The organism is Flavobacterium kingsejongi (assembly GCF_003076475.1).
Lineage (GTDB): Bacteria > Bacteroidota > Bacteroidia > Flavobacteriales > Flavobacteriaceae > Flavobacterium > Flavobacterium kingsejongi.
Window position 1 is genome coordinate 576,715 of the sequence record NZ_CP020919.1, and the last position, 57,671, is coordinate 634,385.

37 protein-coding genes, 1 tRNA gene and 1 pseudogene (2 of these 39 only partly in view) are annotated in these 57,671 nt (G+C 42.5%); 15 read left to right on the forward strand and 24 right to left on the reverse strand.

What is annotated here, in order from left to right; genetic code table 11:
- Positions 1 to 669, forward strand: partial view of a YeiH family protein gene (locus tag FK004_RS02550; protein ID WP_108735832.1) — the 3' portion only. It extends 300 nt beyond the left edge of the window; 669 of the gene's 969 nt are visible here — the last part of the coding sequence; its start codon lies beyond the left edge, outside the window; the stop codon is at positions 667 to 669.
- A gap of 2 nt (positions 670 to 671) precedes the next feature.
- Here FK004_RS02550 and FK004_RS02555 read toward each other — a convergent pair whose 3' ends face one another.
- The 4 genes from FK004_RS02555 to FK004_RS02570 all read right to left on the reverse strand — a co-directional run bounded on the left by FK004_RS02555 (position 672) and on the right by FK004_RS02570 (position 3,621).
- A complete protein-coding gene (locus FK004_RS02555) occupies positions 672 to 1,472 on the reverse strand; it encodes an SDR family NAD(P)-dependent oxidoreductase (protein ID WP_108735833.1) in 801 nt (266 codons plus the stop codon).
- A gap of 64 nt (positions 1,473 to 1,536) precedes the next feature.
- Positions 1,537 to 2,112, reverse strand: coding sequence for a Crp/Fnr family transcriptional regulator (locus FK004_RS02560; RefSeq protein WP_108735834.1), 576 nt, complete (start codon positions 2,110 to 2,112; stop codon positions 1,537 to 1,539).
- A gap of 81 nt (positions 2,113 to 2,193) precedes the next feature.
- The gene (locus FK004_RS02565; RefSeq protein ID WP_108735835.1) at positions 2,194 to 3,387 is read right to left on the reverse strand and encodes a winged helix-turn-helix domain-containing protein; all 1,194 of its coding nucleotides are present in this window, start codon (positions 3,385 to 3,387) and stop codon (positions 2,194 to 2,196) included.
- Between the two features lie 160 nt (positions 3,388 to 3,547).
- Positions 3,548 to 3,621 (reverse strand) — tRNA-Ala (locus FK004_RS02570).
- Positions 3,622 to 3,712: 91 nt separating this feature from the next.
- Here FK004_RS02570 and FK004_RS02575 point away from each other — a divergent pair.
- Positions 3,713 to 4,480: an enoyl-CoA hydratase/isomerase family protein gene (locus tag FK004_RS02575; protein WP_108735836.1), complete on the forward strand. Its 768-nt coding sequence runs from the start codon at positions 3,713 to 3,715 to the stop codon at positions 4,478 to 4,480.
- A 97-nt stretch (positions 4,481 to 4,577) separates the two neighbouring features.
- Positions 4,578 to 5,030: a 6-pyruvoyl trahydropterin synthase family protein gene (locus FK004_RS02580; protein WP_108735837.1), complete on the forward strand. Its 453-nt coding sequence runs from the start codon at positions 4,578 to 4,580 to the stop codon at positions 5,028 to 5,030.
- Between the two features lie 114 nt (positions 5,031 to 5,144).
- Here FK004_RS02580 and FK004_RS02585 read toward each other — a convergent pair whose 3' ends face one another.
- From FK004_RS02585 to FK004_RS02595, 3 genes are all read right to left on the reverse strand, one after another.
- Positions 5,145 to 7,016: an OmpA family protein gene (locus FK004_RS02585; RefSeq protein WP_108735838.1), complete on the reverse strand. Its 1,872-nt coding sequence runs from the start codon at positions 7,014 to 7,016 to the stop codon at positions 5,145 to 5,147.
- Positions 7,017 to 7,034: 18 nt separating this feature from the next.
- Positions 7,035 to 7,955, reverse strand: a complete 921-nt coding sequence (locus tag FK004_RS02590; protein ID WP_108735839.1) for a PorP/SprF family type IX secretion system membrane protein — start codon at positions 7,953 to 7,955, stop codon at positions 7,035 to 7,037.
- A 75-nt stretch (positions 7,956 to 8,030) separates the two neighbouring features.
- Positions 8,031 to 14,129 carry a choice-of-anchor J domain-containing protein gene (locus FK004_RS02595; RefSeq protein ID WP_108735840.1) on the reverse strand — a complete coding sequence of 2,033 codons (6,099 nt, stop codon included), beginning with the start codon at positions 14,127 to 14,129 and terminating at the stop codon, positions 8,031 to 8,033.
- A 209-nt stretch (positions 14,130 to 14,338) separates the two neighbouring features.
- Here FK004_RS02595 and FK004_RS02600 point away from each other — a divergent pair, with 209 nt between their 5' ends.
- Positions 14,339 to 15,103 carry a UDP-2,3-diacylglucosamine diphosphatase gene (locus tag FK004_RS02600; RefSeq protein WP_108735841.1) on the forward strand — a complete coding sequence of 255 codons (765 nt, stop codon included), beginning with the start codon at positions 14,339 to 14,341 and terminating at the stop codon, positions 15,101 to 15,103.
- A gap of 91 nt (positions 15,104 to 15,194) precedes the next feature.
- Here the strand turns inward: FK004_RS02600 and FK004_RS02605 are convergent, their stop codons facing one another.
- The 8 genes from FK004_RS02605 to FK004_RS02640 all read right to left on the reverse strand — a co-directional run bounded on the left by FK004_RS02605 (position 15,195) and on the right by FK004_RS02640 (position 29,497).
- Positions 15,195 to 17,066 carry an OmpA family protein gene (locus FK004_RS02605; RefSeq protein ID WP_108735838.1) on the reverse strand — a complete coding sequence of 624 codons (1,872 nt, stop codon included), beginning with the start codon at positions 17,064 to 17,066 and terminating at the stop codon, positions 15,195 to 15,197.
- 18 nt (positions 17,067 to 17,084) lie between these two features.
- On the reverse strand, positions 17,085 to 18,005 hold the full coding sequence (locus FK004_RS02610) for a PorP/SprF family type IX secretion system membrane protein (RefSeq protein ID WP_108735839.1): 921 nt from the start codon (positions 18,003 to 18,005) through the stop codon (positions 17,085 to 17,087).
- 75 nt (positions 18,006 to 18,080) lie between these two features.
- Entirely contained in the window at positions 18,081 to 24,101 is a 6,021-nt protein-coding gene (locus FK004_RS02615) for a fibronectin type III domain-containing protein (RefSeq protein WP_108735842.1), read from the reverse strand.
- Between the two features lie 423 nt (positions 24,102 to 24,524).
- Positions 24,525 to 24,878 carry a hypothetical protein gene (locus FK004_RS02620; protein ID WP_108735843.1) on the reverse strand — a complete coding sequence of 118 codons (354 nt, stop codon included), beginning with the start codon at positions 24,876 to 24,878 and terminating at the stop codon, positions 24,525 to 24,527.
- A gap of 252 nt (positions 24,879 to 25,130) precedes the next feature.
- Entirely contained in the window at positions 25,131 to 26,828 is a 1,698-nt protein-coding gene (recJ, locus tag FK004_RS02625; RefSeq protein ID WP_108735844.1) for a single-stranded-DNA-specific exonuclease RecJ, read from the reverse strand.
- A gap of 11 nt (positions 26,829 to 26,839) precedes the next feature.
- Positions 26,840 to 27,517 (reverse strand): hypothetical protein, encoded by a 678-nt coding sequence (locus FK004_RS02630; RefSeq protein ID WP_108735845.1) that lies wholly within the window; start codon positions 27,515 to 27,517, stop codon positions 26,840 to 26,842.
- Positions 27,518 to 27,520: 3 nt separating this feature from the next.
- Complete coding sequence (gene rsmI, locus FK004_RS02635; protein WP_108735846.1) at positions 27,521 to 28,231, reverse strand: 16S rRNA (cytidine(1402)-2'-O)-methyltransferase; 711 nt, start codon at positions 28,229 to 28,231, stop codon at positions 27,521 to 27,523.
- A 102-nt stretch (positions 28,232 to 28,333) separates the two neighbouring features.
- Entirely contained in the window at positions 28,334 to 29,497 is a 1,164-nt protein-coding gene (locus FK004_RS02640) for a hypothetical protein (protein WP_108735847.1), read from the reverse strand.
- Positions 29,498 to 29,599: 102 nt separating this feature from the next.
- Between FK004_RS02640 and FK004_RS02645 the strand changes: the two genes are divergently transcribed.
- Positions 29,600 to 30,229 carry a thymidine kinase gene (locus FK004_RS02645; RefSeq protein WP_108735848.1) on the forward strand — a complete coding sequence of 210 codons (630 nt, stop codon included), beginning with the start codon at positions 29,600 to 29,602 and terminating at the stop codon, positions 30,227 to 30,229.
- A gap of 21 nt (positions 30,230 to 30,250) precedes the next feature.
- Here FK004_RS02645 and FK004_RS02650 read toward each other — a convergent pair whose 3' ends face one another.
- Positions 30,251 to 31,963 (reverse strand): helix-turn-helix domain-containing protein, encoded by a 1,713-nt coding sequence (locus FK004_RS02650; protein ID WP_157956007.1) that lies wholly within the window; start codon positions 31,961 to 31,963, stop codon positions 30,251 to 30,253.
- A gap of 915 nt (positions 31,964 to 32,878) precedes the next feature.
- Between FK004_RS02650 and FK004_RS02655 the strand changes: the two genes are divergently transcribed.
- From FK004_RS02655 to FK004_RS02685, 7 genes are all read left to right on the forward strand, one after another.
- Positions 32,879 to 35,308 (forward strand): bifunctional UDP-N-acetylmuramoyl-tripeptide:D-alanyl-D-alanine ligase/alanine racemase, encoded by a 2,430-nt coding sequence (locus FK004_RS02655; protein ID WP_108735850.1) that lies wholly within the window; start codon positions 32,879 to 32,881, stop codon positions 35,306 to 35,308.
- Positions 35,309 to 35,388: 80 nt separating this feature from the next.
- Positions 35,389 to 35,775 carry a large conductance mechanosensitive channel protein MscL gene (gene mscL, locus FK004_RS02660; RefSeq protein ID WP_108735851.1) on the forward strand — a complete coding sequence of 129 codons (387 nt, stop codon included), beginning with the start codon at positions 35,389 to 35,391 and terminating at the stop codon, positions 35,773 to 35,775.
- Positions 35,776 to 35,945: 170 nt separating this feature from the next.
- On the forward strand, positions 35,946 to 36,935 hold the full coding sequence (locus FK004_RS02665) for an aspartate-semialdehyde dehydrogenase (protein ID WP_108735852.1): 990 nt from the start codon (positions 35,946 to 35,948) through the stop codon (positions 36,933 to 36,935).
- Between the two features lie 162 nt (positions 36,936 to 37,097).
- A complete protein-coding gene (locus tag FK004_RS02670) occupies positions 37,098 to 37,454 on the forward strand; it encodes a hypothetical protein (protein WP_157956008.1) in 357 nt (118 codons plus the stop codon).
- A gap of 88 nt (positions 37,455 to 37,542) precedes the next feature.
- Positions 37,543 to 39,939 carry a TonB-dependent receptor gene (locus tag FK004_RS02675; protein ID WP_227871659.1) on the forward strand — a complete coding sequence of 799 codons (2,397 nt, stop codon included), beginning with the start codon at positions 37,543 to 37,545 and terminating at the stop codon, positions 39,937 to 39,939.
- Between the two features lie 18 nt (positions 39,940 to 39,957).
- Positions 39,958 to 40,530 (forward strand): type 1 periplasmic binding fold superfamily protein, encoded by a 573-nt coding sequence (locus FK004_RS02680; protein ID WP_193844352.1) that lies wholly within the window; start codon positions 39,958 to 39,960, stop codon positions 40,528 to 40,530.
- Between the two features lie 246 nt (positions 40,531 to 40,776).
- Entirely contained in the window at positions 40,777 to 42,825 is a 2,049-nt protein-coding gene (locus FK004_RS02685) for a prolyl oligopeptidase family serine peptidase (protein ID WP_420358890.1), read from the forward strand.
- Between the two features lie 126 nt (positions 42,826 to 42,951).
- On the opposite strand, the pseudogene FK004_RS02690 reads toward FK004_RS02685, so the two are convergent.
- The 5 genes and pseudogenes from FK004_RS02690 to FK004_RS02710 form a co-directional block, all read right to left on the reverse strand.
- A pseudogene (locus FK004_RS02690) lies at positions 42,952 to 44,489 on the reverse strand (IS1182 family transposase).
- Positions 44,490 to 44,589: 100 nt separating this feature from the next.
- Positions 44,590 to 44,898, reverse strand: coding sequence for a hypothetical protein (locus FK004_RS02695; protein ID WP_108735855.1), 309 nt, complete (start codon positions 44,896 to 44,898; stop codon positions 44,590 to 44,592).
- 84 nt (positions 44,899 to 44,982) lie between these two features.
- Complete coding sequence (locus tag FK004_RS02700) at positions 44,983 to 45,930, reverse strand: lipid A deacylase LpxR family protein (protein WP_108735856.1); 948 nt, start codon at positions 45,928 to 45,930, stop codon at positions 44,983 to 44,985.
- A 51-nt stretch (positions 45,931 to 45,981) separates the two neighbouring features.
- Complete coding sequence (gene mtgA / locus FK004_RS02705) at positions 45,982 to 46,662, reverse strand: monofunctional biosynthetic peptidoglycan transglycosylase (RefSeq protein WP_108735857.1); 681 nt, start codon at positions 46,660 to 46,662, stop codon at positions 45,982 to 45,984.
- Positions 46,663 to 46,675: 13 nt separating this feature from the next.
- Positions 46,676 to 47,788: an NAD(P)/FAD-dependent oxidoreductase gene (locus FK004_RS02710; protein ID WP_108735858.1), complete on the reverse strand. Its 1,113-nt coding sequence runs from the start codon at positions 47,786 to 47,788 to the stop codon at positions 46,676 to 46,678.
- 251 nt (positions 47,789 to 48,039) lie between these two features.
- Here FK004_RS02710 and FK004_RS02715 point away from each other — a divergent pair, with 251 nt between their 5' ends.
- Complete coding sequence (locus tag FK004_RS02715) at positions 48,040 to 50,976, forward strand: reprolysin-like metallopeptidase (RefSeq protein ID WP_108735859.1); 2,937 nt, start codon at positions 48,040 to 48,042, stop codon at positions 50,974 to 50,976.
- 55 nt (positions 50,977 to 51,031) lie between these two features.
- On the opposite strand, the gene FK004_RS02720 is transcribed toward FK004_RS02715, so the two are convergent.
- From FK004_RS02720 to FK004_RS02730, 3 genes are all read right to left on the reverse strand, one after another.
- The gene (locus FK004_RS02720) at positions 51,032 to 52,423 is read right to left on the reverse strand and encodes a hypothetical protein (protein ID WP_108735860.1); all 1,392 of its coding nucleotides are present in this window, start codon (positions 52,421 to 52,423) and stop codon (positions 51,032 to 51,034) included.
- 611 nt (positions 52,424 to 53,034) lie between these two features.
- Positions 53,035 to 53,580 carry a toxin-antitoxin system YwqK family antitoxin gene (locus FK004_RS02725; protein ID WP_108735861.1) on the reverse strand — a complete coding sequence of 182 codons (546 nt, stop codon included), beginning with the start codon at positions 53,578 to 53,580 and terminating at the stop codon, positions 53,035 to 53,037.
- Positions 53,581 to 54,325: 745 nt separating this feature from the next.
- The gene (locus tag FK004_RS02730; protein ID WP_108735862.1) at positions 54,326 to 55,069 is read right to left on the reverse strand and encodes a transporter; all 744 of its coding nucleotides are present in this window, start codon (positions 55,067 to 55,069) and stop codon (positions 54,326 to 54,328) included.
- 200 nt (positions 55,070 to 55,269) lie between these two features.
- On the opposite strand from FK004_RS02730, the gene FK004_RS02735 reads away from it, so the two are divergent.
- Complete coding sequence (locus FK004_RS02735) at positions 55,270 to 57,171, forward strand: S9 family peptidase (protein ID WP_108735863.1); 1,902 nt, start codon at positions 55,270 to 55,272, stop codon at positions 57,169 to 57,171.
- A gap of 54 nt (positions 57,172 to 57,225) precedes the next feature.
- Positions 57,226 to 57,671 carry the 5' end (the start) of a C1 family peptidase gene (locus tag FK004_RS02740; protein WP_108735864.1) on the forward strand. Its footprint extends 751 nt past the window's final position, so only the first 446 of its 1,197 coding nucleotides appear in the window; the start codon lies at positions 57,226 to 57,228; its stop codon lies off the right edge, out of view.

A 57,671-nucleotide genomic window follows, 5' to 3' on the forward strand; every position in this document is an offset into this window, starting at 1 on the left:
GGCACACTGATCCTCGGGTACCTTATGGGCAAACTCTTAAAAATAGACCCTAAAACTTCCTATCTTGTTTCCGCCGGAACCGCAATATGTGGTGGTAGTGCCATTGCAGCAGTATCTCCGGTAATTAAAGCAGAAGAAAAACAAATTTCAGTAGCGTTGGGGATTGTGTTTATACTCAACTCTATTGCGTTGCTTATTTTTCCAGCTATCGGCCATGCCTTAGCCCTATCCCAAAACCAGTTTGGCCTGTGGTGCGCTATTGCCATACACGATACGAGTTCGGTAGTGGGAGCCGCCAGCAAATATGGCGAACAGGCACTGGAAGTTGCCACTACGGTAAAATTAGCCCGGGCGTTATGGATTATTCCAGTAGCGTTCCTGTCTACATTTCTATTTAAGAATAAAGAAACAAAAATTAAAATCCCTTATTTCATTGGGTTGTTTGTTTTAGCCATGCTCGCGAATACGTATTTCCCTTTTGTACAGGACTTCAGTCCCTACATCACCCGTATTGCTAAAACAGGACTTACGGTAACTCTATTCCTGATCGGATGCGGACTATCCCGCAAAGTAATACAGTCCGTTGGTTTTCGCCCACTCGTTCAGGGTATTGTACTTTGGGTTGTTATTTCTGTCAGTGCCCTTTTGGCGATTACTTCCCTGGCGTAAAATCAGGATATTAATTTTGGTTTTACCTTTTTGCCCATCATCGTCGCTACAATTTTAATCATTGTTTTTCGGGGTAATGCCCGCGGCAATAAAGACTGAAGGTAATTTCCTCTTCCGATGATCTTGTTATTTTGACCTTCCAGAAATGCCTTTACTCCGGCTTTCGCTACTTTTTCGGGTGTATCAGAAGGCATCCCGGCAGTATCGGCTTTGGCAACAGCCTGAAAACCTGTAGTTGTATTCCCCGGACATACCGCGGTAACTGTAACGCCCCGATGAGAGTATTCTCCATAAAGCGCTTCTGAAAAAGATAATACAAAAGCTTTACTGGCACAGTATACTGCAACATAAGGACAAGGCTGTAAGGCTCCGGTAGAAGCAATATTAATAATACCACCCGATTTGTTTTCCAGCATTTCTGGAATGAACAACTGGGTAAGCCTGACCAGTGCATTGATATTCAATTCCAACATCGCCTCATAATCTGCCGCTGTCTCCTCCAAAAAGTGGGTCCACATACCGATCCCGGCATTATTGACCAATACTGCTACTGAAAGTCCAGCTTTCTTAATTTGCCCATACAGTTGTTCCGGTGTTTCTTTTTGTGCTAAATCACCCGTAAATACGGTCACGGTAACTCCATATTGGTTTCGTAGCTTTACTGCTAATGCTTCTAATTTGTCTGTGCTTCGGGCAGTTAGTATGAGATTGCTGCCCCTTTGGGCAAATTCATGTGCGAAGGCAGCTCCAATTCCTGAAGAGGCTCCGGTGATCAGGACATTTTTTCCTTTGTAATTTTTCATCGTAATTGCTATTAGTTTACGATGCAAAGTTCTGCTCTGCCAGCTACAATCTACTGAACAAATGTTACGAAATTATAGCTCTGCGAATACGGCTCAATGATTGGGGAGCGATACCAATATAAGAAGAAATGTAGTGCAGTGGTACGTGATGCAGGATTTCAGGATATTCGTGGAGTAATTTACGATAACGCTGTTCGGCATTCAGTGCGAGCATATCCTTCGTTCGCTGCTCATTATAATTCAGGGATTTTTCATACATCATCCTGCTGAATTCATCCCATTTTGGAATACTTCCCGATAGGAGTGCCAACTTATCCTTTGTGATGCGCAACACCTCGCACTCGGTAATACAGGAAACAACATCCGAAGCGGGGCTTCCCGAAATAAAACTGGTGAATGAGGTGATAAATCCTGGTGGGCAGTTGATATGGGTTGTAATTTCTTCACCGTCCTGCTCATAAAAAACCCGGATAAATCCGGAATTGATAAAATACAAGTACTGTGCTACTGCAGGTGCTTGTTCTAAAATCTCGTTTTTTTTATAGTGCACCGGCTCGAAATAAGTTTGGACCAAGTCAATGGCAGCTGCATCAAAAACGACATGCTTCGAAATGAGCAATAGTAATTTATCGTGTACCATAATCAGGGCTTTTTAATACTACAAATTTACACCAATACAACAGCTATTGGTTCAATAGCCTATAGTAATTTCGGTGCATACTTATTCCGAAAAACTATCGCTAATTTTTTTCAGGCAGATTTCATTATTCGATTTCCTGAAGGTGATTTCGCGACACTGGTTAAATTCCATAAATTTCTCTAAGGAATGAATCAGCTTTTCCATAATGACCTCGTCGATTGCAACGGGTTCAAAATGGATGTTATGCACTATCAGCACTTTCTGCTTGCGATCGGCTTTGGCATCCATTCGTGCGATAAAGGTTTCCCCGGCCAGTATCGGTAATGAGAAATAACCATACTGCCGTTTGGCTGCGGGCACGAAACATTCGATCTGGTAATCAAAATTGAAAAAGTCTTTTAAGCGGTAGCGAAAGACATTGAGGATATCAAAAGGAGATAATATAAAAACATCGTTGGATAGTGGCGTATTGTTTTCCTGACCTGGCAGCATATAGAATGGCCCTTTCAGCCCCTCGACATTTACGGTTTGTACTTCACCAGCCTGAGCCATTTGTTCCAATTTCTTCTTAATCGTATTACCTTTCACATTGCGGCCACGCCATGCCATTTCTTTTACGGAGGCAATGCCAAGAGCCCCTAAGGTACGGCAGATCACAAAGTGGGCATATTCTTCAGCTGTCGGAACCGTTAAATCGGTTTCTGGCGGTACTATATTGCGCGGCAAATCGTAAATTTTCAGGAAGGATTTGGTACGGCTTATCATCAGGTCTCCGTCAAGGTACAGCCGTTCCAGTGCAACCTTTGCTGGGCGCCAATCCCACCAGCCGGAACTGATTTCCAGGCGGTCATTATCAAAATCTGTAACCATGAGCGGCCCTTCCCGTTCCACCCGGTTCAGGATTTGCTGCATGAGATGGATTTCCGGTTTGGTAAGTGGTTTGCGTTGCGTTTTAAAAGCTGCCTTTACAGGCAGGGAAAACCGGAAATCAATCATAGGAAGGTAGCCTGCATCAGACTGAAAGTATTCAAAGATCCGTCCACTTTCACCGAGTTCCGCTAACCATTCGGTTTTATAGTTGGGAATTCGTGCTGCCATTACCTGGTGGTGGGCACGCTCTACGACATAATTCGTATCCAGCTGCACAAACCCCAAATGACTGATTACCCGATATACAGCTTCAATTCCTTTACCGAACTGTGCTTTTCTGGCCAGCCCGACGGCCTCAAGGATAATTTTTCGTGCTTGTGATTTAGTAAGGGTTATTGGTTCCATTGCGTAAAAATAATCAATATTTTTATTCGTAAAAAGGTACTATTGCCCTGAAGGAATAAATCGAAGGTTCGTGAATGTTGATCGTGATCAAAACGGACTACTTGTGGATAAAAACAAAAATGACGTCCTTGAAAAACAAGGACGTCATTTGCAAATTATGTGGAGAAGATGGGGCTCGAACCCACGACCTCTTGGCTGCCAGCCAAACGCTCTAGCCAACTGAGCTACATCCCCATAATTATTTGGCAAATATAGTATTTCAAATTATAATCACACTATTTTTTTAGAAAAAGTGTAATTTTATACCGAATAAACCTCCCTAAAAATGACAACAGACAGAACTGATGGTTCCCTATACACCAAAATACAGCAAAAAGTAGCCACCATAGAATTTGGCCACCCTGCCAGTAACTCTTTTCCGAGTGTACTTTTACAACGCCTGACCGATGAACTCAATACTCTGGGTAAAAACCCCGACATCAATGTGATCGTATTACGTAGTGAAGGCGAAGGTGCTTTTTGTGCCGGTGCTTCTTTTGACGAGCTAATCGCAATTACCAACCTTAAAGAGGGTGAAAAGTTTTTTTCCGGTTTTGCCAATGTGATTAATGCGATGCGAAAATGCCCGAAACTGATTGTGGGCCGTATCCACGGTAAAGCTGTCGGTGGTGGTGTTGGCCTTGCCGCTGCCTGCGACTATGCCATGGCCACTGTAGATAGTGCTGTAAAACTATCCGAATTTGTAATTGGTATCGGGCCGTTTGTAATTGCTAATGCTGTAGAACGCAAAATGGGTACAGCTGCCTTATCGGAAATGACCCTTGCAGCACACGAATGGAAAAACGCGTATTGGGCACAACAAAAAGGACTGTATGCAAAAGTCTTTGAAACCACTGCAGAGTTGGATAAAGAACTCGAAATCTTTACTTCCAAACTTGCCTCTTATAATCCGGAAGCTTTAGCCAGCATGAAAAAAGTGCTATGGGAAAATACAGATAACTGGGATAAATTGCTGGTTCAAAGAGCGGCAATATCCGGCAAACTGGTGCTTTCTGAATTTACTAAAAATGCATTAGCAGCTTTTAAAAAATAACAACGACCGTATATTTATCCTCCAAAGCCAATAAAACAGGTGAATAACCGTGATTCTAAACGAGAATACGTAAATTTGCGGCTTAATTGATACACTAATGAGCAAGATCAGGATTACCAAGCAATTTTCATTCGAAACAGGACATGCCCTTTATGGCTATGACGGAAAATGTAAAAACGTACACGGACACAGTTATAAACTTTCTGTAACCGTTATCGGTACGCCCATTACCCAACGTGACAATGTAAAATTCGGTATGGTAATCGATTTTGGGGATTTAAAGAAAATTGTAAAAGAAGAAATTGTAGATGTGTTTGATCATGCTACCGTTTTTAATGAAACAACACCTCATATTGAATTGGCCAATGAACTGAAATCAAGGGGCCATGATGTTATTCTGGTCAATTACCAGCCTACCAGCGAAAATATGGTAATTGATTTTGCCAAAAAAATAAAAAACCGCCTTCCCGACAGCATCAGCCTGTTTTCCCTGAGATTACAGGAAACCGAAACTTCTTTTGCGGAGTGGTTCCAAAGCGATAATTTGTAGAAAGCAAACCTTTCCACATTGAGATAATAAAAAAGAGCATCCTTTTCAGGATGCTCTTTTGGTATTTGGGATGTAATGTCCTGTAGTGTCTGTAGCAATGCTACAGACCTATCGTTATTTTACAATCAGGAATTCTGATCTTCGATTCAGCTTGTGCTGTTCCTCTGTACAGTTATCACCACAATCTACCTTAGGCTCACTCTCGCCAACTCCCTTACCGGAAATCCTGCCCTTAGCGATACCTTTCGATAAAATGTATTGTACCGTACTCTTAGCACGCCTGTCTGAAAGTTTTAAGTTGTACTCATCCGATCCACGGCTGTCCGTATGGCCTTTTACCAAAATCACCATCTCGGGCTTGGCCTTCATAGCCTCTACCAGTTTGTCCAATTCATAAGCTCCTTCTCTGGTGATGTTGCTCTTATCGAACTCAAATATGATATCATTAAGTACCACTTCCGTTTCCTTGATGATCTCCTCTATCGGGTTGATCGGTGCGTTTACTTTAAGCTCTCCGCCTTTGGTTTTCGCTACCGCAAATGTGCCATTCTCATACCCTGGTTTACTCACCTGGATCGTATACGCCTTATCACATTCTACGCGGTATTCTACACTTCCATCCGACTGGCTTGTTTCCGTACCCACCACACTCTTCTTCTCATCTAATATCGAAACTGTAGCTCCCGATAACGTCCTGCCTGTTTTGGAGTCTGTTACTGTGGCTAAAACTTCAACATCACAAATTGGAGTCGCTTTATAGATATCATCGTTACCTCCAACATTACTCGCGTAGAATCCTACATTCTGAGCTGTATTGAAGCTAAAACCGAAGTCATCCTTTTCACTGTTCACCGGTTTACCCATGTTCACTGCTTCCTTGCCTTTGGCAAGATCTATCGAGAAAACATCAAGGCCTCCGAAGCCCTGCCTGCCGTTAGAGGCAAAGTACAATACTCCGTTGTCCGCGATAAATGGGAAGCTTTCCTTAGCTTCCGTATTCACTTTCTTACCCAGGTTCTCCGGGGTACCAAAGCTGCCATCAGCCTTAATCTCTACTTTCCAGATGTCCGAATCCCCTAAGCTGCCCGGCATATCCGAAGCAAAGTACAACGTCTTGCCATCTTTACTAAGGCTTGGGTTACTCACTGAGTAGTCTTTGCTGTTAAATGGAAGTGGCGTGATGTTACCCCACTGGTCTCCACTGCGTGTCGCCTTGAAAAGGTTCACCTGGCTTGTGCGGGTATTGGCTTTCTTGTCTTTCTCATACAGCTTTTCTTTAAAGCTCTCACTCGAGAAATAAGCGGTCTTACCGTCTGCACTTACTGTTACAGGACCATCATGGTATTTACTGTTCAATGCACTCACTGGCTCTGCCTTGGAGAACGTACCGTCTTCGTTATACGTAGACTGGTAGATATCAAGGTAAGGCTGGTCATTCCATCCGTAGGTCTTACGGCTGGTATTGCGCGCACTGGTAAAGTACAGCGTCTTGTCAACCAATACAGGTCCGAAGTCCGAGTACTCACTATTGATCTCAATCCCTTTAACCGTGTACTGCTTCGTCTTTTTTAATAACGCAGGAAGGTAGTTCGGCTCGGCCTTAAAGGCAATAGCACGCTGGTCGTTGGGCACTAAGCTCGCAAAATGCTGCATCTGCTTGTTCGACTCTTCGTATTTGCCATTGGCTTTGAGCATCTGGGCATAACGGAAATATGTCTCCGCATCCTGAACTCCGGCTTTGATAGCCTGTCCATACCAACGTTCCGCTTCTGTGGTGCTGAATACATTGTAGTAGCTCTCTCCCAATTGTTTGTAAACATAAGCATCGCCTTTACCTTTCTCGGTTAGCTTAAGGTATTCACTCGCTGCATCAACATATTCAAATCGGTTGTACAGCTTATCGGCCTTGGCCGTGTCTTTGTTCTGTGCCGTTAAGGACATACTGCCCGCCAACACAAAACTTAGAGTAATATATAAATTCTTCATGATTCGCTTTGCTTTAGATTAGAAATATCGTGGGGAACGGGAGACCTTTTTAGGGAAGTTCAAATCAAACAACAACATCACCTCATGAGAGGCTGGCGTTGTTACTTTAAGGTCAGAAACGATATGGTCATAAGCATAACCAATACGTAAGTTCGGGGTGATCGCATAGTTCACCATACCTCCAAAGGAATCATCGATTCGGTAGGTAGCACCGATCTCAAACTTGTCAAAAAACATGAAATTCGCTGAGGCATCCAAAGATGTAGGCGCATTAAAGGCTGATTTAAGCATGAAAGACGGTTTGAATTTTGTATTCTCTGATAAATCAAATACATAACCTCCCGTTAAAAAGTAATGTTGTACTTCTGAGCCATATTCCACCCCGTTGTAATCCAAATGCGCGGATTTGATCATATTAGGCACCGAAAGGGCAACATAGTATTTCTGGGTATAGTAGAAGAATCCCGCTCCGGCATTAAACCGCGTGGTGCTGGTATTCTCTGCAAAGGCGCCATCCGTAGGTACTGGAAGCGTTCCCGCTACCTCGCTGTTAAGCCCGATTTTCTGGAATGTAGCTCCTGCTTTAATACCCAAAGCCAAGCGGTGTTCCCCGCCTAAATTTAATGTATACGAGAAATCCCCATATACATTGTTCTCTTTTACAGGACCAATCTCATCGGAGATAACCGATAATCCCAATCCTACATTCTTCCCAACTGGGCTGTGAATCGAAACTGTTCCTGTGGTTGGTGCATCTTCGATATCAACCCATTGCTTACGGTACAAAAGTCCAACAGCTAAGTTTTCCTTCGAGCCTGCATAAGCCGGGTTTATCACGTTCATATTATACATATACTGCGTATAATGTGGATCCTGCTGCGCATGTGCATCTAAGAGTGCCGTTAATGCTATCAGGGCGGTGAGGTATATTTTCTTCATCTTGATATTTATTATTTATCGCCTGGAGAATCCCTTCCGAATAATCGGAAGGAAAATCCAAACTTATGTTACTCTCTATTTATTAATATAAACCCATCCTGTTTCGTTCGTACCGTTGGTTTTCTCTATCATATAATAGTACGTACCATCTGGCAACTCATCATGATTTTTTGACTGGCCATGCCACTGGTTCGTATAAGCACCCGTAAAGCTATAAACCTCACGTCCGTAGCGATTGAAAATTACCAGTTTCTTAACCCCTAATCCACTTAGGTTAAAGTCATCATTATCACCATCACCATTGGGAGACAAACCTTTTGGAATCCTGCAGAAAACACTCTCCACAGTAAATCCTTCAGTGCTCTCACAATCGCCATTGGTAATTGTTACCGTAAACAATAAAGGCAATGTATAATTCTCGCCCAAAGTCCCAACTACATAATCCGTAACATTAAACACATTACTGTTCGTTCCTACAATTGCACCCTGGGAGGTTTTCCACGTATACGTAACTACCGAGCCATCAAATGAGCCATTCAATGGACTGGCCGTTAACTCCAGCTTGTTGTTTACACAGTCATTCGCAATGGCAATTTCAACATCCGGTGAAAGCGTCAGGCTGAATACACTACTCTGGTCTACACTACATACAGCAGCATTGCCAGTGATTGTATATTTTATCTCATACGTACCTGCTGTACTGGCGGAGAAGTTAAGCTCTCCCGTTACTGCATTAATGCTCAATCCTGATGGCATGGCACTGAATACTCCACCTGGAGTAAACCCTGCTGCCGTGTCCGGGAATGCATTGGCAGAAACTGCACAATAGTTTAGCTCGTATTCAAAATCCGTAACCGAAGCCGTAACCGAATTAACCGTTACTTCAAAATCACTGCTGTTACCAGCAACACAATTCGCCGCATCACCTCCATACGTATACGTGATGGTATAACTGCCCTGGCTACTACCCGATAAGGTGATCGCACCTGTAGCACTATCTACGATAAGACCTGTTGGTACAACACTAAACGTACCGCCGGTGGTGAAGCCTGCTGATGGTACAAAAACGGGGGTAGCACCATTTAAACAGGTTGTAGCATTGGTATAACTAAAGTTCAATTGTGGTTCTGCCAATGGTGTAATCGTAATCGAAACAGCCGTAGCGCCTCCAGGATTACAAACAGTTGCATCCGCCGCAATAGTATAGGTAACTTCATAGGTTCCGGCTGTACTTTGTGGTGCATCTATCGCTCCTGTTACAGGATCAATATTTAAAGTATTCGGTTCTGCCGAGTAGGTTCCTCCTGTTACAAATCCGGTAACCGGAGCTGGTAACACTGGAGCTGCTGTATTGATACAAACAGAAGCTGGTAATGTGAAACCTGTTTCTGGTGTTGTTGGTACAGTTACATTCAGGTTAAAATCGAAAATCCTGAAACATCCGCTGGCAGTTTCTACTCTTACATATACGGTCTGAGGATTTGAAATATTGATATATAATGGCCCGATCGGATCTGTGTCAGCCGCAGCAGTTACTGCATCAAGATGATAGGTAACGGTATAATCAGCTGCGTTTAACCCTGCTAATACATTCGCATCATTCTGGCTCAGGTCAAATTCTGCCACTCCGGAATTTATACTACAAACTGTTAAATCCTGTGCGTCATTATTCGGAGCCACTTCATCATAGAACTCAATATTTATCGTATCTGATGTACCACAGGAGAATCCGATAAGGTGTGCCTGTAATGTATATTCTCCAGGAGTGGTAACTTCCAGTGTAGCACTATTGGCCCCTGGTATAATCACCCCATCATGCAACCATTCGAAAGTATATGCCGTAGCACTCAATCCACTTTGAAGGATGTGGGTTTTCCCAAAACAAAGTGCATTTCCTTCAGCGATCACAAGGTCAACTCCTAAATTTACTTCACCAATATTAAAACTTCCTGCTGCTAAAAATACCGCAGAATCATAACTTGGGTCTCCCCTGTCTGCAATTACCATTTTGATATGGTATGGGGTATTTGGGACTACAGTGGCAGAAGCCTGCATTACTACAGTACGTCCGTTATAGTCGATCGCTGCCGCATCTTCGTTGCCATCATCATAATAGGCACCAAAGAATTCCGGATTCAGAGAACCACAGCTATTATTATAAGCACCATCACGAATTGTAACTACGGATACCGGAGTTGTCGTTCCCGGGATGACCGCTAAATTGACTGCTGTACCGTTTTGGTCGGTTAATATAAATGCAAAAGAATCAGAATAATTACATTGGAAATTACCGTACTCCTCGGAGGCAAACATGAAATCAAAACTCATATTTTCGATAAGCGGTACAAAATCAAACTCCAGTGAGGTTGCATTGTAAGATACCATAGGAGTACCTGTTCCGGCTAATATAATCGCTTCCAGTTCCGGATCACCTGTCCAGTTGTAACCTCCATCTCCTAAACTTTGATAGTTAGGCCCTCCTGAACGAATGGCATCACCTGTTGACAGGACAATTCCACCTTCAAAAGGGAAAGCCGAACCGTTTTGAACGAAGGAACCAATTCCATTCGTAGAACCAAAATTAGTACCTGTAGACCAGGTGATGTTACTTACCTGTGCACAATCCGAACCAATTAAAACATCGGTTACCAATTGCTCTACTGTATATTCTGTAGTACTCACCGCAATTGGAGTCGCCGGTACTTTAATACATACATGGAATGTCGTTGCTGGCGCAGTAGAATATGGTGCATACACCCGTACTTTATAAGTCTGTCCAACTGTAAGCGCATCTAAAAATAATGTTGATAATGAGTAGTTATTGGCACTTGTACATTCACCAACCTGTGTCAATGCACCACAATCATCCCCTTCATATACGGCAAATATCAATGAAGTATCAGTACCTTCTATGGTATTCACGGAGATAGAGTGCGTAGTGGAAATCGCTGTGAATTCAAACCATACATCATCATCCGCAGCCGTTGCACTTCCACAGGCATTCGGCACACTGGAACCTGTAGCTCCAATCAGTGTCCCTGAACCATAGGTAATACATTCTCCTGTTGGATTGGCAACAACTACTGTTGGGTTTTCACATTCATCATTTGAAATCACCGTTACAAACTGTATTGCATCGGACCATGGGCTATCCCCATCAGTACCGCCGCAAATAGCCCGTACATAAAATTCATAAGTCGTTCCGGCAGCTAAACCTGTTGCCGTATACGGATTGGTTGCTGTAACACCAGCTCCGGTAGGAACACCTGTACCTGCAACCTGTACTACCACTTCCCAGGCCGTTTCCGTACCTCCGGGTGTCCATGATAGTATCGCTGAATTCTGTGTTAATCCCGATACCACCAAATCAATTGGTTCCGGACAAGGAGGAACATCTTCAACAATAACATTATCGATATAAATATCGGTATTACCCTGGTATCCAGGCGGCACTACCCATGCAAGATGCACTGTCGAAGCACTATATGGCGCACCTGTTAAAGGCACTATTTTTTTTATGTAATAGCTGTTAGAATAGGTTGTCTCCGGTAACAGCTCATAGATAAAGTCTGCCGGTTCTGTTCCTGTAGTAGACAACATTAATTTAAAACCGGCTTCATTGATACCACTCCAGTGGCTTCCGGTTTTATAATGGAATTTTAACCTTTGATTTCCGGTAAGGTTAAGTGCCGGAGAGATCAACCAGTCATTATTGCTGCTGTTTCCCGTATACACTGTAGCCACTTCATTACCTTCAAAAGGGCCACCCCAGGTATTGTCCATATCCCAGTCGCTGAAATCCCCATTAAGATTTAAAACGGTCCAACATACCTGTGAGGCAGAATCACTGTTAAATCCTTCATAGAAAGGCACATCAAAAGCAGCACATGCAGTCGTAAAAGTAAACGGACCCGTCCATGTACTGTTCCCATTGGTACCACCACACGTTGCTCTTACAAAATAAACATAAGTTGTATTGGCGAATAATCCTGTTTTAATATACGGATTTGTAGCTGCTGTTCCTGACATAGTATCATCTGGAAATGCAGCATCTGGCGCCTGTACAATAATTTCCCATGCCGTTTCCGTATTACCGGCAAGCCAGGACAATTGCACATTATCAGACTGAACATTGGTTACAGCAAGATCTGTAGGTGCTGCACAAGGCGGCTGATCTTCTACGATAACATTATCAATATACAACTGATAACCCGATGGGCTGCTTCCTGGAACATACCAGGCAATATATACCGGACCTGGAGGTATCGTTGACAGGTTTACTACTTTCTCTACATAAGCTCCGTTCGTATATGTTTGCAAAGGAACAAGCTCTGTTGTAAAATCCCCAGGATCAATTCCCGTCGTAGAAAGCATCACCTTGAATTGCATCGGATCAAATTGACTCGAAAGTTTATGTTGGTATCTCAACCTTTGATTTCCGGTAAGGTTAATCGCCGGTGAAATTAGCATATCATTATTATTCGTACTAAAACCTGTATAAAACATGGCGGCCTGATTGCCCTCAAAAGGAGCATTCGTACTATTCAAATCCCAAACCCTGTTGTCGTTATTCAGGTTTAAAACCGTCCAGCAGAATTCGGTAGTTGAATCGGTGTTGAACCCTTCAAAGAAAGGCACATCAAAAGCTTCACACAAAGTGTTGAATCGTAATGGCCCACTCCAGCTACTGAAAGTCCCATCACCACAGTTGGAACGTACATAAAGTTCGAAACCTGTACTTGAGGTCAAACCTGCAGCCGCCAAAGAAGGCGTATTTATAGTTGTTCCTGCACTTTGTGGAACACCTGCATTGACCGGTTGTATCACATACTCCCATGACGTAGCAGTACCACCCTCTGTCCAGGCTAAATTGATACTTGAAGTTGTCGCGCCTGTAGCCGCTAAAGCGGAAGGTTGTATACAATGTTCTTCCTGGATGACCAGGTCATAACCTGTTGTTTGTGGCGTGGCCCAGGTAGAGATCGCAATAATGTAGGTCTCTCCGGCTTGCACCGCCAATGAAGGTATGGAGCGCACTGTAGTGTCGGAATTCGCCACCCCTGCAATACAGTTCACCCCTACATTCTCACATCCGTTATATACAAATATTCCGGAATAGGATGCAGTTGGTGTCATTGTGATACTAATATTGCCCGTTGTTGTGGCAGTATAAGAATAGAAAACATCATTTCCCGTCATATAATTAGTAGTCGATCCACAACCACTACCCTGATTCGCATCTGTAGTATCTGCATAATTCGCAGTATCATCTGTAGTACTATAAGGTAACTGATTTACCGCAATGGCAGAACCACATGTTTCCCCTATAGCTGCTGTATTAAAATTAAACGGCCCGACCCATATACTATTCAGGCCCGATGTACATAAGGAACGTACATAGAATTTATAAGCGGTATCTGCTGTTAATCCCGTAGCATTGTAAGATGGTGTATTTGTAAGTACCCCAGTCGTACCAATAGGTGATCCTACCGGCAATACCTGTACCTCCCACTGTGTTCCTCCTCCAGGATTCGTCCAGCTTAAATTTGCAGAAGTCAGTGAAACTCCTGTAGCGGCAAGATTGGTAGGATCAAGACATTGCTCTACCACACTGACATCATCGATAAACCAACGATCCCCTTGTACAGTACCCACCTGAGTGTGCAATCTTACAAATGCAATGTGCACCGGTTGATTGTGGTATGCTGCAGCGAAATTGACGATTTTTTCTTCATAAATATTAAAGTTAATCGTGTTCATCTCCAGCTCTGTCCACTGCTGAATGACCGTGTAATTGGCTTCATTCAGCTGTCCACCAGGACTTACATCCGTTGACACCCTGATCTGGTAAATCGTGTTTTGGTCTAAAGCAAAACCTTGCCTTGCAAAAAACCGAAGTTGTCCGTTAGTGGGAATTGTAATCGCATTGGTGATTAACCAATCGGTCACAGAACCCCCACTATTGTTATTCCCTCGGTTGATCCAGGCGGCTTTTGTACCGCTATGCACCACATCTGCCGGAGTACCAATGGATGCCCATTCCAGGTTCCCGGGACCGTGGTGAATCTTCGCCCATCCAGTAGGCGGAAAACTCGCGCCCTCAAAGCCTTCCTGACCGTAAACGGTCACGCAGGACAGTAAGAACGTTAAAATTAATAACGTAATTTTTTTCATAAGTTAGTTTGGTTCAATTATTTAATAGAATCCGAATGTATATATTATTTTCCTAATGTGAAAGAAACGTTAATTTAAAACTGCTCATTTTTGGAGATAAAAACAAAATTCTATTTTAATGTTACATTATTATTACAGTGTATGTTACCCCCTTTCAACTCTGAAAAACCATTTGTTTTTTGTATATTTGCGGCTTTATTTTTATAAAAATGGATGTACCTCAGGGGAAAAATATATATTTCGCATCGGATCAGCATTTCGGTGCCCCAACACCTGAATTAAGCAGTATTCGGGAAGCCAAATTTGTTCAGTGGTTAGACGGAATTAAACAGGATGCAGCAGCGTTATTTTTATTGGGTGACCTGTTTGATTTCTGGTTTGAATATAAAACAGTGGTTCCAAAAGGATTTATCAGGGTTCTTGGGAAATTAGCCGAATTGCGCGATAGTGGCATTCCGATTTATTTTTTTGTCGGAAACCATGATCTATGGATGTCTGATTATTTTGAAAAAGAACTGAACATACCGGTCTATCATACGAATCAGGAATTCACCTTCAACAACAAAACGTTTCTTATTGGCCATGGTGACGGGCTCGGCCCTGGCGATAAAGGGTACAAGCGAATGAAAAAAGTTTTTACAAATCCGTTCTCCAAGTGGATTTTCCGATGGTTGCATCCGGATATCGGGGTAAAACTGGCACAGTATCTCTCTGTAAAAAACAAACTTATTTCCGGAGCGGACGATGTAAAATTCTTAGGCGAAGATCAGGAATGGCTCGTATTATACTGCAAACGGAAATTAGAAACCAAAGCCTACGACTTTTTTGTTTTTGGCCACAGGCACCTGCCGATGAAAATTCAGCTTAATGCTGCCGGAGCTGAATATATCAACCTCGGTGATTGGATTGGTTATTTCACTTATGGCGTTTTTGATGGCGTCGATTTTAACCTGAAAGAATACCATACAAAATAAAAAGAGCATCCTTTTCAGGATGCTCTTTTGGTATTTGGGATGTAATGTCCTGTAGTGTCTGTAGCAATGCTACAGACCTACAGACCTCCGGTTATTTTACAATCAAAAATTCTGATCTTCGGTTCAGCTTGTGCTGTTCCTCTGTACAGTTATCACCACAATCTACCTTAGGCTCACTCTCGCCAACTCCCTTACCGGAAATCCTGCCCTTAGCGATACCTTTCGATAAAATGTATTGTACCGTACTCTTAGCACGCCTGTCTGAAAGTTTTAAGTTGTACTCATCCGATCCACGGCTGTCCGTATGGCCTTTTACCAAAATCACCATCTCGGGCTTGGCCTTCATAGCCTCTACCAGTTTGTCCAATTCATAAGCTCCTTCTCTGGTGATGTTGCTCTTATCGAACTCAAATATGATATCATTAAGTACCACTTCCGTTTCCTTGATGATCTCCTCTATCGGGTTGATCGGTGCGTTTACTTTAAGCTCTCCGCCTTTGGTTTTCGCTACCGCAAATGTGCCATTCTCATACCCTGGTTTACTCACCTGGATCGTATACGCCTTATCACATTCTACGCGGTATTCTACACTTCCATCCGACTGGCTTGTTTCCGTACCCACCACACTCTTCTTCTCATCTAATATCGAAACTGTAGCTCCCGATAACGTCCTGCCTGTTTTGGAGTCTGTTACTGTGGCTAAAACTTCAACATCACAAATTGGAGTCGCTTTATAGATATCATCGTTACCTCCAACATTACTCGCGTAGAATCCTACATTCTGAGCTGTATTGAAGCTAAAACCGAAGTCATCCTTTTCACTGTTCACCGGTTTACCCATGTTCACTGCTTCCTTGCCTTTGGCAAGATCTATCGAGAAAACATCAAGGCCTCCGAAGCCCTGCCTGCCGTTAGAGGCAAAGTACAATACTCCGTTGTCCGCGATAAATGGGAAGCTTTCCTTAGCTTCCGTATTCACTTTCTTACCCAGGTTCTCCGGGGTACCAAAGCTGCCATCAGCCTTAATCTCTACTTTCCAGATGTCCGAATCCCCTAAGCTGCCCGGCATATCCGAAGCAAAGTACAACGTCTTGCCATCTTTACTAAGGCTTGGGTTACTCACTGAGTAGTCTTTGCTGTTAAATGGAAGTGGCGTGATGTTACCCCACTGGTCTCCACTGCGTGTCGCCTTGAAAAGGTTCACCTGGCTTGTGCGGGTATTGGCTTTCTTGTCTTTCTCATACAGCTTTTCTTTAAAGCTCTCACTCGAGAAATAAGCGGTCTTACCGTCTGCACTTACTGTTACAGGACCATCATGGTATTTACTGTTCAATGCACTCACTGGCTCTGCCTTGGAGAACGTACCGTCTTCGTTATACGTAGACTGGTAGATATCAAGGTAAGGCTGGTCATTCCATCCGTAGGTCTTACGGCTGGTATTGCGCGCACTGGTAAAGTACAGCGTCTTGTCAACCAATACAGGTCCGAAGTCCGAGTACTCACTATTGATCTCAATCCCTTTAACCGTGTACTGCTTCGTCTTTTTTAATAACGCAGGAAGGTAGTTCGGCTCGGCCTTAAAGGCAATAGCACGCTGGTCGTTGGGCACTAAGCTCGCAAAATGCTGCATCTGCTTGTTCGACTCTTCGTATTTGCCATTGGCTTTGAGCATCTGGGCATAACGGAAATATGTCTCCGCATCCTGAACTCCGGCTTTGATAGCCTGTCCATACCAACGTTCCGCTTCTGTGGTGCTGAATACATTGTAGTAGCTCTCTCCCAATTGTTTGTAAACATAAGCATCGCCTTTACCTTTCTCGGTTAGCTTAAGGTATTCACTCGCTGCATCAACATATTCAAATCGGTTGTACAGCTTATCGGCCTTGGCCGTGTCTTTGTTCTGTGCCGTTAAGGACATACTGCCCGCCAACACAAAACTTAGAGTAATATATAAATTCTTCATGATTCGCTTTGCTTTAGATTAGAAATATCGTGGGGAACGGGAGACCTTTTTAGGGAAGTTCAAATCAAACAACAACATCACCTCATGAGAGGCTGGCGTTGTTACTTTAAGGTCAGAAACGATATGGTCATAAGCATAACCAATACGTAAGTTCGGGGTGATCGCATAGTTCACCATACCTCCAAAGGAATCATCGATTCGGTAGGTAGCACCGATCTCAAACTTGTCAAAAAACATGAAATTCGCTGAGGCATCCAAAGATGTAGGCGCATTAAAGGCTGATTTAAGCATGAAAGACGGTTTGAATTTTGTATTCTCTGATAAATCAAATACATAACCTCCCGTTAAAAAGTAATGTTGTACTTCTGAGCCATATTCCACCCCGTTGTAATCCAAATGCGCGGATTTGATCATATTAGGCACCGAAAGGGCAACATAGTATTTCTGGGTATAGTAGAAGAATCCCGCTCCGGCATTAAACCGCGTGGTGCTGGTATTCTCTGCAAAGGCGCCATCCGTAGGTACTGGAAGCGTTCCCGCTACCTCGCTGTTAAGCCCGATTTTCTGGAATGTAGCTCCTGCTTTAATACCCAAAGCCAAGCGGTGTTCCCCGCCTAAATTTAATGTATACGAGAAATCCCCATATACATTGTTCTCTTTTACAGGACCAATCTCATCGGAGATAACCGATAATCCCAATCCTACATTCTTCCCAACTGGGCTGTGAATCGAAACTGTTCCTGTGGTTGGTGCATCTTCGATATCAACCCATTGCTTACGGTACAAAAGTCCAACAGCTAAGTTTTCCTTCGAGCCTGCATAAGCCGGGTTTATCACGTTCATATTATACATATACTGCGTATAATGTGGATCCTGCTGCGCATGTGCATCTAAGAGTGCCGTTAATGCTATCAGGGCGGTGAGGTATATTTTCTTCATCTTGATATTTATTATTTATCGCCTGGAGAATCCCTTCCGAATAATCGGAAGGAAAATCCAAACTTATGTTACTCTCTATTTATTAATATAAACCCATCCTGTTTCGTTCGTACCGTTGGTTTTCTCTATCATATAATAGTACGTACCATCTGGCAACTCATCATGATTTTTTGACTGGCCATGCCACTGGTTCGTATAAGCACCCGTAAAGCTATAAACCTCACGTCCGTAGCGATTGAAAATTACCAGTTTCTTAACCCCTAATCCACTTAGGTTAAAGTCATCATTATCACCATCACCATTGGGAGACAAACCTTTTGGAATCCTGCAGAAAACACTCTCCACAGTAAATCCTTCAGTGCTCTCACAATCGCCATTGGTAATTGTTACCGTAAACAATAAAGGCAATGTATAATTCTCGCCCAAAGTCCCAACTACATAATCCGTAACATTAAACACATTACTGTTCGTTCCTACAATTGCACCCTGGGAGGTTTTCCACGTATACGTAACTACCGAGCCATCAAATGAGCCATTCAATGGACTGGCCGTTAACTCCAGCTTGTTGTTTACACAGTCATTCGCAATGGCAATTTCAACATCCGGTGAAAGCGTCAGGCTGAATACACTACTCTGGTCTACACTACATACAGCAGCATTGCCAGTGATTGTATATTTTATCTCATACGTACCTGCTGTACTGGCGGAGAAGTTAAGCTCTCCCGTTACTGCATTAATGCTCAATCCTGATGGCATGGCACTGAATACTCCACCTGGAGTAAACCCTGCTGCCGTGTCCGGGAATGCATTGGCAGAAACTGCACAATAGTTTAGCTCGTATTCAAAATCCGTAACCGAAGCCGTAACCGAATTAACCGTTACTTCAAAATCACTGCTGTTACCAGCAACACAATTCGCCGCATCACCTCCATACGTATATGTGATGGTATAACTGCCCTGGCTACTGCCCGATAAGGTGATCGCACCTGTAGCACTATCTACGATAAGACCTGTTGGTACAACACTAAACGTACCGCCGGTGGTGAAGCCTGCGGCCGCGACAAAAATAGGAGTTGTTCCATTACTACATGTTACGAAATTGTTATAAGTGAAGTCCGTAACTGCTGTTGTAGCTGCAGTAATTGTTAGCTCAAAGTTACTTTGTCCGCCCGTATGGCAATTGGTAAGATTCGGAAGGATAGTATAACTAACATCATACGTCCCCGGTGTACTGGCAGCAAGGTCAATTGCCCCTGTAGTAGCATCCAGTGCCAATCCTGTTGCTGCACTAAAGGTTCCCCCAGTTGTAAAATCAGCCACAGTCGTTAATACTGGTACTGCTGAGTTCGAGCAATAGCTTATGGCATCATAGCTGAATCCGGTTACCGGTACGACATTTTCCTGTACGGTTACCACGATTCCCACGATAGCGCTTTCGCAACCTGCAGCCGAAGTCTGGCTCACATAATAGGTTGTTGTTCCTGCTACACTGGTATCCGGAGTTGGTGCTACTGCACTGGCAGTTCCTCCATTCGCAACAGTATACCAATTTAAAGTATTCCCGGCGGTTACCGTAGCTGATACAGGTGTTGCTGCCTGTCCCATACAATAAGTTACATCGGCTACCACAGGTGCACCGGCTGCATTACCATTGAATGTTATTTCCAATGTGCTGGAACAATATAAAGTGTTCCAGTCATAACGGTAAACCCCACTGGTAGTGAAACCTGTAATTGTGGTATTATTTGCCCCTGGGTTACCAATAGTGGTCGCTCCCGGGTTATCGGTATGTGCAATCCATGATCCGGATCCGGCAGCTGCAATTGCTGCTACGGCATTGGAACAATCCAACGCTAAAGGATTCGGAGACAGGATTCCGTTATTAGCGGTAAAGTTGATCGCATCCAGGTAATTTCCTACACTGGCACCTCCTACACTCGAAACGGACTGGAAGATAAACCGCGTAACAGTTTGTCCTGCCGGTACAGTATAAGTTCCTGTATTGTAGCTCCAGGCTGTATTTCCTGTACTCACGGTTGCTACGGTCACATAAGGCCCTCCCGGAGGCCCTGCCTGCAATTGACAGGTATCGGTACCCTGACGTCCACGGTGTGCGAATCCATAAGCAAATACGGTTGTTAAAGGCGTTTCATAATCCTGGTAAATTCCAGAAACTACATTCGCATTCAATTCAATGAACTGGGTTCCTGAATAGGCCGCTACGTTTTCATAATTTGGTGTATTCCAGAATTCCATCATTTCATCGGAAGCTGTTGTTCTCCATCCCGGAACGATATTATGGTTCATAAAAGTAGGATAAGGAGATCCTGACGTAATATCCGGGAACTCAAAGTCATTATTCACCGTATTAATCTGGCACTCTGTTGGGTTATTCCCTGCCGGAGGTAATGGCGTTTTAATACAGATATCAAACGTTGTGGTCTGTAATGCAGAAGCGGAATTGATCATCGCCCTGATTTTATAGGTTTGCCCTACAACCAATCCACTTGCGGTGATGAAGTTATTGGCACTGCAATACATCTGTGTCAGCGCTCCACATTGGTCTCCGCTGTATAAAGCCAGCATAATTGGCAATGGTGCTCCTGCAAAATTCTGAAGTTCTATCAACTGTGTTGTATTCGCAGCTACAAACTGGAACCAGATATCCCCTGAATTTTGTGTCCCACAAGTGGTGGCTTCTGCAGAAGGCGTAGCTCCTACAAAGGCGGCTGAAACAGATTGCAAACATACTTCCTGTGGGTTCACCGGAACAGTTACTGCTGCACTACACTGGTCATTGGCAATCGCTGTCCTAAAGTTCACCGGCCCTGCCCAGTAACTCTGGTCGGTAGCCGAACAATAGGCACGTACATAATATTCGTAAGCCGTAAATGGGATTAGACCTGTTACCGTGTAATTGGCAGCATTAACCTGCTGACCTGCGCCAGTTGGCGTTCCCGTTCCCTGAGGCTGTACCACAACCTGCCATTGGGTTTCTGTACCCCCGGCAGTCCAGGATAAATCGGCTGAAGTAGATGTCGTTCCACTTACCAATAATCCTGTTGGTGCCGGACAGGTGATTACGGAAAGATTCACATTGTCAATCGCTCCCGGTGGCTGTGTTCCACCACTACCGTCATTACGCCACTCGAAAATTACACGCATCATCTGTCCTGCATAAGCTGCAGTCGGAATTACATACGTTGGCGTCAAAAAGTTGGCAGAATTATTCAGGTTTCCACCCAATTGCAAACCACCGCTATTCCCTGTTGTGATCTGAACCCCTGTAGTGGGTACAAATGTTACCGGTACGATCCAAACCCGGATATAATCATAAGGAAATGATGTTCCTTCTCCGACAGCTCTCCAGTCAAAGGCAAGCCCTACCTCAGCGGTACCTGTTGGGATCTGAATATCCCTGTAAGCATGTACTACTGAAGTTGCTGATAATGTGTAGGCATTATTTAACCCATTATCATTTGTAATATATAAAGCATGTGTACCACCATGATTCACGGCAGTTCCCACAATCCATTTATTGGTTTGCGTGCCATTGTTTAGAATCCATTGCGTAGGTCCTTCAAAACCGTCCACATACGGCAATGTTGCCGGTATTTGTGGTGTGGTAAAAGTGTATGGCCCGGTCCAGATGCTGGTGCCGTCTGCCCCACAATTACTTCGAACCCAAAAATAATAGGTCGTGGATGGCGTTAATCCTGTTAAGGCTGCAGTATTGGTTGGAGCAGTTGCGGTTGGCGTAGTTGCTGCAACTGGTGCCGTATTGGTCTGTGACAGGTAATACTGGTAGGTTGGCGTTCCGGAAGCCGGTGCCACCCAATTCAGCGTATTGCCCGTTTGTGATAATCCGGTAGCTGTAATCGCTGAAGGCGCAGAACAGGTAACCAGTGAAACCGATACATTATCAATTGCTGCCGGTGGCTGAGTACCGCCAACACCATCATTACGCCATTCGAAAACCACCCGGACATTCTGGTTCGCATAGGCTGCTGCCGGAATGATAAAGTTCTGAGTGGTAAAGTTGGCCATATTATTAAAAGTACCGCCATATTGCTGTCCGCCGCTATTTCCCGCTGTAATCTGGGTCCCGGGAACCGGCACATAGGAAGACGGCACAAGCCATACCCTGAAATAATCGTAAGCAAACGTAGTGCCTTCACCGATACCTTTCCAGTCGAAAGTCAGGTTGATCTCATTCACTGTTGCCGGCATGTGAAGATCACGATAGGCATGAACTACACTGGTCGCATTAAGGGAATAGGTATTGGTTGCCCCATTATCATTGGAAATGTATAGCGAATGCGTTCCACCGTTATTTACGGCAGTTCCTACTACCCATTTATTGGTTTGGGTACCGTTGTTGAGTGTCCATTGGTTGGTCCCTTCAAAACCATCTGTATAATTTAATACGCCAGGGATCTGGGTCGTAGTAAAACTAATCGGTCCCGTCCAAAGGCTACCGTTATCACCACCACAATTTGTCCGTACCCAGTAATAATAGGTAGTGGATGGCGTCAGTGTAGTAAAGGTGATTGTTGCCGGTGTCACATTTCCGGTAGGTACGGTAGTCCCGTTAGGCGCCGTATTCGTTTGTGACAGGTAGTAATCATAAGTAGGTGTTACCGAAGTTATAGGATTCCATGTGAGTGTAGCCCCGTTTTGTCCCAGTCCTGACATCGCCAGCCCGGAAGGGCCCGGACAGGTGATCAGGGATAAACTTATATTATCAACTACAGCCGGAGGTTGTGTTCCCGCTGAGTTATCATTGCGCCATTCGAATACCAACCGGACGATTTGCCCGGAATAGGCCGCTGCAGGAATGACATAAGTGGCATTCGCAAACGTAGCGGAATTGTTTAAGTTCCCCCCGATTTGCTGACCGCCACTATTCGCTGCTGTAAGCTGCACCCCTGTTACCGGTGAAAATGTGGAAGGTATTATCCAGACCCGTAAATAGTCATAAGTGCTCTCTCCCATTCCTTTCCAGTCAAAAACCAACCCCAACTGATCTACTGCCGCCGGCATCTGTATGTCCCGATAGGCGTGTACTACAGAAGTAGTCCCTAAATTGTAGGTATTGGTCGTTCCATTATCTGTAGAAATGTATAAAGCATGGGTACCGCCATTATTCGCAGCTGTACCAATAGCCCATTTATTAGTTTGTGTACCGTTGTTCAGCGTCCATTGTGGTGTGCCTTCGAAATTCTCCGTAAAATTTAACGGAGCCGGGATCTGAGTGGTCGTGAAATTAAAAGGCCCCGCCCATTCACTGGTGATGCCGCTGCAATTTCCCCTCACATAATAAGTATAATTCGTACTTGGTGTAAGCCCGCTAACCGGAAGCGGATTAGTTGTACCGGTGTGGGTTACTGTACCTGTTGCCGGTGTATTCACGCCAGGCAGCAGTTCAACATCCCATCCGGATGAAGTGCCTGTCCAACTCAAATTAGCCGAATTGGCCGTAATATTCTGTGCCGGCAGTGTTCCTGCAGTAGGCGTAAGACATTGTTCTACTACCCTTACATCGTCCAGAAACCAACGTTCTCCCTGGATTGCACCTACTTGCGTATGTACTTTCACAAATGCGATGTAGACATTCTGATTTTGGTAGGCTGCAGTAAAATTCACCACACGCTCTTCATACGTGTTATAATTGATGACATTCATTTCCAATTCTGTCCATTGCTGGATGACGGTATAATCAGTTTCCAGGTTTTGGGATGTGCTAGACACGCGAATCTGGAATAGTGTTCCCTGGTCTCCCGCAGTGGCCTGCTTGGTAAAAAAGCGCAATTGCCCATTTGTCGGAACAGCTACCTGTTTGGTAATTAACCAGTCTGTAATGGTGCTTCCAACGGTATTCGTTCCCCGGTTGATCCAGGCTGCTTTATCTCCAGAATGCACAGCACCCGCAGTAAGCGTAGTGATCTGTGCCCAAGGGTAAGGCGTCGCAGGCCCGGTATGGAGAGTGATCCAGTCTGTAGGTGGAAAAGCCGCACCTTCAAAACCCTCCGTGAGCTGCCCATAGCCCTTCACGAAAAATATTAAAAATGCAAGAAATAGAGTAATTTTCTTCATAGTTATCAGTTAAAGGTTAAAATTGGTGAATATAGATTTCGAAAATAGCTATAATTTTTTTCTTGCAAAAGAACTGTTAAATCAAATGCTTGTTTTTTAATAAATACAAACAACGTTTACCTAAAATGTTACATAATAAGACATTACATCACAAATCAATTAAAAAATAGTAAATTGACTGAAAGTAGAGCAAAACCCACTGATCCACTATTTTTTCATTCTTTAGTAGCAACAGTACATCAAAAAAAAGGAAGCACTATCGGGTATTTCTTATTTTTAAAACACGCTCTTTTTATCTAAATAAATGTATTCGTTCATTTAAAAGCATACTAAAACACGGGCATACACACCCGACAGCATTGGATGCTGGGCTGAATAATCGGTAAATAAAATTAGGATTGAATTTTAGGCTAAAGCCCTATTTTAATTCTTACAGATTTCCCTGAGGTAATGATCCAATTGGATCTGGAAAACGGTTCCTTGAACAAGGTCCTTGATCTGCATCAGTTCATTTTTTGAAACTGCAAGATCAATATTTTCACATGGGGTTTTCAACAGGAATTTATGGCATTTATTTTTCATTGCACAAGAAGTACAATTGTTCTTTTCGAAAGTGGTATCGATGAGATCCAGAAAACAATCCAATTCCACTTTGCTCAGATAAAAACCGGTTTCCTTAAAAACCAGCTGAATACGGTCTTCCAAAATTTCTTCTTCCTTTTTCCAATAAAAAGCGACTCCGAAATCATTAAAATATATTTGTGCTATCTGCTGCATAGGGCTGTATTTTGAAAAACAAATATAAAAATTAATTTAAAATGATTCTAAATAATATTCATAAAAAAACAACACCTAAACACTAATCACTCAGAATCAATTGGTTCAGTATTTTATCATAGTGGTTATAGTGCGTGAGGGATGGCCGCTGGCTACCGCAGTAGCGCATACAGCCCGGCCCTAAATAAAAAAGGAGCCTTTCGCCGCATTATTGGGAAAGCTCCTTTTTAATTTAGGGACACGTCCGGAATATTACCGGATGTCTTTTAGCCGAAGCTGTAATGTGGTCGTATTATTAAAGTGGTTTTCCTCGATACAGTAAATCCCTTCAAACAGCGCCCGGTCTTTGACCTGTGCTATCTTAGCGCCCAGGTTAAAACCTATTGCAGCAAATCCATCAGGGGTCGCCTGCTGCTGTTGTTTGAGGTACAAACGGATGTGTGCATCCTTTTCGCCCATTGTTTTACCATAACCGGTATCATACAGATTTTTAGTATGGAAAACCGGAGCCATATTCAAAGGCCCAAAGGGAGCGAACTGATTCAGGATCCGGATAAATTTGGGCGTAATGGCATCCAGCTCTATTTGGGCATCAATACTGATTTCAGGGATCCGCAATTCCTCCGGGATGGTATCGGCAACCACCGCTTCAAATTTGGCTTTAAAACCGTCATATTGTTCCGGAAGCAAGGTCAGGCCAGCAGCATATTTATGTCCGCCAAACTGCACGATGTAGTCGGAACAGGCCTCCAATGCATTGTATACATCAAAATCTTTAACGGAACGTGCCGAAGCGGCATACTTCTCTCCGCTTTTGGTAAAGACGAGCGTAGGCCGGTAGTAGGTTTCGGTGAGGCGGGAGGCCACAATCCCAATTACGCCTTTGTGCCAATCCTCCTGGTATACTACAGACGAAAAGCGCTCTTTTTCATTATTGGTTTCAATCTGCAATAAGGCTTCGATCGTAATTTGCTTGTCGAGCCCTTTGCGTTCGGAGTTGTAATTTTCTATTTCTGCGGCAAATTGCTGTGCCTGGTCAAAATTAAACTCGGTCAGTAATTCCACCGCATGATTGCCGTGTTTAATCCGTCCCGCTGCATTGATCCGGGGAGCGATGATAAAAACAACATCGGTAATATCGAGTGTATCTTTTTTCAGTAAATGCACCAGGGCTTTAATGCCCGGACGCGGATTATCATTGATGACTTTTAATCCAAAATGTGCCATAATCCGGTTTTCCCCGGTCATGGGTACTATATCGGCGGCTATAGCAGTAGCGGCCAAATCCAGGTACGAAATCAAATCTTCGATTCCCTGTCCCCGGTTTTGTCCCAGTGCCTGGATCAACTTAAATCCTATTCCACAGCCACACAGTTCATCGTAAGGATAGTGACAATCTTCCCGTTTCGGATCCAGCACAGCGGCAGCATCCGGGAGTTCATCACCGGGGCGGTGGTGGTCTCCTATAATAAAATCGATATTTCGGGCTTTGGCATAATTCACATGCTCGATGGACTTTATCCCGCAATCCAGCGCAATGATCAGGGAGATACCATTATCATCGGCATAATCAATGCCTTTGAACGACACCCCATAACCTTCGTCATAGCGGTCTGGAATATAAGTAGTAATGTCCGGATAATAGGTCTTGAGATAGGACGATACTAAGGACACTGCAGTAGTGCCGTCTACGTCATAATCGCCAAAAACCATAATTCGCTCCCCTGCTGCTATTGCTTTTTCAATACGCGCCACCGCTTTATCCATATCCTTCATCAGGTAAGGATCGTGCAGGTCGTCCAGGGAAGGGCGGAAGAACTTCTTGGCTTCTTCAAATGTTTTTATTTCCCGCTGCACCAATAATCCTGCTATCACGGCATCGACCCCAAGAGTCTCCATAAGGTGCTGTACGGTTTCAGGACAAGGTTCCGGTTTTTGTTTCCAACGCATAAAGGAAAAAATTAAGATAGATAATAGATCGCCACAACATGCAAGGCAACGGCCATCAATAAAACAAGGTATACGGTACGTTTGTAGGTACGGTCAAAAACGTTTTCTTCGAAATAACGGTTGAGTTCATTCGTAAAATGAGCTACTGCTTTTTCACGGTTATTGGCATCGAGGTCGGCCTTAATGGTTGTCAAGAATTCAGCCATCGGAATACGGTTCAGGATAAAACTAAAAATCTTCTGCACCCGGCCCGGTACATTTCCATACACCTCCGTAGCGACTTCTTTGGCATTGACTATAGTGCCTACTTTAGTGCTCCCGCCTATTTTCACCTTACCGGCATAATAGGCATCAATAATTTTTTCGGCAATGCGGGTTTTAAAAGCATCCATTTTATTAAAAAACAACGCCACCGTATCCATAAAAGCGCCTTTATACATTTTAGCAAAAGCAAACAGCGTAGAAAGTACTGCTACAACCAACATGACCACCAAATAGATGGAGGACTCCCGGGTAGTTTCTGCTCTTGTAAAATAGGTAAAACAGCCGTACGTTACAAAAACCAGGTGGGTTGCCACAAACAATGCCATCATCATAAAAACGCCAAAACCGGTCTTTGCAATATGCTTCCCCACCTCTTTCAGAAACGGAAGGGTTTGCTGAAATGTTGTTCCTTTTTCTTGTTCCATAGGTTAATCCTTTTCTTCTTTTCCTTCTTTTTTACTGGGCTTATCATTTTTACCCCCAACGACCACAACAATTTCGCCCCGGGGTGCATTCTTTTCAAAATGTTCCAATACTTCCTTTACAGTGCCCCTTACATTTTCCTCATGCATTTTAGACAATTCACGGGAGACGGAAACCGGTCGGTCTTCTCCAAAGTAGGTAATAAATTCTGTTAGTGTTTTGACCAGTTTATGAGGCGATACATACAGGATCATGGTTCGGTTTTCTTCCGCCAGCGCCAGGTAACGGGTCTGTCTTCCTTTCTTGTCCGGTAGGAATCCTTCGAAGACAAATTTATCGTTTGGCAGTCCGCTGTTCACCAATGCTGGTACAAAAGCGGTGGCGCCCGGCAGGCATTCCACATCAATTTTATGCTCTACACAAGCGCGGGTTAATAAAAATCCGGGATCGGAGATGGCGGGCGTACCGGCATCGGAAATCAATGCAATGGTCTCTCCCGATTTCAATCGCGAAATAAGATGTTCCACCGTCTTATGCTCATTATGCATGTGGTGGCTCTGCATGTGGGTACCAATTTCAAAATGTTTGAGCAACTTTCCGCTATTGCGGGTATCTTCTGCCAATATCAGGTCTACTTCCTTTAATACCCGGATCGCACGGAGCGTCATATCTTCAAGGTTCCCAATGGGTGTAGGAACAATATATAATTTAGACATAGTCGTTTCTTTTAATGCTGTTGTATAATACAAAGAATTCCGGTGCTCTACAACCGGAATTCTTTAAAATCGTCATTCCCCGTCGGGGAGATCGGGTATATGTTAGGAAAATTTATGCTCGATAATTTCCATAAAACGGTTTTCATAATCTTCTTTCCCTTCCCAGTTATTATAATCCGGTTTTACCAAATCTTCTATGAAATTGTAGGCATCCGGAAAATTATCAAAGGTGTTCAATTGGGAAAGTACACGGTTAAAGTCCTCACCACTACCACCAAAAAGGTATTTCTCAAAAGCAATACGGTCATTAAGCCCAATAGTAATCGTTTTTTTGATGCTATCGTTGAGCGAAAGGGGTTTTGATTCTGATTTTGGGGTATACGCTACCTTCGGGATCGGGATGATTACTTCTTCGTTTTTTATAAAGTCTTCTTCAATCCGGTCATTCTCCAAAAATTCTTCGTGTTGTACCGGTGGCACTACGATTTCTTCGGCACGGACAAATATCGGATCAGGATGTACGTCCATCATGATATCATCGAAGGTAAATTGTTTTTTGATCTCGGATAAATTTGTTTCTGTCGTAGTTTCCTCTTTTTCGAACAAATCGAAATTCGGCACAAATTCATTCACTTCTTTTGCAGGTTCTTCCGAAGCAATTTCAGTAAGGGCTTCGGCAGCTTCTGTGGTTTCTTCCCCAACAATAGCCTCTTCTTCGTCTTCGTCCTCTATCTCGTCTTCATCATCATAAAGCGAATGCACAACAGGGGCTACTTCCGGAGTTTCCGCTTCAGCTGCTACTTCAGCCACAGGCTCCTCTTCGGCAATTGCCTCAGAGGCTGCTTCAGTTTCCGGTGCTATTTCAGCTTCCGGTGCAGCTGTTTCAATAGGTGCTTCTTCTTCCGCTTCAGTAATTTCGGCTACTTCTGCCTCTTCTTCAGCTTCCGGTTCCGGTGCGGTTTCAGCAATAGCGGATTCTTCCTCAGCTGGAACAACAGGAATTTCATCTGCTACTTCTTCTTCCTTTACTATTTCTTCTTTGTCGTTTTCGGACGTTTCAAAAATCCCTTCCAGTTTTTCTTCTATTTCCACATAGCCAATAGTAGGCTTCACTTCACCAAAATGCTCATCTACAAACCGTAACACCGTCAATTTCTCATAGAGTTTTTGCGTTTCTGCATACAACTGATTGATATCAGATTTATTTTTCAGCTGCAAAATTCTATGTGCGATGCTTATCAGGTCGGCTTCTAACTTTTTTTTCATAACTTTTGAAATTATACGAAATAAACGGAGTGTTTTTTAATAAATTTGTTTTCGCTACAAAGTAATAAAAACTATTCATTTATACCCGCAGAAAAATAAAAAATGTTTCTTGAAAATACAGTAAATCATAAAGAACAGTTTGGATGGATTGAAGTCATCTGCGGATCGATGTTTTCCGGTAAAACCGAAGAACTCATCCGAAGGCTGAAAAGGGCAAAATTTGCCAAACAGCGTGTAGAGATTTTTAAGCCCGCAATAGACACGCGCTATCACGATGAGATGGTAGTGTCCCATGATTCCAATGAAATCCGGTCTACTCCTGTTCCTGCCGCCGCAAACATCCGCATTCTTGCTGATGGCTGTGACGTTATTGGTATTGATGAAGCCCAGTTTTTTGATGATGAAATTGTCACAGTTTGCAATGACCTCGCCAACCAGGGTATTCGTGTGATTGTAGCAGGCCTGGACATGGATTTTAAAGGGAATCCTTTTGGCCCTATGCCCGCACTCATGGCCACCGCAGAATATGTGACTAAAGTGCATGCCGTATGTACCCGAACCGGGAATCTCGCCCACTTTAGTTTCCGCAAAGCCAACAATGACAACCTGGTCATGCTGGGAGAAACCGAAGAATATGAACCTCTCAGCCGTGCTGCCTATTTCAATGCCATGAAAAAGCAATCGGAGGCGTTGAAAAGTAGTAAGAAAGCAAGAGATGAAGAGTCTTTGTAGGTAAGTCTGGAAAAGCATAAACTACCTATTATTATTTTCTTCCAATTTTTTTATAAAATACGAAGGTTGTAATCCTGTTTTAGTGTAAAAAGCTCTTCCAAATGATTCTGTATTTGTAAAACCAACATCTTCTGATATTGCCTTAATGGTATATTTCCTGAATTTTTTATCTACCATTAATCTTTTAATGGCAAAATCAATTCTCAAATCATTGATATATTGGCTGAAATTTTTACCCTTGTAATGATTAATCACCTTTGATAAATAACTACTGTTTGTATCAAGTTCACGGGCAAAATCAGTTTGCTTAATATTAGGTTTTAAATAGCCTTTTTCGTTTTCAAATTGTGTTAGCTTTTTTAAAATTTCTCTTACAATCTCCTTGGGAACTGCAATGGGTTTTGCTTTATCATCTTTTATTAAAATTAAATTCTCCATTGGTTCTTCCTCTGCACTTTCTATTTCATACAAAGGAACTTGCATTAATTTATTGAAGCGCTCTTCAAAGAGAAATTTTTCCCTTCTGACTTTTATCAAATAAAATACAGCAAACCCAAATGCGATACCCAATACCCCTCCAAAACCTAAAATAATTTTTTTCTCCTGATTGATTTTGTTAATCAGTTTTTCTTTTTCAGCAAAAAGCTTTGGTGTATCATAATTTTTATTGATGCTCTCTGATAAGAATACTTTATTTTTATTAAAATAACTATCGATCTCAATCAGCCTATTTAAATAATACAATTGCCTTTTATCATCATTTTCATCACGGCTGATTTCAATTAACCGAATATAATTATCCCTTAAATCACGGGAATATTTCTTCGTCATAATCAATATCGAATCTGCCTTCTCATAATAATCTTTTGCGTTAGCTGGATTTACATCTCCTTTCATTATATTTTCCCCTTTATAATAATAACAGACGGCTAAATTCAATGGATCATCAACCTCTTTAATTAAAGGAATTGATTTATTCAAAAATAAATTACTTTGGGCAAAATCTTTCTTAAGATGGCAACATATGCCTTTATACATTTCAAAATACCGATAATACGGATTGCTCCTTTCTAAATCCCGTAAGGCCTTATCTATATAGAACAAAGCAGTATCTATTTTACCTAAACGAATATAAATATCAGACATTACCCATTCTACAAAAATCAAATCCAATTTCATTTCGGGTTTTGATTTAAAAAAACGATGGCTTTCCTCAAATAATGGCAAAGCTTCTTCTGGCTTGCCCAACTCAATCTTAACCAGCCCTATATATCTATTAATAAGTAATTTCTGTTCTAAATTACCCGATTTTTCAGAATATTGTTTTGCTATAAAAATATTTCCCAAAGCTTCTTGTAATCTAAGATTTATAAGAAAAAAATTGCCTTTTAGAATATAGCCTTTAGCCGGAAAATTAAAATCATTGCTGTCCTTTGTAAGCGCTATAATAGCATCAGCATACTGCAATGTATTCGATTTATCCTGCGAAATTAATGCCTTTAAATATAAGGCATTAGCTAAATCAACGGGATTATCTTTGATTATTGCTTTCCTATAATAAATTTCTGTGTAAAATTCCTTCTTTTTTAAGTCCAATTCAGCACTATTGATCCGTTGTTCTAAAGTGGCAAAGCTAAATTTCAGCAAAGAATCAGGAATAACTCCTTGCCATTTTTGTTGTGCAATTAAAACTGGGGCAATCATTAATAAAAAAATTGTAATTTTTTCTTTCATATTAAAACAAGTGCTACTGCATTTTGAGGCAAACAACTTTAAATTATATTGGTACATTTTATCCGAATAGCATCAGCATTATAATACTATTATCAAATATTGAGAAGGTACATAAAAATGTAAATCAGCGAAAACGTCCCAATCCAAATTAATAATTGTGAATTAATTTTAAGCATGGACACTTTGAGTCTGAATAGATGGAATAATACGTAAAAGCAAATTAGATACAATTGATTATCCAAAGAAGGACAAACAATGCTGAATATAGCGTGTATTAGTGGGGAACTAAAAAATTACAAAACCATCTCTGCTAAAATAGTCATTATTTTAAAATAACAGATCCGTTCTTTTTAATTTTAAAAATATTCTATTTAAAAATTAAAGCGATATACTATAATCAATACATTGCTTTGAAAAATACTAAAGAATAAAATAATGGCAACCCCTATTTTTACTCTCCCTACAATACGAATACCGAAGAACTATAAATCCCGCAGTCAAAATACCCCTAAAAATTATCCTTTTGTAAAAAAAGCATCGCTGTCCACGATCGTGGACAAGCCGCTGCGCATTCGCTGAACTCATCCACGGTCGAAAATAGTCTCCTGCACGCTCGCTGAGTCCGTCCACTACCGTGGATAGCCTCCTGCACATTCGCTGACCCTGTCCACGATCGAAAATAGTCTCCTGCAGGTTCGCTGCGTCCGTCCACGATCGTGGACAGCCTCCTGCACACTTACTTTGCCCGTCTACGATAGCAGACAGGAACCAAAAAATTACAAGGCATCATAATTCTGTTAAAACAGAATCATGCCCCCAACTGTTTCCAAAAAGAAATACTACTTTTGAGAAAGCAATGCGCGCGTATTGCGACCAAAAATCTATTTAGCAATCCTACTCAATTTAGCTTCGTTCATGAGCCTAAACATCCAAAATATCATCCCGGCCATCGGGGCGCAATTTTCAGGAAATCCTGATGCCACTATCGATACCGTTTCTATTGACAGCCGTTCGCTACAAAATAATTCCGGCACCCTCTACTTCGCCCTTTCCGGACAAAATCATGACGGGCATGAATATCTGGAAGAGCTCTTGTCTAAAGGCGTCTACAATTTCGTGGTTACCCAGTATCCGGAGCAGCTCAAAGGAAAAGCGAACTTCCTGGTTGTCCACAATACCCTTGAGGCACTACAGCTGTTTGCCGCATATTACCGTAATGCATTTGATTTCCCCATTATTGGCGTCACCGGCAGTAACGGCAAAACAATTGTCAAAGAATGGCTTAATTTCCTGCTGAGTCCGGAATATAATATCATCCGAAGCCCTAAAAGCTATAATTCTCAGGTAGGCGTACCACTTTCCATTATTGGGATTAATGAAAAACATAACCTTGGGATTTTTGAAGCTGGAATTTCTTTAGTGGGCGAAATGGCCAAACTGGAAGTCCTGATTCGTCCCACCATTGGCGTACTCACCAATATCGGATCGGCTCATAATGAAGGGTTTCAAAGCCGCGAACAGAAAATCAGCGAGAAACTGAAACTTTTTAAAGACGCTGAAATCCTGATCTATGCTAAAAATCCAGAAGTGGATGCCCTAATTCCTGCCGGAACAAAAACCTGGAGCTGGAGTTTTACCGATCCCAATGCCGATGTACAGATCAGCCAGAAAGGGACGCAACTCCATATCCACACAAGCCAACATACGTTTACCGTAACGTTGCCTTTCCAGGACAGTTCGTCTGTAGAAAATGCGATTACCTGCCTGATGGTGTTGTTGTATTTCGGCTATAGTCCGGCAGTGATCCAGGAACGACTGCAACTGCTTTATCCGGTTGAAATGCGCCTTAAAGTCAAAAATGGCATCAATAACACTACTCTTATTGATGACAGTTATAATTCCGACTATCAATCGCTGAAAATTGCCCTTGATTTCCTGGAAAACCAAAAACAACATCAGAAAAAGACCGTCATCCTCTCCGATATTTTTCAGAGCGGCTGGTCGAATCCTACGCTATACGAAACAGTAGCAGCCCTCTTTTCTTCGAATCAGATTGACCGTATCATCGGGATCGGGGATCAGATCACTACGCATGCCCATTACTTTTCCAATATCACCACTTATGCTACTACGGCTGATTTTTTTGAGGCCTATGATCCGCTTGATTTTGAAAACGAAACCATCCTGATCAAAGGAGCGCGCCCTTTTCATTTTGAAGAGATTGTATTTCGCCTTGAAGAAAAAACACACGAAACGGTTTTGGAGATTAACCTGAATGCTATTAGCCATAACCTCAATTTCTTCAAATCCAAATTACAACCGGGCATCAAACTGATGGTCATGGTAAAAGCTTTTGGCTATGGCAGCGGCAGTTTTGAAATTGCCCGGCTGTTGGAATACCACAAAGTCGATTACCTGGGTGTGGCCTTTGCCGACGAAGGTATCGCCCTGAGAAATGCAGGAATTACTATGCCCATCATGATTATGAATCCGGAAACGCCCAGTTTTTCAGCGATCATTAATTTTGGCCTCGAGCCGGAGATTTATTCCGTAAAGGAACTGCATGCTTTCCTGCGTGTTGCAGCACAACACAATGTCTCCGACTATCCGATCCACATCAAACTGGATACCGGGATGCACCGCCTTGGTTTTGAAGCAAAAGACCTGGACACGTTAATTGCTGTAATAAAGGATAATCCAAGGGTTAGCATCAAAAGTGTCTTATCCCATCTGGCCACCAGTGACGAACCGGAACAGCGTGATTTTACCCTGTCCCAGATCGCTCGCTTTGATTTGCTTTCCAGCCAATTGCTTTCAGCACTCCACATCCAACCCTTACGCCATATCCTGAATACTTCGGGAATCAGCAATTTCCCACACGGGCAATACGATATGGTCCGCCTGGGCATTGGGCTGTACGGGGTATCGAATGATGAGAATGAGACGAAATACCTCGAAAATGTAGGAACCCTAAAATCGGTCATTTCCCAGATCCGGACCATCGAAGCAGGCGAAAGTGTGGGCTACGGCCGGAAGTTTATCGCAAGTGCTACTACTGTCATTGCTACCATCCCAATTGGCTATGCTGATGGCATCCGCAGAAGCTGGGGCAATGAGGTCGGTTACCTAATCGTCAACCACCAAAAAGCACCTATTGTCGGGAACATCTGTATGGACATGCTGATGATTAATATCACCGGAATTGCATGCCATGAAGGGGATACGGTTACTATTTTTGGCGAAAATCCATCGGTAACAATAATGGCAAAAGCCCTGGGAACCATCCCTTATGAAATCCTGACCAGTATTTCGCAACGGGTAAAACGTGTTTTTTACAGAGAATAAAGGACGATATTTTAGTAAATGTTAATTTTTTAGTACCTTAGCTTAAACGAGAACCTTATTCTAATTTAAAACTTACTACTATGGGAATGATTTCGGAATTTAAAGCCTTTGCTATAAAAGGCAATGTAGTCGATCTTGCGATCGGTGTAATTATTGGTGGTGCTTTTGGTAAAATTGTCAATTCGTTGATCGAAGATATCATCACACCAATTATTTTAAAACCTGCTTTAGAAGCTGCCGGTGCTGCAAATATTGAATCCTGGGCTCCAGGTGGAATGCTGCTCGGGAAATTCATTTCAGCTGTAATTTCATTTATCGTTATTGCTTTTGTCCTGTTTATGATTGTAAAAGGGATTAATACTGCCCGTAAAAGCGAAGCTACTACTCCAGCCGCTCCACCAGCTCCAACTACAGAAGAAAAATTATTGACAGAAATCCGCGATTTACTAAAAAACAAATCCCTTTAAATTTCCGCTACATTATATATTCTAACCTAAACCGTCCCATTGAGGGCGGTTTTTTTTATATCCCTGCCTCGTTAATAACATTTTGTTATATTTTGTAAAAACGAATTTTCTAACTGTTTAATAGCTACTTTTGTGTTTCAAATTTTACATTAAAAAATAAATATATCATTATGAGAGTTGCAGTTGTAGGGGCTACCGGAATGGTAGGCGAAATTATGCTGAAAGTATTGGCCGAGAGAAAATTCCCGGTTACGGAATTAATTCCAGTAGCTTCCGAGCGATCGGTAGGGAAGGAAATCGAGTTCAATGGAAAAAAATACACAGTAGTCAGTCTGGAAACTGCGGTGGCTATGCAACCCCAGATTGCTCTTTTTTCAGCGGGTGGCGACACCTCACTGGAGTGGGCTCCAAAATTTGCAGCAGCAGGAACTACGGTAATCGACAATTCTTCTGCCTGGAGAATGGATGCCAGCAAAAAACTGGTTGTTCCGGAAATCAACGCGGCAACACTGACGAAGGAGGACAAGATTATCGCCAACCCTAACTGTTCTACCATACAAATGGTATTGGCACTGGCGCCACTACACAAAAAATATACGATCAAACGAATTGTGGTATCCACGTACCAGTCCATTACAGGAACAGGCGTTAAAGCGGTAAAACAACTCGAAAATGAATATGCTTCCATCAAAGGAGAAATGGCCTATCCGTATCCGATCCACAGAAATGCGATCCCACAATGTGACTCTTTTGAAGCAAACGACTACACCAAAGAGGAAATGAAGCTTGTTCGCGAAACCCAAAAAATCCTGGATGACAAAACCATTGCTGTTACAGCAACGGCTATCCGTATTCCGGTGGTTGGCGGGCACAGTGAAGCGGTAAACGTCGAATTTAAAAATGATTTCGAGGTAACCGATATCCGAAAAATCCTGCACGATACCCCAGGCGTGGTAGTTCAGGACAACCCGGATACCAAAACCTACCCGATGCCGATATATGCCGAAGGGAAAGATGATGTTTTTGTAGGAAGAATTCGCCGTGATGAAAGTCAGCCCAACACGCTCAACATGTGGATTGTCGCTGATAACCTCCGCAAAGGTGCTGCTACCAACACCATACAAATTGCAGAATACCTTGTGGCACATCAGTTAGTGTAAGTTTTTAACATTTACAACTGCACTGTTACAGTCATTAGCACTATTTAAAAACCGCCTTAACCGGCGGTTTTATTATTTACGACTCCCAATTCGCAACTTTGTTACTGTTAAAAAAAATATTTTATCCATTCTTTCACTACAGTTTATTATTTTTGTAGCCTGATGAAACAAAAGTATTCGATAATAAATCCGATTATGATGATTGCGGTATTGGTAACAATGCTGTTTCAATCTGCGCATTCCACGGAGCATTTATTTCAGGAATACTTCCATCAGGACACCACTGTGACCCATCTTAAAGAGGATGGCACTACAAAATTTACTGCATTAAAAACAGCGAAACACAGTTGTTCGATTTGTGAATTCACGTTAAGTTCCATCATTTCACCGGAGATCTTTTCTTTTCATGGCAGCATTACCTCTACGATGCCTACGGCTACATTTGCCAAAGAAAAAACAGCCCTTACGGTCTTTACCGGTACACTTACCCAACTCAGGGCACCCCCTGCTATCAGCTAATACGATCTTTCAGGCATTTTCCTGAAAACACGGCTATTCCCGGCAACCTGCTGCGGAATGCCCAGTACTATCTTTTAGAAATCATACCATGCGATATTCACTTATCCTGCTAAGCCTCCTTTTTATGGGGTTTACAGGCGTGATCCAGGCCCAGGACACCGTCCTGAAAGGCAGGATTACTGACGAAAAAAATAATCCGCTTCCGGGGACTCATATCCACGCGGGCAAACAACTCACAGAAACCGACGCCAACGGAAATTACAGCATTCCCGGTTTACCATCCGGCCCACTGGACATTGAGATATCCTATGTAGGATATAGTACCATAACCGCAAGGCTCACCATGGAAAGCACTACGGTTTATGATGCTAAAATGCAGCCCGAAGTAGCCCAGCTAAATGCCGTGGTCATCAAAGACACCCGACTGAAAAGCAATGAAACTATTCCCGGGCAACAGTTAAAAGGAGCGGTTATCGAAAAATATTCCGGTGCTGCCCTGGGGGATCTCCTCAAAGAAGTCAGCGGCGTTTCTTCCCTAAAAACAGGAAGTACCGTGGTAAAGCCTGTGATTAACGGACTGCACAGTTCCCGCGTCCTGATCGTCAATAACAATGTTAAAATGGAAGACCAGGAATGGGGTGCAGAACACGCCCCTAATTTTGATGTCAATTCCGCGGGGAGCATCAACGTAATCAAAGGAGCCTCAGGACTGCAATATGGAGGCAATGCCGTAGGTGGTGTGGTGGTAATTGAACCGCAACACATTCCGGTGGGCGATACGCTATTTGGCAAAACCATCATCAACGCACAATCCAATGGCCGTGGCGGAAGTATCAGCAGCAGCCTGATGAAAGGCTATAAATCGGGATGGAACTGGAGTGTATTGGGGACTTTTAAATACCTGGGTGATTTCCAATCCCCGGACTATGTACTGTCAAATACCGGAACACGCGAACGCAACTTCACCGGCGGTTTTGGCTATAAAGGACAGGACTATGGTTTTTCGGGTTATTACAGCTACTTCAATGCAGCGATTGGAATTGCAAGGGCTTCACATATTGGAAACATCTCCGACCTCGTTCGTGCCATCAACAGTCAGCAACCGGCGTATAGTAATGACTTTTCGTATAATATCAATTATCCCAAACAGGAAATCCAGCACCATTTAGCCAAAATCAATTTTTACAAAAACTTTTCCGGCTTTGGAAAGCTGACGGCACAATATGCTTTTCAGATGAATGAAAGGCTGGAATATGATATCCGCAGGGGGACGAATGTGGATAATGCTGCCCTGGACCTCAACTTAAAGACCCACACGGCGAATATCGATTTTGAAACTGAAGCCAACAGCAACTACCTGCTGAAAGTAGGGATCAATGGTTCTTCACAGGTGAATTTCCCGGATCCTGCTACCAATGTCCGCCCTTTGATCCCGGATTATACAAAAGTAGATTTTGGGAGTTACGCTATTGGAAGTTACAATGCGAATGACAACCTGATCCTTGAGGCGGGTATCCGCTATGATTATTCCAATATCAATGCGAAAAAATACTACCAGAAATCCCGATGGACGGAACGCGGTTATGATGCGGACTTTGGCAACCTGATCATTGGCGAAGCTAACAATCAGTGGCTGGTCAATCCGAAATTTACTTATAACAATTTTTCCGGTTCGCTGGGGGCTAAGTATAAAATCAACGACCAGCTGGATTTGTTTGCCAATGCCAGCCTGGCGAGCCGTAATCCAAATCCGTCAGAGCTTTTTAGCGACGGGCTGCACCATGCTACCGGGAATATCGAATTGGGGGATTTGCGCCTGACCAAAGAAAATGCAATGAAAGTGTCCCTGACATTATCCCGGAAAAGTGATGCCTTCTCTTTTGATATCAATCCGTACCTCAACAGCATCCAGAATTTCACGGTATTACAGCCTACCACCATTGAATACACAAATCGTGGGGCATTCCCGGTTTGGGAATACAGCCAGACCAATGCCCGACTGATGGGTGTGGATATCAATACCCGATGGACCTATTCGGAACATTTCAGCCAGCAGTCTATGTTCGCCTATGTGTATGGCAAAGACCTGGACAACAGCAAGCCACTGATCGATATGCCGCCTGCCAACTGGACCAACACCCTGATCTACCAGAAAAATGACTGGCACAATTTGGTGCTGAGCCTGAGAAGCGAATCGGTTTTTACGCAAAAGCGCTTTCCAAATAATGATTTTTATGCCGATGTCATTACCGATGGGGTGAGTGTGCCCACCCTGGTCCGCATCAGCCAGCCTCCGAAAGGTTATACGCTGTTGCACTTCAATTCAGAAATACGCTTTAAAACCTTTGAAAAAACCAGTATAAGTATCGGTTTCAACATACAGAATATATTCAATACCAACTACCGGGATTACCTCAACCGACAACGATTATACACTGACGAAATCGGAAGAAATTTTGCCCTGCAATTAAAATTCAATTACTAATTATCAAACCCTTTTACCATGAAAAAAATGAAATTCCTATCCATGACCCTATTGGCAACCATCGTATTATCGTCTTGTAGTAATGATGATGACAATGTCCCTACAGTCGTTAATGAAGAAGAAGTAATCACGACCATTACTGCCACATTCACCCCGGTTAATGGAGGAGCACCGATCATATTAAGATCCTATGATGCCGACGGCGATGGCCCTATTGCCCCGGTAATTACAGTATCCGGCCCTTTCGCTACCGGACAGGCTTACCACGGTGCCATTACATTATTGAATGAACTGGAAACCCCTGCGGGTAACATTACTGAAGAAGTGCATGAAGAAGGTGTCGACCACCAGTTCTTTTTCCAGTCAGCACCAAGCATCGGTACCTTTGCGTATACGGACGCTGACGCTAACGGCAGACCTATTGGGCTTGCTTTTGATTATACTGCATCGGCTACAGCGGTGAGCAGCAACCTGACCATTACGCTAAGACACCAGCCCAACAAAGCTGCTGCAGGAGTAGCGAATGGTGACATCACCAATGCTGCCGGTGAAACAGACATCCAAATCCTGTTTTCAACTGTAGTACAATAAACGGCATTATTGCTTACAATTACCCCTGGCCTGCCCGAATAATCGGGCAGGCTTTTTATTATCCACCACTCGTCCCTTTTACGGTAACGAAGCATGCGGTATTGAATATATTTTATAAATTTACGGCAGACGTTGGTAAATTCACAACTTCAAAGTATTTCCGGAACCTTAAATTATTTATAAATGAAAAAAACACTTGTACCGTTAGCGCTGGTTTGCAGCCTTACGATAAATGCACAAACAAAAATGAACAATTTGAAATATCCCGAAACCAAAAAGGGCGCTACAACCGATAATTATTTCGGAACCACCGTAAAAGATCCTTACCGTTGGCTTGAAGATGATCGCTCTGCAGAAACCGCAGCCTGGGTAAAAGCCGAAAATAAAGTCACTTTCGATTACCTCGAAAAAATTCCTTTCCGCAACCAGATCAAAGAACGTATGGAGAAACTGTGGAATTATGAAAAAATATCCGCACCATTCAAGGAAGGAAATTATACCTATTACTATAAAAATAACGGTCTTCAAAACCAATCCGTTTTGTACCGTAAAGACAAAAGCGGAAAAGAAGAAGTATTTTTAGATCCAAATACATTCTCTACAGATGCTACAACCTCTTTGGACGGCATTAGCTTTTCTAAAGATGGTTCCCTTGTCGCTTATTCGATTTCAGAAGCGGGAAGCGACTGGAGAACGGTCATATTCCTGGATGCCGTGACCAAGAAAATGGTGGGTGAAAAACTATTGGATGTAAAATTCAGCGGTTTGTCCTGGAAAGGAAACGAAGGTATTTTCTATTCCAGCTATGAAAAACCGGAAGGCAGCCAGCTATCCGCAAAAACCGATCAGCACAAATTGTTTTTCCACAAACTGGGTACCGCTCAAAAAGGAGACAAAGTTATTTTTGGGGAAAATGAAAAACGCCGTTATGTAGGTGGTGGCGTTACCGAAGATGATCATTACCTGATCATTTCTGCTGCCAATTCTACTTCCGGAAATGAGCTTTACATCAAAGACCTTACAAAACCTGACAGTAAGATTGTGACCATAATCGACAATTTCAATAATGATGTGGACATCTTAGATAACAGGGGTAGCAAATTGTACATTGCAACTAATCTTAATGCGCCTAATAAACGCATTGTTACAGTAGATGCTGCCAATCCAAAACCAGAAAACTGGAAAGATTTTATCGCTGAAACCGAAAATGTATTATCTCCTTCTACAGGTGCTGGCTATATCTTTGCCAATTATATGAAAGATGCCGTATCCTTTGTAAAACAATTTGATTACGATGGAAAACTGGTTCGTGAAATCAAACTTCCTGGTGTAGGTTCTGCAGGTGGTTTTGGCGGTAAAAAAGAGAAAAAAACATTGTACTACTCTTTTACGAATTACATCACGCCGGGAACAATTTATTCTTTTGATCCTAAAAGTGGAAAATCAGAAGTATACCAAAGCCCGAAAGTAGACTTCAAAAGCAGTGAGTATGAATCCAACCAGGTATTTTATACGTCCAAAGACGGTACTAAAATCCCAATGATCATTACCCATAAAAAAGGATTGAAATTAGATGGTAAAAATCCAACAATCCTGTATGCTTATGGTGGATTTAATATCAGCCTTACGCCAGCTTTCAGCGTTGCCAATACAGTATGGATGGAAAACGGTGGTGTGTATGCCGTAGCCAACCTTCGTGGTGGTGGTGAATACGGTAAAAAATGGCATGATGCGGGAACGAAATTACAGAAACAAAATGTTTTTGATGATTTTATCGCTGCTGCAGAATACCTGATTGCTAAAAAATATACTTCTCCTAACTTCCTGGCCATCCGTGGTGGATCGAATGGTGGCTTATTAGTAGGTGCTACAATGACCCAACGTCCTGACCTATTCAAAGTAGCATTACCAGCAGTGGGTGTTATGGATATGTTGCGTTACCATACTTTTACAGCCGGTGCCGGATGGGCTTATGACTATGGTACTGCAGAAGACTCCAAAGAGATGTTCGAATACCTGTATAAATATTCTCCGGTACAAAATGTCAAAAAAGGCGTTCAGTATCCAGCAACCTTAGTTACTACTGGTGACCATGATGACCGTGTTGTTCCGGCACACAGTTTCAAATTTGCTGCTGAGTTACAGGACAAACAAACAGGTCCTAACCCGGTACTGATCCGTATTGAAACCAATGCAGGTCACGGTGCAGGAAAACCAGTTTCCAAAACGATAGAAGAAGCGGCCGATATCCAGGCATTCACCCTATACAATATGGGCTATACGAAACTAAAATAATTCTTAGTTTACCGATTGCCAATTACCAAAAGAAGCCGTCTCAAAACAAATTTTGAGACGGTTTTTTTATTTGATACAATTTTGGATTTTAACTATCTAGATTTTAACGGGAGTAAAAAATTGCCTTTATGCTGCAATTTTCTTTCTTAAGTTATGACCTAAAGCCATTAATCCGAATTCTAATTCTACTTTTTGAAGTCCTTTTAAAGAAAACCGTCTAAAACCGTTATTATGCTTGAGTTGAGCGAATACAGGCTCTACATCGGCAGAGCGTTGCTTTCTTCTTTGTATTCCTATTTCACTTAGTAGTAATTCCCTTGCTTGTTGTTTATGTCTTTCAAGGTTGTGGTTTCGCTCGATGCTTCTGTTTCCCTGAGCTTTAAAACATTGACCTCGAAGTGAACAGCCTTCACAGTTTTTGGCCTGATAATGCGATAAGGTTTGGGTGTATCCTGTAGTTGTTGTTTTCTGGTTTTGATATGTTTTATGCATTTTTTGTCCCATTGGACATACATAATAGTCTTCTTCTGGATTGTAATAGAGATTTTCCTTGCTAAAAGCCTTGTGTTTCTTTTGGTAGTTTTGATCTTGTTCTTTTTCAAAAGTATTATACTTCACAAAAGCTTTGAGTTTCTTCTGTTTCAGATAATCGTAGTTTTCTTCACTTCCATAACCTGCGTCAGTAGTTATTTCTTTTATCTTTTTAAATACTTTTTACCAAAGGTTTGTTCCAAATTTTCTAAATGAGGCTGGAGTGTTTTAGTATCGGTCGGATTTTGATGGATGGTATAATGAACAATGATCTGATTTTGTGTAGATATTTGAGTATTATAAGCTGGTTTGAGCTGTCCGTTTAACATATGGTCTTCTTTCATTCGCATAAAAGTAGCCTGGGTGTCAGTTTTGCTGTAACTGTTTCTTTCTCCCAGAATAGCTTCTTGCTTTTCATACTTTTCAAGATTGGAAGTAAAATTATTTTTTATGTAGCGTAATTTAGCTTTTGCTTTAGAACTGGTCTTTTCATTACCAGAGAGTTTGGCATCTATTTTAGCTACAGTTTTCTCAATTACCTCTTTGCTGATTTCTTTGAACTCTGTTGGTTCCGGGTTGGGGTCATCTTCATTGTCGATACTTTGGGCATAGTTCCATAATTCTTCCAACTGGGTGAGCATTTTTGCTTTATTGGTTTTTATGCTCTTACCCCACACAAAAGTGTACCTGCCGGCCTGAGCTTCTATTTTTGTTCCGTCGGTATAAATTTGTTTTAGATTCACCAGTCCTTCTGAGGCCAACATCAAAACTACCTGCTTGAAGATTTCTTTAAAACTCTCTTTTAGTTTATCACTTCTAAATCTATTAATTGTATTATGATCAACAATAGTCATAGAAGTAAGCCACATAAAATTGATATTCTCACGAAGTGCAAGTTCTATCTTTCTCGAAGAATAGATATTAGTCATATAAGCATACAACATCACTTTGAGTAACATCTTTGGATGATATCCAGGATTACCTTCTTTACTGTACGCTTTTAAAAGAGGCTGGATATTAAGGGATTCCACAACTTGATCAACTATTCGAACCGCATGTGTATGTGGAATTAAATCATCAAACGAATAAGGTAGAAGCATCGTTTGTTGTTGGTTATAATGTTTGAATCTCATATATAATCAGCTGTTTATCACTGATTAAATTTACAAAATTGCATATAAAAATACAAACTAAAAAAAAAGAAGCTGACTCAGTTTTGAGACAGCTTCTTTTTTATTGTTCTAACTTCAGTTTCTTTAATAATTTTTCCGAAGTCTTATCGGTATACATCCCATAGGAAGTAACAAGGATTCCCTTTACCCCGTCGATCTTCGATTCGATGCCATACACTGTCGATTCTTCAGCAGGATCACTATCCCCTTCATAGCGGTAGACTTCCGTGATTTCAAAATCTTCCGTTTCATACTTGCTGTCATTGGCTTCGAGGGCTTCGGCTCCGAGGTTAAAATCTACGGTAAAACCTGCTTTGCGCAATTCGGTGATGGCTTCTAAAACGGTGGCATATTTATATTCAGGATGCATAAGAGATCATTTTTAAAATTAATAGATCCCCTAAGTTACAACTTTCACAGCACACGCTCCTTTAAAAATCCCTTAAAATCCAGTTCAATTCCATAAATAGGAAGCCGCTATACTGCCATACCGATGGCTCTTTACCGCATTGTTAATGGGCTCTAGCGATTTATAAATATAGGAATACGACAGGTTCCAGTTGTTTTTACGGTATTTTAATCCTGCTTCCGCAAAAAAGCGCCAGGGCTTAATACCATATGTCAGCGGACTGTTATCATTGAAAAGGCTCCCCTGTATGGTCGCATCATAAAGCTGGTATTTGACGGTTGGGGTAATGAAAAAATAGAATTCTTTTTTCTCTCCTGCTTCCTGCGATGCCGCATTCATTGCAGCGCCATATAAACCGGAATTGTATACGGGCAATAATGGATCGGCAAGTGTAATCCTGGTGGTAAAGCCTGTGGTAAAGCCATCCCAGATGGTTCCGAGATCTGCTTTAGCGTGCCAGTTAAAGTCGATCTTCTGGTTCGCTATTTTTGGAAGTAACTTACGCGAATAAAAAAGTTGTATCTGTGCCCCCAGTGTAGACTGGATTTGGTACTCCCAACCGATCACTTTTTTGTAGCCCAGCAATTTATGGATGCCCTCCTGCAATTGTTCTGCGCCGGAAGCGGGCCCGAGTGTCCCCAACTGAAAATTGATCTTGAATACCGATTCATCACGGTAAAAATGATTCCGGCCGGCCTGGGCAAATAGGTACCCCGCATAGGGCCGGTCATGGTAATGTATATTTTTAGGCTGTGCCGTTTGGGGATTGTACATGTATTGCCCCATTTTAAACTCATAAATGGTTTTCGCACGTTTGGCAGTAGTCACTGCACCAAGGCTACGGTAGAATATCTCGATGCCATTGGTATAATATTGATCTCTTTTCAGGGAAATATACAGGTCATTATCGGAAACCAACCCCGCTTCATGCGTTGCCTGTCCGAAAATAGTAGCACTCATCAACACAAACCAATATACAATATAGTTCTTCATGTCCTGCTCTGTAAATACTATTATTTATACTTCCTCTCCGGAAGCGATTCCCTAATAATCCAGATCCCCTACATACCGCATCCGACGGACAATTTTTGTCTTACGGTTATTAATATAAGACGATGAGTTACTCGCCTTAAACTTTCGTGGATTGGGTAATATGGCGGCAATTCCGGCGGCTTCTGTTTTGGTGAGGCTCTTGCACGATTTCCCATACCAATGTTGTGCGGCAGCTTCAGCGCCATAAACGCCATCTCCCATTTCAATACTATTCAGGTAGACTTCCATGATCCGTTCTTTTCCCCAGAATATTTCAATGAGTACCGTAAAATAGGCTTCGAGCGCTTTCCGAAAATAACTCCGTCCCTGCCACAGGAATACATTTTTTGCCGTCTGTTGCGAGATGGTACTCCCGCCTTTCAGCTTTTTGCCTTTGCTATTATTCTTATAGGCTTTTTTCAGGGCCTGGAAATCAAATCCATTATGATCTAAAAAAGTATCGTCTTCACTGGCAATGACTGCTTTCTGTAAATTCTGTGAGATATCTTCCAACGGCACCCAGTCGTGGCTAAAATGCACTTCCTTACCATCTGCACGCTGTTCCATCGCCCGTACCGGCATTAGTGGCGTAAAAGGCACCGGGAGAAATTTGAAAATAATGACAAAGAACACTGAGATTCCGAGAAACCAGAGGAAAGCTTTAAATAGAAAACGTGTTATTTTTTTAACCATAGTAAGTTTTAATTTATACTAAATCAGCTAATTCCTGTCCGATAAGACCACCAATAGCGATTCCAATACCGCTCAATTTCACCCCGCAATACACATGGTCGGATAGGGATTGGACAATTGGATTTTTATCCGGGCCCATACCCATGATGCCGCTCCAGCGCTGTGCGATTGTAAATTTATGCTGCGGCAAAATTACTTCTTTTAACATCAATTCCAATTGGTCCTGTATTATTTTTGTGTTGGCCAGCGTTGTCGTAGTTTCTCCTACAAAATCCAGGTTGCGGGCACCTCCAAATAAGATCCGATCCCCTACATTGCGAAAGTAATAGTACCCTTTATCCAGGTGAAAAGTCCCTTTCAGGTCCAGATTAGGGATAGGCTCCGTAATCAGCACCTGTGCCCGGGCAGGCACTACTCCGGAGATGCCCTGTTGTGCTGCAAAACCATTGGTTGCCAGTACTAATTTCCGGGTTGTAAAACTGAAATCTTTCAGCTGTACGACAACGCCGTCTTGCAGCGTTTCATAACCGATAAGTTCCTGGCTGTTCAGCAATTGTATATCGGCTGCAGCCACCTGCTTTAATAAGGCCTGCATCATCATCCCACTATCAATCTGCCCTTCAAAAGGATTAAAGACCAACTGTTCCCGGGTTTTTCCAAAATTAAACCGATCGGTTTGCAGGTTATACACATCTGACTTAAACATGGGGCGGAGCAGGTCATTTACAAAAGGCATTTTGGCCCGGCATTCGGCATATGTACTTTCGTCCTGCTTCAGGAACAATTCATAACCGCCATAAGGCCGGTAATCCAACGCGGCATCACCTACTCTTTTGCGCAATAATCCAAGGCCTTTCCAACGTTTTTCAATCAAATGCAATACGTCGTCCTCGGAATGGTTTTTCAGGTCTTCTATAATTTCCGATAAACTCCCAAAACAGGCAAATCCGGCATTTTTGGTACTCGCTCCCTGTGGCAAAGCCCCTTTCTCTAAAATAAGGATCCGGCTTTTTGGAAAACGCTCCCGCAAGCGCAATGCGGTATTAAGCCCCACAATCCCGCTTCCAATGACCGTATAGTCAACTCCTGTAAACCAGTTTTTGACCTCCCAATAGCTTAACTGCATGTCTGTCTTTTTGAGAATAAAAGTACTTCTTTTATGTTGTTATTACCGCTATAATCCAATCGTTTTTCTACAAAACAGGCCAAACCAGCATTACGAATAATTCATGCAAAAACCACAAAAGAAACAATTTACACAATATAACGATAAAATATATAAATACTAATCAAAGTATTTCGTTATTTAATAAACAACACATTATTTTAATATTAAATTTGATATCCATTAATTAAGAAACCCCAAATCTTAAATATATGAATACCAAATTACTCTCTATTGCATTCCTTGCAATGACAGGGTTTTCCTTCGCCCAGCAGGGAAAATCATTCTGGAAACCTACAACCAGAAAAGCGGACGCCACAATGGTGACCAACAAAAGCAGGATCATGGATCCTAAATTGTACGAGCTGGACGTTACACGTTTACGAACTGCTTTGGCCGAAGCGCCAAAACGTTTCTCCTCCACATCGAAATCCGGTGTGCTCATCACTTTCCCCAATGCAGAAGGCCAATTTGAGCAATTCAAAGTCCTGGAATCCTCCAATATGGATCCGGAACTGGCAGCCCGTTATCCTGAAATCAAATCGTATGTAGGCCAGGGTGTAGAAAATCCTGCTTCAACAATTTACTTCAGCCTTTCGCCACTGGGATTACAGACTATGACGGTCAAAGCCGATCAGTCTGCTGTATTTATCGAACCGTATACCACTGATTTAAGTGCGTATGCTGTTTTTCGCAAAGCCGACAAAGCTGCCTCACTCGATCGTTTTGAATGTAAGGTCATTGCCCAGGCACACCAGGATCTGGACCAAAATGCCGCACGCCCCAATGCTGACGATGGTAACCTGAGGAATTTCAGGCTCGCACTTTCCGTCACCGGAGAGTACACGGCTTATTTCGGAGGCACCAAAGCACTGGCACTTGCCGCAATCAATAATTCCATGACCCGTGTTAATGGTGTGTTTGAAAAAGACTTCGGTGTACACATGAACCTGATTTCCAATACCGATGCTGTAATCTACACCTCTGCTTCGACAGATCCCTATTCTGTCGCAAGTGCCGGTGCCGATGGTGCCTGGAACCAGGAACTGCAAAATACACTGACCAGTGTGATCGGAAGTGCCAATTATGATATCGGACACCTTTTTGGTGCCTCGGGTGGTGGTGGTAATGCCGGTTGTATCGGTTGCGTCTGCAAAAACCCGACTACTTCTGTCCCTTTAGGAAAAGGAAGTGGATTTACTTCTCCTTCCGATGGTAATCCGCAAGGGGATAATTTCGATATTGATTATGTTGCCCATGAAATGGGACATCAATTTGGCGGTAACCACACTTTTACATTTAGCAATGAAGGGACTATTGCCCAGGTTGAACCGGGAAGTGGATCTACAATTATGGGCTATGCCGGTATTACAGGCAGTACAGACATACAGGCGCATAGCGATCCTTTCTTCCATGCCGTAAGCATCCAGCAAGTGACCAATTATGTAAAATCAACGACCTGCCAGACTACAATAGTAACGGGTAACGCCATTCCTACTGCCAATGCGGGAGCGGATTATACGGTACCCAAAGGAACCCCTTTTATGCTCACCGGTTCCGGTAGCGACGCTAATGGTGATGCCCTGACCTACATTTGGGAACAAATGGACAAAGGCACTTCCTCCACGACCACACCTACGGTAACCCGTACGTCCGGTCCGGCATTCCGTTCTTTTACACCCTCCACAAGCCCGGTGCGTTACTTTCCAAGACTGGCTACAGTACAGGCCGGGGCTACTTCCTGGACCTGGGAAGCGGTACCCAATGTGGCCCGTACCTTAAACTTCCGACTGACGGTTCGGGACAACCGTGCCGGCGGACCTGCTAACAATAGTGATGATATGATCGTGACGGTCAATGCAACAGCAGGCCCTTTTAGCGTTAGCGCCCCAAATACTGCCGTATCCTGGACTGGAGGCTCTACACAAACGGTTACCTGGAATGTGGCCGGAACCACTGCGAATGGTGTGAACGCAGCCAATGTTGATATCTTACTTTCTACGGATGGCGGCACTACTTACCCCGTAACTTTATTGTCAGGAACACCGAATGATGGCTCCCAGGCTGTAACCATCCCGAATACTCCGGGAACTCAAAACCGCATTATGGTAAAAGGAAGCAACCATATCTTCTTTGATATTTCCAATGTCAACTTTACGATCACTGCAGGTTCTTCCGATACCATCGCACCAACGTCACCTACGAGCCTGGCGGCTTCCAATATCACTTCCAGCTCGGCGAACCTCTCCTGGATCGCTGCTACAGATAATGTTGGCGTAACCGGCTATGATGTCTACCAAAACGGCACCTATAAGGCTACTGCTACTACAACCTCTTATGCCGTAACAGGATTGAGCGCTTCCACAGCATACAGTTTCTCTGTCCAGGCAAAAGATGCCGCCGGAAATACTTCGCCATCGAGCAATACGGTCAATATTACCACCATCAGTGGCCCGGCTATTTCCTATTGTGCTTCCCAGGGCAATAATGTAGCCGACGAAAAAATAGGAAATGTTACTTTTGCCGGGATCAACAACACCTCTACCGGAGGCACAGGTTATAAGGATTTTACATCGGTATCGACCAATGTAACCCGCGGTACGGCCTATACTATTAGCATCACTCCTTCCTGGACAGCTACTGCCTATAACGAGGGCTATGCTGTCTTTATCGACTACAACCAAAATGGCAGTTTTACCGATAGCGGTGAGCAGGTATGGACCAAAGCAGCTTCTACAACGACTCCGGTTACGGGATCGATTACTATTCCGGCAACTGCTTCATTAGGTGCTACCAGAATGCGGGTATCCATGAAATACAATGCTATCCCAACTGCCTGCGAAGCCTTCTCCTATGGTCAGGTAGAAGATTACACAATCAACATTGTATCTGCCGGAAAAGAAACTCCGGATACCACTCCTGTAACCGCAATGGCGTTATATCCTAACCCGGTAAAAGGAAACAGCCTTAACATTAGCGGTATAGCCGATAATACGCCTTATCGTATTGTCAGCATGCTGGGCCAGGAACTTGGAAATGGCAAAGTGGAAAACGGCAGTATTCCCGTAAACCGTCTGGCATCCGGTACTTATATCCTGGAGGTATTCTCTAATGATAAGCCTACTGTAAAGCGTTTTATAAAACAATAAAATACAAACTGCCTTTAATGACAAGCTGCCCCGTTTGGGGCAGCTTTTTTATGTATTATTTAGTTGTGGTATCCACTTTCAGCTTTTTCAATAATACTGAAGTGGGGGTACTGATTTGGTTGATGAGAAACAATCGTGTTTTGTCTCGTAGTAGTATGGTATATTCAAATTCCTTAGCTGCTTCAAACTTCCAGTTTTTAAGTTCCGGGAATTGTTGGCGGATCATCGTCAGTTTTGTCTTATTGTCTTTGGAGACGATTACGATTTTAGTCAGCGGAATAGCTTTCATTTTTGCAATACTGCTTTCCGTGATCGCGTCTTCTTCCTCTGTCATTGCCCCGTGTGGGTATACGTTCCGAATTTCTGCAAAATCACTTTTATTCTCCGAAAGCATATAACGGTAATTCATCAGGTTGTCCATTTCATTGGTCCATTCCGGGAAATGGGTATCGTACAACTGGATATAGGCATTGATAAAAGCCTGGTTCATTGGTTTTTTATCGGTAATATACTGGGATACCAAAGGATACATTTGCTGCGCCATATCACTGATGTACTTCCAGTTGTACCACCTGTTCGGATCGATCTCTCCTTTTAGCTTTCCATAGACATAGCCATTTCCGAGTGCCGTAGCCAGTGCTTCGTTCAGCAGCAGATAGGCATAGGCACTATTCTGTGACGGATTTTCCTTAAAGTAACGCTGAATATCTTTTTTTACCGAAAGCGATTGCTCGTCATAAATGATGTGGAAAATTTCGTGCAGCATCACACTGAACAATTCATCATAATCCGTGGTCTCCGTCTGTATTGCGCTGATAAAATTATTATAAAAAGCCTGGGCCGTAAATCCCTTAGCATTGGGCAACGGATAAAAAGCAATTTCAAATGGGATAGAATCATCCCAGGTGGTATGGTAAAATACAAGCCCCGTATCAAAATAGTCGGTAGTGTTTTTAGCCTGGCTGTAGGCCGTTAAATCCGCTAATTGCTTTTCGAACTTTATCTTATTGGGCTCGTAAATCAGTTTCCGGTATATCGGGGTAAAAGTGGTAAGCAGCGATACCAGTTCGTTCAGCGTAACATTAGTCACCAGGCCTAACGATCGTAATTTGAATTCCTGAAGTGATGTTGTTGCAATCAGGTTTTTCTTTAGCAGTTCGCGGGTCATTCCCGGCATTTTGGACACATACGGATATTCCGTAAACTGATAGCTATAATCAATAGCCAGGGTATCAAAAGCAGTAATCAGCCCATTATATTCTTTGGTGTTATAGGCTGATTTCAGGAAAGCGGCCTTAAAAGGATTTTCAGGATTGGGAGAACTGAGATTCTGTACAAATACAAATACCGCCAGTTGTTCGGAATATTTAATATCGAATACCGGCTTTTGCGCCATAAGCGCAGCGGTACAAAAACAAAACAGCAATACGGTGAAACGATAGATCATAATGGATTGGTTATCTCCATAAGACGATACAATTTTGATTTTGTAACAGGTGTTGGGGTGATTTTATGCTTGGTGGTATTTATGTGGTGGGGAAATCAGGCAATATCATAGATGTATTAAAAAGAAGAGACGACACAACGGTCGTCTCTTCTTTATCCTAAAATTTCAATTTTGCTCTATACAATTTAGATTCTTTAAGAACAAAATCTATATCTACTTTTTCAGTAATTATAGTTATATCAGAATGATACAATTCCTCGTTTTTATGAAAAAACTTTATAACTTTCTCATTAGAATCAACTTCTACTGAATCTCCCTTTTTTAGTACATATGTAACTGGATATGGAAACGGTTATAAAAGACAAAGGATGAACATTGCTGTCCATCCTTTTAGATTTAAAAGAATTATTTTTGTCTATGTATATTCGTTAAAAATAAATAAAAACGTTTTACACTTTACTCTTATCTTTACAAAGATATTTGTCCTAAAACCTGAATAATTATATAAGATTTAAATTTATTATGATAGAAATGTTAATCGAAATTTTGACATACATTGGTTTGCTTAAGTCTTCTGAAAAAAAGAAGGAAAATAATTAAAAAACACACAACTAATTATCAAATGCTTTCTTATCAATTACATTGCCTTTCTTGTAATATTCAATTTTTAGAGTATCTTGTTTCTCGCTAAACTCGTATTGTTTTCCTTCCCGTTTTCCTTTCTCATAAAACCATTTAGACTGTAGTTTTCCATCTTTATAATATAGATAACTAAATCCTTCTTTTTTACCGTAAAAATAATTGTCCGAGAGATTTATATTTCCATTTTCAGAATATATGGTAATATTGCCATGAGGTTTATCATTAACATAATTTCCAGTTGAATAGACTCTTCCATCACTATAAAAACTCACACTCGCTCCATTTAGTTTACCTTCTGAATAATAGGATATTTGAAGTAAATTGTTGTCTTTATCATGCCGTCTCCAAACGCCTTCTTTTTTATTATTTTTATAAACGCCAAATTCGCAATCAGAATCGCTACAGTTTTTTACAATATTTGCTTTGTTGTCTGTTTGACAGCAAACGACTACAGGTAAAAACATCAATATTAATATAAATTTACAAACTCCCATTTTTAACTTGATTAAGACCATGATTAATTTCCGTTTTTACATTACTACCCCATTGTTTTACACCTTCTAAAGCTCTATTGTAAATGCTTTTTGCATCTTGCATCAAATCCTTACCAGTTTTTTCTTATTTTAAATCTAATGAATCAATCTCTTATCAGAGATTCACTTTGTACAACCAACTTTGCCAGAATCTTGAAAATACCGAAGTAATTTCGGATAATTGCTAAAGTCAATCTTTTCACGCTTGGTTGCATCAATGCCGTTACCTTTATAAATATTTAGCTTCAAAGGTTTAGTTGCCTTTTCAGTATGCTTATATTCTATACAGTTCCAGTGGTCGCGACCACACTTTGGTGTGCATCTGATACGTTGAATCGAGGTCGCGTCCACACTAAAGTGTGAACATGACCACGCCAAAGTGTGGTCGCGATACGTGATAAGTGTGCATCTGATACGTTGAATCGAGGTCGCGATCACACCAAAGTGTGGACACGACCACGGTAAAGTGTGCATCTGACACGTCCCAGGTGTGGTCGCGACACGTCTCAAGTGTGGTCGCGACACGTCCTATAGCGTATAAATATACGTCGGGGGACGGGTCGTAGAAACGACAAAAACAGGAATACAGGCCAGCGGTGGCTATCTTTATTTACTGGGGTTACAAGGGATCCTATATAACACCATACGAAATACCGACGAAAATAAAAAAACTATTATTTTTAGACGTGGAACCGGCCCGGTAATTTACTCTAATGCAACAGGCCGGCTAAATCCTAAAAGAAAGCCCTACCGATTCAAAAAAATTATGGTACTGCCCTGTAGCGGTCAATTCATAACCTGCAGAAATATCGAGTTGTACGTCTTTGGAAATGGCATACATAAAACCGCCATCGACCCATTGTTGTGCATGGTGGCTGACTTGGAAAAAACCATAAGCTTCGACAAACAGCTTTACTTTTTTGCTCAACTGGACATTCGGTGATAGCGTATAGACATATTCCGGTGTATCCCCTTCTCCATCCCATTCGGCCCCCAGATTGTAGCTTAATTTTACTTTTTTCGAGAGCGTATTACTCATCAGCAACCGCACTTCAGGTGCCAGGTGTTGCACTTCAAAATCCTGGGAAGCCCATTTGGGAAACTGCAATTGCACCAATAGTAAAGTCTTGGGCAACAGTCCTTTTTCTTTCCAGAGTTTGGTCTTAACCCCTAACTTCAGCGGCTGCAGGCCGGAAGCTTTCCCTTCTGCTGTTTTTTCATTAGCCACTTCCGCTTCCACCCGTATTTCAAAAAAATCATTGACACCATATTTCACCAAAGCTGTAGGCACCGTGAAGAGACGGTCGGAAACATCCGTCTGTTCATGTGAAAATCCCATCTCGACCTGGAATCGGTTTTTGGGAACTATCGCTGGCGTTTCGGTCTGATCGGGCCTATCGGTTTCGATATCCTGGGCTTCCGCAGTGTAGCCTAACAAGGCAAAAATGATAAGAAAGCAGATTTTTTTCATGAACAATAGTCGGTTAAATTAGCAGTCGGGTTTTCCTATTATCACTAATTTAAGCATAATCCTACCGGACATCGGCATACCTTAACATTTCTATAATGTCACGGACTTGCATAAGCCGATGTAAAAATGCATACAACAGCCTCTCAATCTTTGCCTTTTGAATATAAAGGTGTACTTTTAGGCCTTTATTTTAAACCCTTATGAAAAAATCATTTATTATCCTGTTGGGGATTTTCAGTATGCAATCTGCTATGGCACAAACAGCAATGACACCGGAACAGCTCCTGAAATTGGGGCGGGTGAGCGCTTTGGGAATTACCAAAGACCAGAAAAATATCGTTTATAAAGTTTCGACTCCGGTAATGAGCGAAAACAAATCGGATTCCAAATATTATACGGTTCCGGTACAAGGTGGTACCGCTGTGGAAATCACCGATTTTAAATCGCTTTTACAGGATAAGAATATTGCCCCAAACGGGAAATTCATTGTGTATAATGAAGAGGTAAAAGAAGAGAAAGTATTGGGGAAAGATTTTTACCCGGAATTGGGAAAATCGGATGTACAAGTGTACGATGCCCTGAACTACAGGCATTGGGACGCGTGGAATGAAGGCCTCTACAACCATGTATTTTATAAAGATAATAAAGATAAAAGCATCGGTGTAGACATTCAGGCTGGTGAAAAATTCGACAGCCCACAACGTCCTTTTGGTGGTGACGAGGATTATATCTGGTCACCAGACAGCAAAAGCATCGTGTATGTAGCGAAGAAAAAATACGGTACGGAATATGCGACAAGCACGAATACTGATATTTACGAATATAACCTGGAAACCAAACAGACTAAAAACCTGACCGAAGGCAACCTGGGATATGATACGGCGCCACAGTTTTCGCCAAAGGGACAACTGACCTGGCTACAGATGAAAAGAGATGGTTTTGAAGCGGATAAAAATGACCTGATCGTTAGCAATAATGGGATCAAAATGAACCTAACCCAACAATGGGACGGTACCGTAAGCGAATACCGATGGAGTGAAGATGGTAAAAAAGTCTATTTCCTGGCTGCAGTGGACGGAACCATCCAGTTATTTGAAGTGGATTATCCGGGGATGACCCGAAAAATGCCTTTAGTTGTACAACTGACTGATGGTAACTTTGACGTTGCCGGAATTGTTGGATTTGCTGCAGGCAAAATCATCGTTTCCCGCACTGACTTCAATCACGCTGCTGAATTGTATTCGTATGACCTGAAAAAGAAAGACTGGAAACAGCTTACTTTCACTAATGAAGCAGTATACAAAAATACGGCAATGAGCCAAAGTGAAAAACGTTATGTAACCACTACCGATGGCAAGAAAATGCTGGTATGGGTGATCCTTCCCCCTAACTTTGATAAAAGTAAAAAATACCCTACCCTATTATATTGCCAGGGCGGGCCACAATCGGCACTGACTCAATTTTATTCTTTCCGTTGGAACTTCCAGGTGATGGCAGCACAGGGCTATATTGTTGTAGCCCCGAACCGTCGCGGTATGCCGGGCCATGGCGTGGAGTGGAATGAAGCTATCAGTAAAGACTGGGGTGGACAGGTAATGAAAGATTACCTATCGGCTATTGATGATGTGGCAAAAGAATCCTATGTAGATAATGCACGACTGGGTTGTGTAGGCGCCAGCTTTGGTGGTTATTCTGTATTCTATCTTGCCGGAAACCACAACAAGCGCTTCAAAACTTTTATTGCACATGATGGCGTATACAACCTGCAAAGCATGTACGGAACTACCGAAGAAATCTTCTTTAACAACTGGGATCACGGTGGTGCATATTGGGAAGATAACAAGGATACCCGAAAAGCGTATGGCGAATTCAATCCGATCAACTACATCAACAACTGGGATACACCAATCATGATTTTCCAAGGTGGTAAAGATTTCCGTGTTCCAATAGGACAAGGACAGGAAGCTTTCCAGGCTGCTCAGCTAAAAGGAATCAAAAGCCGTTTTGTGTATTTCCCGGAAGAAAATCACTGGGTCCTGAAACCACAAAATGCCCTGATCTGGCAACGTGAGTATTTCAAATGGCTAAAAGAAACCCTATAATACTGTAACGTTTCCTCGAACGTCACGACTTATTTTATTAAACAAACTAGAATCATGCATACATTAAAAATGAGACCCCTACTACTGGCTTCGGCCCTATTCATGGGGATGGGCTCGGGATTTGCCCAGGATTACCTGGTAAACTCACTAAGCAGCAACCAAAGTAAAAACAGTAAAGATGCTTTTAAATTTACTGAAGTAATCAATATTGAAAATACGCCTGTAAAAAATCAGGGCTCCTCAGGAACCTGCTGGAGTTATTCGGCCAACTCTTTTATCGAGTCAGAAATGATCCGTATGGGAAAAGAGCCAGTGGCAATTTCACAGATTTTTACAGCCCGTAACGCCTATGTTGAAAAAGGGAAAAACTATGTGCGTATGCACGGTGCGGTAACCTTAGGCGATGGTGGTGCGTTACACGACGTAATCAACATGTACCGCAAATATGGTGCTGTACCTCAGGATATCTATACCGGATTGAACTATGGTACTGCAAATAA

Excerpts from the sequence above, each read along its gene's own strand:
- FK004_RS02555 (WP_108735833.1), bottom strand. The coding sequence starts at position 1,472 with ATGAAAAATTACAAAGGAAAAAATGTCCTGATCACCGGAGCCTCTTCA.
- FK004_RS02560 (WP_108735834.1), bottom strand. The coding sequence starts at position 2,112 with ATGGTACACGATAAATTACTATTGCTCATTTCGAAGCATGTCGTTTTT.
- FK004_RS02565 (WP_108735835.1), bottom strand. The coding sequence starts at position 3,387 with ATGGAACCAATAACCCTTACTAAATCACAAGCACGAAAAATTATCCTT.
- FK004_RS02575 (WP_108735836.1), top strand. The coding sequence starts at position 3,713 with ATGACAACAGACAGAACTGATGGTTCCCTATACACCAAAATACAGCAA.
- FK004_RS02580 (WP_108735837.1), top strand. The coding sequence starts at position 4,578 with ATGAGCAAGATCAGGATTACCAAGCAATTTTCATTCGAAACAGGACAT.
- FK004_RS02585 (WP_108735838.1), bottom strand. The coding sequence starts at position 7,016 with ATGAAGAATTTATATATTACTCTAAGTTTTGTGTTGGCGGGCAGTATG.
- FK004_RS02590 (WP_108735839.1), bottom strand. The coding sequence starts at position 7,955 with ATGAAGAAAATATACCTCACCGCCCTGATAGCATTAACGGCACTCTTA.
- FK004_RS02595 (WP_108735840.1), bottom strand. The coding sequence starts at position 14,129 with ATGAAAAAAATTACGTTATTAATTTTAACGTTCTTACTGTCCTGCGTG.
- FK004_RS02600 (WP_108735841.1), top strand. The coding sequence starts at position 14,339 with ATGGATGTACCTCAGGGGAAAAATATATATTTCGCATCGGATCAGCAT.
- FK004_RS02605 (WP_108735838.1), bottom strand. The coding sequence starts at position 17,066 with ATGAAGAATTTATATATTACTCTAAGTTTTGTGTTGGCGGGCAGTATG.
- FK004_RS02610 (WP_108735839.1), bottom strand. The coding sequence starts at position 18,005 with ATGAAGAAAATATACCTCACCGCCCTGATAGCATTAACGGCACTCTTA.
- FK004_RS02615 (WP_108735842.1), bottom strand. The coding sequence starts at position 24,101 with ATGAAGAAAATTACTCTATTTCTTGCATTTTTAATATTTTTCGTGAAG.
- FK004_RS02620 (WP_108735843.1), bottom strand. The coding sequence starts at position 24,878 with ATGCAGCAGATAGCACAAATATATTTTAATGATTTCGGAGTCGCTTTT.
- recJ (WP_108735844.1), bottom strand. The coding sequence starts at position 26,828 with ATGCGTTGGAAACAAAAACCGGAACCTTGTCCTGAAACCGTACAGCAC.
- FK004_RS02630 (WP_108735845.1), bottom strand. The coding sequence starts at position 27,517 with ATGGAACAAGAAAAAGGAACAACATTTCAGCAAACCCTTCCGTTTCTG.
- rsmI (WP_108735846.1), bottom strand. The coding sequence starts at position 28,231 with ATGTCTAAATTATATATTGTTCCTACACCCATTGGGAACCTTGAAGAT.
- FK004_RS02640 (WP_108735847.1), bottom strand. The coding sequence starts at position 29,497 with ATGAAAAAAAAGTTAGAAGCCGACCTGATAAGCATCGCACATAGAATT.
- FK004_RS02645 (WP_108735848.1), top strand. The coding sequence starts at position 29,600 with ATGTTTCTTGAAAATACAGTAAATCATAAAGAACAGTTTGGATGGATT.
- FK004_RS02650 (WP_157956007.1), bottom strand. The coding sequence starts at position 31,963 with ATGAAAGAAAAAATTACAATTTTTTTATTAATGATTGCCCCAGTTTTA.
- FK004_RS02655 (WP_108735850.1), top strand. The coding sequence starts at position 32,879 with ATGAGCCTAAACATCCAAAATATCATCCCGGCCATCGGGGCGCAATTT.
- mscL (WP_108735851.1), top strand. The coding sequence starts at position 35,389 with ATGGGAATGATTTCGGAATTTAAAGCCTTTGCTATAAAAGGCAATGTA.
- FK004_RS02665 (WP_108735852.1), top strand. The coding sequence starts at position 35,946 with ATGAGAGTTGCAGTTGTAGGGGCTACCGGAATGGTAGGCGAAATTATG.
- FK004_RS02670 (WP_157956008.1), top strand. The coding sequence starts at position 37,098 with ATGAAACAAAAGTATTCGATAATAAATCCGATTATGATGATTGCGGTA.
- FK004_RS02675 (WP_227871659.1), top strand. The coding sequence starts at position 37,543 with ATGCGATATTCACTTATCCTGCTAAGCCTCCTTTTTATGGGGTTTACA.
- FK004_RS02680 (WP_193844352.1), top strand. The coding sequence starts at position 39,958 with ATGAAAAAAATGAAATTCCTATCCATGACCCTATTGGCAACCATCGTA.
- FK004_RS02685 (WP_420358890.1), top strand. The coding sequence starts at position 40,777 with ATGAACAATTTGAAATATCCCGAAACCAAAAAGGGCGCTACAACCGAT.
- FK004_RS02695 (WP_108735855.1), bottom strand. The coding sequence starts at position 44,898 with ATGCATCCTGAATATAAATATGCCACCGTTTTAGAAGCCATCACCGAA.
- FK004_RS02700 (WP_108735856.1), bottom strand. The coding sequence starts at position 45,930 with ATGAAGAACTATATTGTATATTGGTTTGTGTTGATGAGTGCTACTATT.
- mtgA (WP_108735857.1), bottom strand. The coding sequence starts at position 46,662 with ATGGTTAAAAAAATAACACGTTTTCTATTTAAAGCTTTCCTCTGGTTT.
- FK004_RS02710 (WP_108735858.1), bottom strand. The coding sequence starts at position 47,788 with ATGCAGTTAAGCTATTGGGAGGTCAAAAACTGGTTTACAGGAGTTGAC.
- FK004_RS02715 (WP_108735859.1), top strand. The coding sequence starts at position 48,040 with ATGAATACCAAATTACTCTCTATTGCATTCCTTGCAATGACAGGGTTT.
- FK004_RS02720 (WP_108735860.1), bottom strand. The coding sequence starts at position 52,423 with ATGATCTATCGTTTCACCGTATTGCTGTTTTGTTTTTGTACCGCTGCG.
- FK004_RS02725 (WP_108735861.1), bottom strand. The coding sequence starts at position 53,580 with ATGGTCTTAATCAAGTTAAAAATGGGAGTTTGTAAATTTATATTAATA.
- FK004_RS02730 (WP_108735862.1), bottom strand. The coding sequence starts at position 55,069 with ATGAAAAAAATCTGCTTTCTTATCATTTTTGCCTTGTTAGGCTACACT.
- FK004_RS02735 (WP_108735863.1), top strand. The coding sequence starts at position 55,270 with ATGAAAAAATCATTTATTATCCTGTTGGGGATTTTCAGTATGCAATCT.